At 63.9% G+C, this 55,788-nt stretch carries 54 protein-coding genes and 2 pseudogenes (1 of these 56 only partly in view); 31 read left to right on the forward strand and 25 right to left on the reverse strand.

Annotated elements, in window-relative coordinates:
- Positions 1–132: 132 nt before the first annotated feature.
- Entirely contained in the window at positions 133–447 is a 315-nt protein-coding gene (locus HDG33_RS32575; protein ID WP_260330659.1) for a glyoxalase/bleomycin resistance/extradiol dioxygenase family protein, read from the reverse strand.
- 298 nt (positions 448–745) lie between these two features.
- On the opposite strand from HDG33_RS32575, the gene HDG33_RS32580 reads away from it, so the two are divergent.
- From HDG33_RS32580 to HDG33_RS32590, 3 genes are all read left to right on the forward strand, one after another.
- Positions 746–1,537 carry a DUF899 domain-containing protein gene (locus HDG33_RS32580; protein ID WP_184039241.1) on the forward strand — a complete coding sequence of 264 codons (792 nt, stop codon included), beginning with the start codon at positions 746–748 and terminating at the stop codon, positions 1,535–1,537.
- 240 nt (positions 1,538–1,777) lie between these two features.
- Positions 1,778–2,203: a DUF1801 domain-containing protein gene (locus HDG33_RS32585; RefSeq protein ID WP_184039244.1), complete on the forward strand. Its 426-nt coding sequence runs from the start codon at positions 1,778–1,780 to the stop codon at positions 2,201–2,203.
- Positions 2,204–2,422: 219 nt separating this feature from the next.
- Positions 2,423–4,156: an IlvD/Edd family dehydratase gene (locus HDG33_RS32590; protein WP_184039247.1), complete on the forward strand. Its 1,734-nt coding sequence runs from the start codon at positions 2,423–2,425 to the stop codon at positions 4,154–4,156.
- A 130-nt stretch (positions 4,157–4,286) separates the two neighbouring features.
- Here HDG33_RS32590 and HDG33_RS32595 read toward each other — a convergent pair whose 3' ends face one another.
- The 6 genes from HDG33_RS32595 to HDG33_RS32620 form a co-directional block, all read right to left on the reverse strand.
- Positions 4,287–5,342: a serine hydrolase gene (locus HDG33_RS32595; RefSeq protein WP_184039250.1), complete on the reverse strand. Its 1,056-nt coding sequence runs from the start codon at positions 5,340–5,342 to the stop codon at positions 4,287–4,289.
- A gap of 43 nt (positions 5,343–5,385) precedes the next feature.
- Positions 5,386–6,678: an MFS transporter gene (locus HDG33_RS32600; RefSeq protein ID WP_184039254.1), complete on the reverse strand. Its 1,293-nt coding sequence runs from the start codon at positions 6,676–6,678 to the stop codon at positions 5,386–5,388.
- Positions 6,679–7,042: 364 nt separating this feature from the next.
- Complete coding sequence (locus HDG33_RS32605; RefSeq protein ID WP_184039257.1) at positions 7,043–8,221, reverse strand: porin; 1,179 nt, start codon at positions 8,219–8,221, stop codon at positions 7,043–7,045.
- A gap of 329 nt (positions 8,222–8,550) precedes the next feature.
- On the reverse strand, positions 8,551–9,666 hold the full coding sequence (locus tag HDG33_RS32610; protein ID WP_184039260.1) for a succinylglutamate desuccinylase/aspartoacylase family protein: 1,116 nt from the start codon (positions 9,664–9,666) through the stop codon (positions 8,551–8,553).
- 267 nt (positions 9,667–9,933) lie between these two features.
- The gene (locus HDG33_RS32615; RefSeq protein WP_184039263.1) at positions 9,934–10,716 is read right to left on the reverse strand and encodes an ABC transporter substrate-binding protein; all 783 of its coding nucleotides are present in this window, start codon (positions 10,714–10,716) and stop codon (positions 9,934–9,936) included.
- 587 nt (positions 10,717–11,303) lie between these two features.
- Entirely contained in the window at positions 11,304–11,549 is a 246-nt protein-coding gene (locus HDG33_RS32620) for a hypothetical protein (RefSeq protein WP_184039266.1), read from the reverse strand.
- A 49-nt stretch (positions 11,550–11,598) separates the two neighbouring features.
- Here HDG33_RS32620 and HDG33_RS32625 point away from each other — a divergent pair, with 49 nt between their 5' ends.
- Positions 11,599–12,609 (forward strand): extracellular solute-binding protein, encoded by a 1,011-nt coding sequence (locus tag HDG33_RS32625; protein WP_184039381.1) that lies wholly within the window; start codon positions 11,599–11,601, stop codon positions 12,607–12,609.
- Entirely contained in the window at positions 12,609–14,447 is a 1,839-nt protein-coding gene (locus HDG33_RS32630) for a diguanylate cyclase domain-containing protein (protein WP_184039276.1), read from the forward strand. The genes HDG33_RS32625 and HDG33_RS32630 overlap by 1 nt, the downstream gene beginning before the upstream one ends.
- Before the next feature lie 121 nt (positions 14,448–14,568).
- Here the strand turns inward: HDG33_RS32630 and HDG33_RS32635 are convergent, their stop codons facing one another.
- From HDG33_RS32635 to phnG, 7 genes are read right to left on the reverse strand one after another with little or no spacing between them, the layout of a single operon-like run.
- Positions 14,569–15,702 (reverse strand): alpha-D-ribose 1-methylphosphonate 5-triphosphate diphosphatase, encoded by a 1,134-nt coding sequence (locus tag HDG33_RS32635; protein WP_184039279.1) that lies wholly within the window; start codon positions 15,700–15,702, stop codon positions 14,569–14,571.
- Between the two features lie 36 nt (positions 15,703–15,738).
- Positions 15,739–16,527 carry a phosphonate C-P lyase system protein PhnL gene (gene phnL, locus HDG33_RS32640; protein WP_184039282.1) on the reverse strand — a complete coding sequence of 263 codons (789 nt, stop codon included), beginning with the start codon at positions 16,525–16,527 and terminating at the stop codon, positions 15,739–15,741.
- 8 nt (positions 16,528–16,535) lie between these two features.
- Complete coding sequence (phnK, locus tag HDG33_RS32645) at positions 16,536–17,306, reverse strand: phosphonate C-P lyase system protein PhnK (RefSeq protein ID WP_184039285.1); 771 nt, start codon at positions 17,304–17,306, stop codon at positions 16,536–16,538.
- Positions 17,303–18,253: an alpha-D-ribose 1-methylphosphonate 5-phosphate C-P-lyase PhnJ gene (locus HDG33_RS32650; protein WP_184039288.1), complete on the reverse strand. Its 951-nt coding sequence runs from the start codon at positions 18,251–18,253 to the stop codon at positions 17,303–17,305. Before HDG33_RS32650 ends, phnK begins: the two co-directional genes overlap by 4 nt.
- Positions 18,250–19,386: a carbon-phosphorus lyase complex subunit PhnI gene (locus HDG33_RS32655; RefSeq protein WP_184039291.1), complete on the reverse strand. Its 1,137-nt coding sequence runs from the start codon at positions 19,384–19,386 to the stop codon at positions 18,250–18,252. The genes HDG33_RS32650 and HDG33_RS32655 overlap by 4 nt, the downstream gene beginning before the upstream one ends.
- Positions 19,386–19,997, reverse strand: coding sequence for a phosphonate C-P lyase system protein PhnH (gene phnH / locus HDG33_RS32660; protein ID WP_184039294.1), 612 nt, complete (start codon positions 19,995–19,997; stop codon positions 19,386–19,388). Before phnH ends, HDG33_RS32655 begins: the two co-directional genes overlap by 1 nt.
- On the reverse strand, positions 19,997–20,512 hold the full coding sequence (gene phnG / locus HDG33_RS32665) for a phosphonate C-P lyase system protein PhnG (protein WP_184039297.1): 516 nt from the start codon (positions 20,510–20,512) through the stop codon (positions 19,997–19,999). The genes phnH and phnG overlap by 1 nt, the downstream gene beginning before the upstream one ends.
- A gap of 179 nt (positions 20,513–20,691) precedes the next feature.
- Here phnG and phnF point away from each other — a divergent pair, with 179 nt between their 5' ends.
- Genes phnF through phnN form a run of 3 tightly spaced genes read left to right on the forward strand, consistent with a single transcriptional unit; the run spans position 20,692 to position 22,759 of the window.
- The gene (gene phnF / locus HDG33_RS32670; protein WP_184039300.1) at positions 20,692–21,450 is read left to right on the forward strand and encodes a phosphonate metabolism transcriptional regulator PhnF; all 759 of its coding nucleotides are present in this window, start codon (positions 20,692–20,694) and stop codon (positions 21,448–21,450) included.
- On the forward strand, positions 21,447–22,211 hold the full coding sequence (locus HDG33_RS32675) for a DUF1045 domain-containing protein (protein ID WP_184039303.1): 765 nt from the start codon (positions 21,447–21,449) through the stop codon (positions 22,209–22,211). The genes phnF and HDG33_RS32675 overlap by 4 nt, the downstream gene beginning before the upstream one ends.
- Positions 22,208–22,759, forward strand: a complete 552-nt coding sequence (phnN, locus tag HDG33_RS32680) for a phosphonate metabolism protein/1,5-bisphosphokinase (PRPP-forming) PhnN (RefSeq protein WP_090809526.1) — start codon at positions 22,208–22,210, stop codon at positions 22,757–22,759. Before HDG33_RS32675 ends, phnN begins: the two co-directional genes overlap by 4 nt.
- 15 nt (positions 22,760–22,774) lie before the next feature.
- Here the strand turns inward: phnN and HDG33_RS32685 are convergent, their stop codons facing one another.
- The gene (locus tag HDG33_RS32685; protein ID WP_184039306.1) at positions 22,775–23,683 is read right to left on the reverse strand and encodes a LysR family transcriptional regulator; all 909 of its coding nucleotides are present in this window, start codon (positions 23,681–23,683) and stop codon (positions 22,775–22,777) included.
- 111 nt (positions 23,684–23,794) lie between these two features.
- Between HDG33_RS32685 and HDG33_RS32690 the strand changes: the two genes are divergently transcribed.
- A complete protein-coding gene (locus tag HDG33_RS32690) occupies positions 23,795–24,985 on the forward strand; it encodes a M20 aminoacylase family protein (RefSeq protein ID WP_184039308.1) in 1,191 nt (396 codons plus the stop codon).
- Positions 24,986–25,069: 84 nt separating this feature from the next.
- Here the strand turns inward: HDG33_RS32690 and HDG33_RS32695 are convergent, their stop codons facing one another.
- The gene (locus HDG33_RS32695; protein WP_018424811.1) at positions 25,070–25,894 is read right to left on the reverse strand and encodes an IclR family transcriptional regulator; all 825 of its coding nucleotides are present in this window, start codon (positions 25,892–25,894) and stop codon (positions 25,070–25,072) included.
- A 244-nt stretch (positions 25,895–26,138) separates the two neighbouring features.
- Between HDG33_RS32695 and HDG33_RS32700 the strand changes: the two genes are divergently transcribed.
- From HDG33_RS32700 to pcaF, 7 genes are all read left to right on the forward strand, one after another.
- On the forward strand, positions 26,139–26,843 hold the full coding sequence (locus HDG33_RS32700) for a FadR/GntR family transcriptional regulator (protein WP_184039311.1): 705 nt from the start codon (positions 26,139–26,141) through the stop codon (positions 26,841–26,843).
- A gap of 72 nt (positions 26,844–26,915) precedes the next feature.
- On the forward strand, positions 26,916–27,806 hold the full coding sequence (gene ltnD, locus HDG33_RS32705; protein ID WP_184039314.1) for an L-threonate dehydrogenase: 891 nt from the start codon (positions 26,916–26,918) through the stop codon (positions 27,804–27,806).
- 14 nt (positions 27,807–27,820) lie between these two features.
- Positions 27,821–29,134 (forward strand): 3-oxo-tetronate kinase, encoded by a 1,314-nt coding sequence (otnK, locus tag HDG33_RS32710; protein WP_184039317.1) that lies wholly within the window; start codon positions 27,821–27,823, stop codon positions 29,132–29,134.
- Complete coding sequence (locus HDG33_RS32715) at positions 29,131–29,793, forward strand: aldolase (protein WP_184039320.1); 663 nt, start codon at positions 29,131–29,133, stop codon at positions 29,791–29,793. Before otnK ends, HDG33_RS32715 begins: the two co-directional genes overlap by 4 nt.
- Positions 29,794–29,854: 61 nt before the next feature.
- Complete coding sequence (gene otnI / locus HDG33_RS32720) at positions 29,855–30,655, forward strand: 2-oxo-tetronate isomerase (protein ID WP_184039322.1); 801 nt, start codon at positions 29,855–29,857, stop codon at positions 30,653–30,655.
- Positions 30,656–30,688: 33 nt separating this feature from the next.
- Positions 30,689–31,669: a D-erythronate dehydrogenase gene (denD, locus tag HDG33_RS32725; RefSeq protein ID WP_184039325.1), complete on the forward strand. Its 981-nt coding sequence runs from the start codon at positions 30,689–30,691 to the stop codon at positions 31,667–31,669.
- 366 nt (positions 31,670–32,035) lie between these two features.
- Positions 32,036–33,238, forward strand: a complete 1,203-nt coding sequence (gene pcaF / locus HDG33_RS32730) for a 3-oxoadipyl-CoA thiolase (RefSeq protein ID WP_184039328.1) — start codon at positions 32,036–32,038, stop codon at positions 33,236–33,238.
- Between the two features lie 142 nt (positions 33,239–33,380).
- Here the strand turns inward: pcaF and dmeF are convergent, their stop codons facing one another.
- Complete coding sequence (gene dmeF, locus HDG33_RS32735) at positions 33,381–34,298, reverse strand: CDF family Co(II)/Ni(II) efflux transporter DmeF (RefSeq protein WP_184039338.1); 918 nt, start codon at positions 34,296–34,298, stop codon at positions 33,381–33,383.
- 6 nt (positions 34,299–34,304) lie between these two features.
- A complete protein-coding gene (locus HDG33_RS38155) occupies positions 34,305–34,580 on the reverse strand; it encodes a metal/formaldehyde-sensitive transcriptional repressor (protein WP_090809546.1) in 276 nt (91 codons plus the stop codon).
- A gap of 241 nt (positions 34,581–34,821) precedes the next feature.
- On the opposite strand from HDG33_RS38155, the gene HDG33_RS32745 reads away from it, so the two are divergent.
- The 3 genes from HDG33_RS32745 (at position 34,822) to HDG33_RS32755 (ending at position 37,065) form a co-directional block, all read left to right on the forward strand.
- Complete coding sequence (locus HDG33_RS32745; RefSeq protein WP_184039341.1) at positions 34,822–35,400, forward strand: hypothetical protein; 579 nt, start codon at positions 34,822–34,824, stop codon at positions 35,398–35,400.
- Between the two features lie 271 nt (positions 35,401–35,671).
- Positions 35,672–36,625 (forward strand): hypothetical protein, encoded by a 954-nt coding sequence (locus HDG33_RS32750; RefSeq protein WP_184039384.1) that lies wholly within the window; start codon positions 35,672–35,674, stop codon positions 36,623–36,625.
- A 188-nt stretch (positions 36,626–36,813) separates the two neighbouring features.
- Complete coding sequence (locus HDG33_RS32755; protein ID WP_260330661.1) at positions 36,814–37,065, forward strand: hypothetical protein; 252 nt, start codon at positions 36,814–36,816, stop codon at positions 37,063–37,065.
- A gap of 123 nt (positions 37,066–37,188) precedes the next feature.
- Here the strand turns inward: HDG33_RS32755 and HDG33_RS32765 are convergent.
- A pseudogene (locus tag HDG33_RS32765) lies at positions 37,189–37,752 on the reverse strand (transposase domain-containing protein); the annotation flags it as partial.
- Positions 37,753–38,027: 275 nt separating this feature from the next.
- Between HDG33_RS32765 and HDG33_RS32770 the strand changes: the two are divergent.
- The 3 genes from HDG33_RS32770 to HDG33_RS32780 are packed head-to-tail and all read left to right on the forward strand — an operon-like array spanning position 38,028 to position 39,470.
- The gene (locus HDG33_RS32770) at positions 38,028–38,471 is read left to right on the forward strand and encodes a hypothetical protein (RefSeq protein WP_184039387.1); all 444 of its coding nucleotides are present in this window, start codon (positions 38,028–38,030) and stop codon (positions 38,469–38,471) included.
- Positions 38,471–39,034, forward strand: a complete 564-nt coding sequence (locus HDG33_RS32775; protein ID WP_184039347.1) for a lysozyme — start codon at positions 38,471–38,473, stop codon at positions 39,032–39,034. The genes HDG33_RS32770 and HDG33_RS32775 overlap by 1 nt, the downstream gene beginning before the upstream one ends.
- Positions 39,018–39,470, forward strand: a complete 453-nt coding sequence (locus HDG33_RS32780) for a hypothetical protein (RefSeq protein WP_184039350.1) — start codon at positions 39,018–39,020, stop codon at positions 39,468–39,470. Before HDG33_RS32775 ends, HDG33_RS32780 begins: the two co-directional genes overlap by 17 nt.
- A 421-nt stretch (positions 39,471–39,891) precedes the next feature.
- On the opposite strand, the gene HDG33_RS38160 is transcribed toward HDG33_RS32780, so the two are convergent.
- Complete coding sequence (locus HDG33_RS38160) at positions 39,892–40,413, reverse strand: TetR/AcrR family transcriptional regulator (protein ID WP_311548405.1); 522 nt, start codon at positions 40,411–40,413, stop codon at positions 39,892–39,894.
- A 185-nt stretch (positions 40,414–40,598) separates the two neighbouring features.
- Positions 40,599–42,059, reverse strand: coding sequence for an efflux transporter outer membrane subunit (locus HDG33_RS32790; protein ID WP_184039353.1), 1,461 nt, complete (start codon positions 42,057–42,059; stop codon positions 40,599–40,601).
- Positions 42,060–42,135: 76 nt separating this feature from the next.
- Between HDG33_RS32790 and HDG33_RS32795 the strand changes: the two genes are divergently transcribed.
- From HDG33_RS32795 to HDG33_RS32810, 4 genes are all read left to right on the forward strand, one after another.
- Positions 42,136–42,753 carry a TetR/AcrR family transcriptional regulator gene (locus tag HDG33_RS32795; protein WP_184039356.1) on the forward strand — a complete coding sequence of 206 codons (618 nt, stop codon included), beginning with the start codon at positions 42,136–42,138 and terminating at the stop codon, positions 42,751–42,753.
- Positions 42,754–42,836: 83 nt separating this feature from the next.
- On the forward strand, positions 42,837–43,952 hold the full coding sequence (locus HDG33_RS32800; protein ID WP_184039359.1) for an efflux RND transporter periplasmic adaptor subunit: 1,116 nt from the start codon (positions 42,837–42,839) through the stop codon (positions 43,950–43,952).
- A complete protein-coding gene (locus HDG33_RS32805) occupies positions 43,949–47,089 on the forward strand; it encodes an efflux RND transporter permease subunit (protein WP_184039363.1) in 3,141 nt (1,046 codons plus the stop codon). The genes HDG33_RS32800 and HDG33_RS32805 overlap by 4 nt, the downstream gene beginning before the upstream one ends.
- A 35-nt stretch (positions 47,090–47,124) precedes the next feature.
- Positions 47,125–47,931 carry an oxidoreductase gene (locus HDG33_RS32810; protein WP_184039366.1) on the forward strand — a complete coding sequence of 269 codons (807 nt, stop codon included), beginning with the start codon at positions 47,125–47,127 and terminating at the stop codon, positions 47,929–47,931.
- A gap of 16 nt (positions 47,932–47,947) precedes the next feature.
- Here HDG33_RS32810 and HDG33_RS32815 read toward each other — a convergent pair whose 3' ends face one another.
- Positions 47,948–49,168 (reverse strand): sensor histidine kinase, encoded by a 1,221-nt coding sequence (locus HDG33_RS32815; RefSeq protein ID WP_184039369.1) that lies wholly within the window; start codon positions 49,166–49,168, stop codon positions 47,948–47,950.
- Positions 49,169–49,279: 111 nt separating this feature from the next.
- On the opposite strand from HDG33_RS32815, the gene HDG33_RS32820 reads away from it, so the two are divergent.
- Positions 49,280–49,744 (forward strand): PleD family two-component system response regulator, encoded by a 465-nt coding sequence (locus tag HDG33_RS32820; protein WP_260330662.1) that lies wholly within the window; start codon positions 49,280–49,282, stop codon positions 49,742–49,744.
- A gap of 37 nt (positions 49,745–49,781) precedes the next feature.
- Here the strand turns inward: HDG33_RS32820 and HDG33_RS32825 are convergent, their stop codons facing one another.
- On the reverse strand, positions 49,782–50,708 hold the full coding sequence (locus HDG33_RS32825) for a LysR family transcriptional regulator (protein WP_184039372.1): 927 nt from the start codon (positions 50,706–50,708) through the stop codon (positions 49,782–49,784).
- A 107-nt stretch (positions 50,709–50,815) separates the two neighbouring features.
- On the opposite strand from HDG33_RS32825, the gene HDG33_RS32830 reads away from it, so the two are divergent.
- Positions 50,816–51,691 (forward strand): aldo/keto reductase family oxidoreductase, encoded by an 876-nt coding sequence (locus tag HDG33_RS32830; RefSeq protein WP_184039375.1) that lies wholly within the window; start codon positions 50,816–50,818, stop codon positions 51,689–51,691.
- On the opposite strand, the pseudogene HDG33_RS32835 reads toward HDG33_RS32830, so the two are convergent.
- Positions 51,692–52,027, reverse strand: a pseudogene (locus HDG33_RS32835) (LysR substrate-binding domain-containing protein); the annotation flags it as partial.
- 95 nt (positions 52,028–52,122) lie between these two features.
- Between HDG33_RS32835 and HDG33_RS32840 the strand changes: the two are divergent.
- Both HDG33_RS32840 and HDG33_RS32845 read left to right on the forward strand, forming a co-directional pair.
- Complete coding sequence (locus HDG33_RS32840; RefSeq protein WP_184039378.1) at positions 52,123–52,320, forward strand: hypothetical protein; 198 nt, start codon at positions 52,123–52,125, stop codon at positions 52,318–52,320.
- A 173-nt stretch (positions 52,321–52,493) separates the two neighbouring features.
- A complete protein-coding gene (locus HDG33_RS32845) occupies positions 52,494–53,849 on the forward strand; it encodes an IS4 family transposase (RefSeq protein WP_184039393.1) in 1,356 nt (451 codons plus the stop codon).
- Between the two features lie 396 nt (positions 53,850–54,245).
- Here the strand turns inward: HDG33_RS32845 and HDG33_RS37800 are convergent, their stop codons facing one another.
- Complete coding sequence (locus tag HDG33_RS37800; protein WP_260330663.1) at positions 54,246–54,377, reverse strand: hypothetical protein; 132 nt, start codon at positions 54,375–54,377, stop codon at positions 54,246–54,248.
- 542 nt (positions 54,378–54,919) lie between these two features.
- On the opposite strand from HDG33_RS37800, the gene HDG33_RS32850 reads away from it, so the two are divergent.
- Positions 54,920–55,788: the 5' portion of a TolC family protein gene (locus HDG33_RS32850; protein ID WP_221311609.1), read on the forward strand. It continues 676 nt past the right edge of the window; 869 of the gene's 1,545 nt are visible here — the first part of the coding sequence; the start codon lies at positions 54,920–54,922; the stop codon falls past the right edge of the window.

The raw sequence follows: 55,788 nt of genomic DNA on the forward strand, positions 1-55,788 counted from the left end.
TCTGTAATGCGGTACCCAACCCGCGGATATCAGCATGATCCACCGTCGAGATGTACTGCTACGTCGCCCTCAGGAAATTCCAACAATATGAATTCAAGAAACTGAAAAACCGATCCCGATTGACACCGGGAGTCATATCAGCGGGCGGACCACGGTTGCGCCCGCTGCAACCGCTCGTGCGAACAGCTCGTCGACGTCGTCGCAGTGGATATGCAGCAGCACACTCGGCCGGCTGTCACCGGTCGGTCCGAGCATGTCGTGCTCGGGATATTCATCGGACAGCATCACGGTCGCGGGACCGATCTTCACTTCGGCATGACCGATGCGGCCGCCTGGCTCGGTCAGGCGAAACTGCTCGACGCCGCCGAATGCCTGCGCGTAGAACTCGATAGCCCGTGCGGCGTTGCGCACGCGCAGATAGGGGTAGAGCTCGTGGATCGCGTTCATCGTCACCTCCGGGTGGTGGGTGAATGAGGGTTGCCGGACATAATAGTCTGCCCCGATCCGCTAAGCGGTCGCTTGGCTACCCACGGGATTTCCATCGCCTTTTGACCAACGATGAATCGAGGTCGCTAGCGCTGCTCCTTCTGAATCGAGCCGCACCTGAATCGCGTCACATTTGTCACTCCCACCACTCGATGTCCGGCGGCCTAAACTACCCCATCATCAGCAGCGAGCGATGCCCGGTGAGCGAATCGCCTTCCGACCCGAACGCACAGGACATCGCTCTAACCCGGAGGTCACGATGACGACGATCAAGTCACCTGAGAAGCGCGGGAAAGATGGACAGCCTGCCATGAAGACACCACCGATTGTGTCGCGGCAAGAGTGGGAGGCCGCGCGCGAGCAGCTGCTCGTCAAGGAGAAAGCCTTGACACGTGCCCGCGACGCGCTGGCCGCTGAGCGACGGCGGATGCCATGGCTTGCCGTGGAAAAAACGTATGCGTTCGACGGGCCGGAAGGCAGAGTAAGCCTGCTCGACCTGTTCAGCGGCCGCCGCCAGCTGGTCGTCTATCGCGCCTTTTTCGAGCCCGGCGTGCACGGGTGGCCAGAGCATGCGTGCATTGGCTGTTCCCTGGGGGCCGATCAGGTCTCCCACCTTGCCCATCTGCACGCTCGCGACACTACGCTTGTGTACGCGTCCCGCGCGCCGCAAGCCGATATCGCGCGGCTGAAGATGCGGATGGGCTGGGAGATGATCCCCTGGTACACCATCACCGACAGTTTCGACGCCGACTTCGGCGTGGACGAATGGCACGGCCACAACGCGTTCATCCGGGACGGCGAGCGGGTGTTCCGAACGTACTTCATTAACGGGCGTGGGGACGAGGCGATGGGCACGATCTGGAGCTACCTTGACATGACGGCGCTCGGGCGGCAGGAAACGTGGGAGGATTCGCCGGAGGGCTACCCGCAGAGCCGACCGTACAAGTGGTGGAACTGGAACGACACTTACGTCCCCGGCGCTGCTCCCGATCCGAAGTGGGTCGAGGTGTCAGATGCCGGAGAGGCTGCGTTTCGGAAACGCGACGACTAGCGCCTGACGAATCATCGATCGCTGTCGTTTCTCCGAGTGACTCACTTCGAGCGTAGAGTTTCGAGGTGAAATCTGAGTCCAGGTCCCCGGATGCGAATGAGCAGTATCGCGGTACGTTCGATGTTTGAAATCGCGTCATCCGCCAGCCACGAATCCAGGCGGAGATTACGATGACTGGATCGCTACGGCATCCTATCGGTTCAACCGCTTCGTCTCCCCGCTTACGAGGGCCACACTCCAATGAACGCATCCGAACGTATCGACGAACTGATCGCAGGACTCACCGACTGGCGCGGCGCGACCTTCGCTCGCATCCGTCAATGCGTGCTTGCGGCGGACCCGGCGATCGTCGAGGAATTCAAGTGGATGGGTAGTCCGGTCTGGTCGCGCGACGGCATGATCGCGGTCGCCAACGCGCACAAGGGCAAGGTCAAGCTGACCTTCGCGCATGGGGCGGGCCTGGCCGACCCGGACGGCTTGTTCAACGCAGGCCTCGAAGGCAACGCGCGGCGCGCTATCGACTTCTTCGAGAGCGACGGGGTCGACGAGCGCGCACTGAAAGCGCTGGTGCGCGCCGCAATCGACTATAACCAGAATCATCTGAAGACGAACACGCGCGGCGCACTACCGAAAGCCCGCCGTAAGCAGGCGTCCGGCGACGCCTGAGGCCGGCACAGTCTGCTCGCCAGCCGCGCCGCCGCCCCGGTGGGTCGATACCAGAATTGATATCGATATCACCTAAAATATAATTGGAAAGATATCAACTCGCTCCGTACACTTCACCATCCCTGGACACTGAGCGGCAACCTTTCGCCGTAGCGCCGGGCGGGCCGCTTCAGTCAAATTGGCCGGTGAGGGTCCCGGCACATGCATCAAGGACCTAGTATGTCGGAAAAAAAGCGGAAATTGCGCTCGGCCGAGTGGTTCGGCACGGCTGACAAGAACGGCTTCATGTATCGAAGCTGGATGAAGAATCAGGGCATTCCCGATCATGAGTTCGACGGGCGTCCCGTGATCGGTATCTGCAACACGTGGTCCGAGCTGACGCCGTGCAACGCGCACTTTCGCAAGCTCGCCGAGCACGTGAAGCGCGGCGTCTATGAAGCGGGCGGCTTCCCGGTCGAGTTCCCCGTGTTTTCCAACGGCGAATCGAATCTGCGTCCGACCGCGATGCTCACGCGCAATCTCGCGGCGATGGATGTCGAGGAGGCGATCCGCGGCAATCCGATCGACGCGGTCGTGCTGCTGACCGGCTGCGACAAGACGACCCCCGCGCTGTTGATGGGCGCGGCGAGCTGCGACGTGCCGGCGATCGTCGTGACCGGCGGGCCGATGCTGAACGGCAAGCTCGACGGCAAGAACATCGGCTCTGGCACCGCGGTGTGGCAGCTGCACGAATCGCTGAAGGCCGGCGAGATCGATCTGCATCAGTTCCTGTCGGCCGAGGCGGGCATGTCGCGCTCGGCGGGCACCTGCAACACGATGGGCACCGCGTCGACGATGGCTTGCATGGCCGAGGCGCTCGGCACGTCGCTGCCGCACAACGCGGCGATTCCCGCGGTCGACTCGCGCCGCTACGTGCTTGCGCATATGTCGGGAATCCGGATCGTCGAAATGGCGCTCGAAGACCTGAAGCTGTCGAAGATCCTCACGCGGGAGGCGTTCGTCAACGCCATTCGCGTCAATGCGGCGATCGGCGGCTCGACCAACGCGGTGATTCATCTGAAGGCGATCGCGGGGCGCATCGGTATCGATCTCGAACTCGACGACTGGGTGCGCATCGGCCGCGACACGCCGACGATCGTCGACCTGATGCCGTCGGGCCGTTTCCTGATGGAAGAGTTTTATTACGCGGGCGGCCTGCCGGCCGTGCTGCGCCGGCTCGGCGAAGCGAACCTGCTGCCGCATCCGGACGCGTTGACGGTCAACGGCAAGTCGCTGTGGGACAACGTGAAGGATGCACCCAACACCAACGACGAAGTGATCCGTCCGCTCGACAAGCCGCTCGTCGCCGATGGCGGCATCCGCGTGCTGCGTGGCAATCTCGCGCCGCGCGGCGCGGTGCTGAAGCCGTCGGCGGCGACCCCCGAGTTGCTCAAGCATCGCGGACGCGCGGTCGTGTTCGAGAACCTGGAGCACTACAAGGCGCGCATCGTCGACGAGACGCTCGACGTCGACGCGAATTCGGTGCTGGTGATGAAGAACTGCGGGCCGAAGGGTTATCCGGGCATGGCCGAAGTCGGCAACATGGGCCTGCCGCCGAAGCTGCTGAGGCAGGGCGTGAAGGACATGGTGCGCATTTCCGATGCGCGCATGAGCGGCACCGCCTACGGCACCGTGGTGCTGCACGTGACGCCGGAAGCGGCGGCCGGCGGTCCGCTCGCCGCGGTGCAGGACGGCGACTGGATCGAGCTCGATTGCGACGCGGGCACGCTGCACCTCGATGTCAGCGACGCGGAACTCGAGCGCCGTCTCGCGCAGCATGTGCCGCCCCAGCCGCCGGAAGGTGGCGGCTACCGGCGCCTGTATATCGATCACGTGCTGCAGGCCGATGAGGGTTGCGACCTCGACTTCCTCGTGGGGTGTCGAGGTTCCGCGGTGCCGCGGCATTCGCACTGACGCGCCGTTGCAACGGCAACGGCTCGGCCCATGACCGTGCGGGCGATGCATTCGTGCATCGCCCGCATTTTTTTATGACCTGTCGTTGGGGTTCGCGGCGCAGTTGCCTTGGATGGTGCGCCGCTAACGGCTATTGGCCGAGGTTGTCGACCGCGTCGAGCACGAGCCCGAAGAACTCGTTCGCCGCGGCCGGATTCAGCCAGCGCACGACCACCGTCATGCGCCGCTCCGGTTCGACCCACGTGAACGAACTGCCTGCGCCGACACCGAAAAAGCTCGACTCCGGCACGTTCGGGAACACCTTGCGCCCGGTGTTGAGCCACACGAGGTAGCCATAGAACGGCGCGATCGCGCACGGCGTGCGCATGCGCGCGATCCATTCGGACGACAGCACGCGGTGGCCGTTCGCGACGCCGTCGTCGAGCAGCATCTGTGCGACCTTCAACTGATCGTTCGCGCTGACCGATATGCCGCCGCCCCAGTGCGTGCCGCCCGGCACCGACTGCATGCGTCGCCCGTCGATTTCGACCCACGCATTGTCGTAGCCGACCCATTGCCAGTTTTCGCTCGCGCCCGAAGGCCGCATGATCGCTTCGCGAAACACCTCGGGCAGCGGCTGACGGAACAGATGCAGCAGCGCGAGCGAGAACTGGTTGATGCGGACGTCGTTGTATTCCCAGTACGTGCCCGGCCGTTGCGGCGGACGCAGATCGCCTTTTTTGCCATCGGGCGGCGCGGCGAAATTGACCGCACGGTAGTGATCCGCCTGATCCGACAAACCGAAGTACGTGCCGCGCCATTCGCTCGTTTGCTGCAGTAGATGCGCCCAGCTGATCGGCGCGTTGTGTTCGTCGTCGAAGCCGATGTCGGGTACGCGCACGCGCACCGGTTCGTCGACGTCGGGCAACAGGCCGCGATCGTGCGCGACGCCGGCCAGCAGCGCGAGGTACATCTTCGCGACACTGAAGGTCAGGTCGGCGCGATCCGGTTCGCCCCAGCTCGTCAGCACGCGGCCGTCGACGGCGATCGCGCCCGACACCGGCCCGCGATCATGCACGGGACCGAGCAGCCTGTTCCACGGCGGCGGGTCGTTCACGTGCACACCCCATGCGCCACTCACATGGCGGTCCCAAAGCGATTCATGATCCACCGCGAACTGCACGGCTTGCTGCAAACGGTCTTGCATGGATAAGGTCCTGTCGGTTCAACGAAGTCCGCGAGGCAGAGACTCAGCGTGCGTGCAGTCGCACGCGTGCCCACATCACGGTGAAAAGGCTGAGCACGGCCGCGAGCATCAGATAGAGTCCGGGCGCGAGATTATTGCCGGTCGCCGCGATCAGCGCGGCAACGGCGAGCGGCGTGAAGCCCCCGAACACGGTGGTGCCGATGTTGTAGCCGAACGCCATGCCGGTCGTGCGCGTGCGGGTCGGGAACAACTCGGACATCAAGGCCGGAATCGGCGCGAAGTAGGTCGCCTTCAGCAACGCGACCCACGTGACCGCGGCAAGCAACGAGCCGAGCGACGGGCGCGCGTTCATCAGCACGAAGGCGGGATACACGGTCGCGAAGAACAGCACGCCGGCGCCGAGCATGATGCGCACGCGGCCTACCTTGTCGGACAGATGACCGACGACCGGCGTGAGCATCATCATGATCAGACCGGCCGCGAGCGTCGCGATGAAGCCCGACGACGGTGCGAGTCCGAGCTGCCGCGCCGCGTAGGTCGGCATGTAGAGCAGCATGTAGTTGGCCGTGGTGGTCAGCACGAGCACGCCGATCGACACGAGCACCCGTTCCTTTTGCGTCGCGAGCAGTTCTCGCACCGGCGCGGCGGATTTTTCCGCGCGCTCGAACTCCGGCGTTTCGTCGATGCGGCGGCGAATGTAGAGCCCGACCGGACCGATCAGCATGCCGAACAGGAACGGAATGCGCCAGCCCCAGCCTTCGAGTTGCGCGGTCGTCAGCGTGCTCGTCAACACCGCGCCGAACAGCGACGCCAGCACGGTGCTCGCGCCCTGGCTCGAGAACTGCCAGCTCGCCATGAAGCCTTTGCGCTCCGGCGCATGTTCGATCAGAAACGCGGTCGAACTGCCGAACTCGCCGCCCGCCGAGAATCCCTGCAACAGCCGCGACGCGAATACGCCGATCGGCGCGAGCACGCCGATCGCCGCATACGACGGCATCAACGCGATCATGCTGGTGCCGAGCGTCATCATCGCAATCGATAGCGTCAACGATGCCTTGCGGCCTTTGCGGTCGCTGAACGAGCCGAGCGCGAGCGCGCCGATCGGTCGCGCGAGATACGAGAGCGCGAAGGTGCCGAGCGTGAGCAGCAGCGATACGGTGCGGTCGTGCACCGGAAAAAACGTGCGCGACAGCACGGCCGCGAAGTAGCCGTACACGACCAGATCGTAGAACTCCAGTGCGTTGCCGATCGAGGTCGCGAGAACCAGCCGCGATACGCTCGAGCGCGAAGTGTGCCGCGCGAGCGCGTCGGCGGTGGTGACGGAGTCCATGCTCATGACGAAGTCCTCTGGCGGCATTGGGAGGCGCGCCGGCAGTGTCGCGTGAGCGGAGCGGGCGCGGGATCGAAGCGTGTGACCCGATGTTGGGGTGGACGATATTGATAGACAATTACAATATTTGGCAGATATCGTTGCCGAAACGGCAAAGCGGAATCGAGATGACCCAGCTATTCGATATCGCATGCCAGTCTCGAAGGCCTCGCGTTCGATCCGGCATTCGTCGAATTGCTGACGGGCGCGATCGAAAATCCGGCGTTGCTCGACCGATTTCGCGCCGCAAAAGAAAAAGCGCCCCGTAGGGCGCTTTCCATCGATTCAATCAGGCAGGGAACACAGATGTTCCCCACCGCGAACCGTCTGCTTAGAACTTGTGACGCAGACCGAGACGGAACGCCAGCTGATTGTCGGCGCCGACGCCCGACGTGCTGAAGTAGCTCGCGCTCGAACCGATCTGTGCCTGCAGATCCTGCGTGCCGTTGCGGCCCGACGCGATCTGATAGATGCCCAGCACGTACACGTCCGTGCGCTTCGACAGCGCGTAGTCGCCGCTCAGGTTCACCTGGTTCCAGTGACCGACGTTCGCGCCGCTCAGGTGCATGTACGTGTAGCCCGCGCCTGCCGTGATAGCCGGCGTGACCGCGTACTTCGCGCCTGCTTCGTAGGCGGCGAACGTGGTCGACCCACCCGAGATCGGTGCGAGGCGCGTGTTCGTGTACAGGGCCCACAGCGTCGCCGGGCCGAATGCGTAGCGGCCGCCAACGCCGAACGTGCGCAGATCCTGGATCTGGCCGTTGCCGATCGTCGGGAAGGTGACGTTTGCCAGCGAAGTCGAGAAGGCTGGCGATGCCTGGCCCGGATAACGGATGTCCGTGTACGCCGCGCCGATACCGAACGGGCCGTTCGCGTAGTTCGCGCCGAAGCTGTAAGCGCGCGACGAACCTGCCACCGGGGCAGCGGACGTGCCCGTACCCGGCGTGCCGGCAAAGCCACCTGCCGTGTTCGAGAAGCCGTACATCGCGCCGAAGGTCAGGCCGGAGAAGTTCGCGCTGCTGAACTTGACCGAGTTGTTGATACGGCTCGACGTGAGCTGGTCGACGTCGTTGATGTGGTAAGCGTAGTTGCCCGCGACGGTCTGGCCGCCGGTCGCGTAGTTGGAGCCGAGGTAGTCGGTCGAGAACGAGTACTGGCGACCGAACGTCAGCGAGCCGACGTTGTTCTGCGACACGCCGACGTACGCCTGGCGCCCGAACATCGCGCCGCCCTGGCCGGCGGTGCCGTTTCCGCTGTTGAAGCCGTTTTCCAACACGAACAGCGCCTTCAGGCCGTTACCGAGGTCTTCCGTGCCACGCAGGCCCCAGCGGCTGCCGTTCGCGACGCCGTCGTCGTACTTGGTCAGGCTGCTGTGGCCGGTGGCCGTTTTCGAGTTGTTCACGTAGCTGATACCGGCATCGATCAGGCCGTACAGCGTGACGCTGCTTTGTGCGTGAGCGGCGGAGGCGAAGACGGCAAACGTAGCGGCGGTCAGGATTTTCTTGTTCAAAATACTTCTCCGAGTTAGCAAATTTTGGCGATCGCGACGCGCTGCTCTGCGGCAACGTCGCGCGATGGCCGGCAATTTAAGGGAACGCTGAGTAAGGTATGTGACACTGAAAAATTCTTTTCACGGTGTCGTGTCGGCGCGACACTTTGCGTGCGCACTGGAGGCAGGTGTATCGGTGGCGGGGCGGGTCGGTCGACCCTGGAGCGAGGCTGGACGCGTGGCAGCGAATCGCCCGCCTGGCGGCGGGCGATCGGTTATTTCAGCTGGTGCGTGAAAATTCAGTTACATGGCCGGCCGCGACAGCAGCGACGGTCGCAGCGGCTCTGGCGTCAGTTGCTCAGCAACGAGCCGCTGCGGAACGGCGTCTGGCCGGCGATGCGCGCGAATTCGAGGCCGGCCGTCGCGAAACGCGCCAGATGCCGCGCGTACAGCACGCCGGCCACGGTGTTTTTGATCGTGATGACGCGGTCCGTCAACGGATCGACGATGTCCGCGATTTCCTGGCCCACGTCCACCCACGTGCCGACCGCGCAGCGGTAGACGAGCACGCCGCTGATCGGCGCGACGAGCGGCTCGGCGCCTGCGAGCGGCGTCGCCGCGAATTCGAGCGGCGGCATCGGCGCCGGCTCGCCGTCGACCACGCCGCGCGAGGTCAGATACTCGATGATCGCCTGCGCGTCGTTTTCCGCGAGTTCGTACGACACATCGCGCTGGCCGCGCAGCTCGATCGTGACCGAGATGCCGCCGTTCGGGATCGGGAAGCGCTCGCCGAAACGGCCGCGCAGATCCGACCAGCAGAAGCTGTGGATCTCGTCGAACGGATTGCCGACCGAATTCAGCGCGAGCAGCGACGCCTTCGCGTCCAGGTAGCGCGCGAGCGGCTCGACTTCGGGCCACAGGTCCGGATTGGTGTACAGGTGCATCGCGGCTTCCCAGTCGCAATGCAGATCGAGCACGACGTCGGCGTCGTACGAGAGCTTTTGCAGCGCGAGGCGTTGCGAGCCGAGTTCGGTGGTCGGCTGCTGCGCGTCGAGCGCTTCGCGCATCGCCGTGCGGATGGCGGTGCGGTTCGCGTCGATGTCGCTGGTCAGACGCGATTCGATGAACGGCTGCACGAGTTCCGCGAGGTCATAGAAGTTGCGGTTGAAGTTCTGCGCGCTGCCGGTTTCGAAGCGGCCGAGCATCTGGCCGAGCAGATGCTGATTAAGGCCGATCGGATTCGGCACCGGCACGACCGCGACTTCGCCGCGCAGCTTGCCCGCGGCTTCGAGCGCGGCCAGCTTGCGGCGCAGCGACCACGACACCAGCATCCCGGGCAGTTCGTCCGCATGCAGCGACGATTGGATATAGATTTTCTGGCCGCCGCCGGGACCGTAGTGGAAACTCGTGAGTTCACGGGCGGTGCCAAGCGACGGGGCAATCAGCGGATGGGTCAGGGTTTGCATGGTTTTGGCTTAGCGGCCCGGTCGGAGCAGCCGCGCTAGGTGGTTGATTGCAAGGGGAAAGATGCGCGCCGGCAGCGCGCGTGGTCCGCATGCGCGGACTGCGGCAACCTGTCTCAGGGGAGTCGCGTCTCGCACGATCTTAGCCGATATGCCACACGATATGGCTTGATGTGGCTAGATGTGGAGCCGCAAAAACAAAACGGGCTCCGCGTCGCGGAGCCCGTTTCGGACAAGCTGCCGGCGCGCCGTACGGCGCGCGTGGGCGATTTAGCTGCCGTACACGTCGAAGTCGAAGTACTTCTTCTCGATCTTCTTGTAGGTGCCGTCCTTGATCATGTCGGCGATCGCCTTGTCGACCTTCACCTTCAGATCGGTGTCTTCCTTGCGCATGCCGATGCCGGCGCCATTGCCGAGGATCTTCGGATCGTCGAGGTCCTTGCCGACGAACGCGAAGCCCTTGCCGCGCGGCGTCTTCAGGAAGCCCTGGTCAGCCTGCACCGCATCTTGCAGCGCTGCGTCCAGACGGCCCGAGATCAGGTCGGCGTAGACCTGGTCCTGGTTCTGATACGCCACGACTTTCGCGCCCGCCGGTTCCCAGTAGGTCTTCGCGTAGGTTTCCTGGATGGTGCCCTGTTCTACGCCCACCGTCTTGCCCTTCAGCGATTCAGCGGTCGGCAGGATGCCCGAGCCCTGCTTCGCGACGAGGCGCGTCGGCGTGTTGAACAGCTTCGACGAGAAAGCGATCTGTTCGGCGCGTTGCGGCGTCATCGACATCGACGACAGCACGCCGTCGAACTTCTTCGCCTTCAGTGCCGGGATCATGCCGTCGAAGTCGTTTTCCACCCACACGCACTTCGCACCGACGCGCTTGCAGATTTCGTTGCCGAGGTCGATATCGAAGCCAACGAGCTTGCCGTCCGCGCCTTTCGACTCGAACGGGGGATAGCTGGCATCAACGCCAAAACGGATCGTCGACCAATCTTTAGCGTGTGCGCCAATCGAGACGGTGGCAAGCAGAGCAACCGTCAAAGCCGCTAGCAGTTTTTTCACTGTTTATACTCCTCGGTGTAGTTCAATTACGCCCTCGGCGGTTGGGCCGCCTCGGGACGCCCGGCGCGACTCGCAAACGGGCTTCTGGTCAGGATGCAAGCCGGGGTGGCCTGCAACGCGCGCCAAGCTTATCAGTTCAAAAATATTGGGAAGCTAGTAAAACACCGGATGGCGCGGGAGGAGGCCCTCTAGAGCAACGCTTGCGCCCCAGCCGGTGTTGCCGGATCGTACACCGTTGGTAGGGTTTGCGTAACGCGGCTGCAATGCACGAGCGGTAATACGAAGGGCCGGCGAGCGTAATCGACTGGGATTTACGCCGGTTTTCTCGCGAGTTCACCGAAAACCGGTTTGAAACGCGAGTTTGAAACGTGGACGGATCGTTAAAGCTCGCGGCTGAATTTGCCGTTAATTAAGAACAGCCTCGAGGCTAATGCCTTGCGCGTTATTACCAGCACCGATATTTTTGCCCCGCCGTTTCGAACCGGTGCAAAAACAAAGGCTTTGGCGCTATCATCGATGCTCCCTGCGTTGGACGCCGGCCGCCCGCGCAGGCGGGGATCGCTCTGGCGCAGGTCGTCGGAGGGCCGTCAAGATTCAAATTCCGCGCGTTTGCGCTCGCTCACATGGCCTTTCTGCTCAACGGTGTTATGCATGTACACGATGTTGTTCACGGCGGATCGAACAGGCTGTCGTAAACAGACTTTTAAGCGACGAATCGCGAGCGCCGGCGTGCGGGCTCGCGCGGCATTATTGCAACGCCGTTTTTTTGACAGTTTTTTGTCGAGCGTTACATCGGGATTTTCATCGATTGGCGCATCCGGATTTTCGTGCAACGTTTTTTCCGGGGTTTTACCCCGCGTGTCGCGCGTTCTGATAGGCGCATTGCTGTGCGCGGGTTTCGGCGCGGCGACGCCCGCAGCGGCCGCCGAGAAAGTGCTGCACGTTCTCGCATGGCCCGGCTATGCGGACCCGGACGTCGTGAAGGCGTTCGAAGCGCGCTACGGCGCGAAGGTCGAGGTCACGCTCGTCGATTCCGATGAGGCGCTGTGGGCGCAAATGCACAGCAAGGGCGCGCCGCCGTTCGACGTACTCGCCGCCAACACCGCCGAAATCCGCCGCTATACGCAGGCGAATCTGCTCGCGCCGCTCGATCTCGCGAGTCTGCCGAATACGAAGAAGCAGTTGCCGCGTTTCCAGGCGCTCGGCTCGATCGACGGCCTGACCTCGGCGGGCAAGGTATACGCGATTCCGTTCACGTATTCGTCGATGGGACTCATCTACGATCGCAAGCAGATTCCGGTTGCGCCGCATTCGATGCTCGAACTGTGGAACCCGCGCTATCGTGGCAAGGTGCTCGACTTCAATAGCGCGCAGCACAACTTCTCGTTCACCGCGCTTGCGCTCGGCTATCCGCATCCGTTTCAACTCGACCCCGCGCAGATGCGCACGATCGCGCACAAGCTCGTCGATCTGCGCCGCAACCTGCTGACCTACTACACGCTGCCCGAAGAGGCGACCGCGTTCTTCATCCAGCACAAGGTCGCGTTGATGTTCGGCAACTACGGCACGCAGCAGGTGCAGTTGCTGCGGCGCGCGGGCGCCGACGTCGGCTACGTGATTCCGGACGAAGGCGCGCTCGCGTGGCTCGATTGCTGGTCGATGACGCGCGCGGCGAGCGACCAGCCGCTCGCGCTCGCATGGATCAACTACATGCTCGAGCCGAGCGTGAGCGCGTTGCTGACACAGCGCCAGGGGCTCGCGAACACGCTGACCGAGCCGGCCGAAGGCAGCGCCAACGCGCACATCGTCTGGATCAGTCCGGTGGAAGATATCGAGCGCCGCGAGCGACTGTGGACGCGCATCGTGTCGGGCGACCGTTCGGAGCGCTTCTGATGCTGCATCGCGGCCTGACCTTCAAGCTATCCGTGCTGCTCGCGTGCATCGGCGTGCTGGCGTCGGGCGCGACCGGCTATTACGCGTATCGCGCGAATCGCACGATGCTGGTCAACGAAGCGGAGCACAGCCTGCAGACGTCGACGGAGCTGCTCGGCCAGCGCATCGCGGTATCGATCGACGACGTCGCGGCGGACGCGCTCGTGCTCGCGACGATGCCGTCGTCGGTGAGCGTCGCGCAGACCGACGACGGTATCGGCCCGAACCTCGGCCGCGAGCGGCTCGCGCAGGTGTGTTCGAGCTTCATGCTGCACCACCCGGAGTATCTGCAGGTGCGGCTGATCACGCGGCAGCATCACGGTCTCGAACTGATCCGTTTCGATCGCGACAGCGACGGCCTCGTGCGCGTAGAGGGTGGCGATTTGCAGGAAAAAGCTCAGTTTCCCTACGTATTCGAAACGCTCGCGTTTTCGCCGGGCCGCATCTACACGTCGCCGATTTCGGTCAATCACGAATCCGGCACCCATGCGGCGCAAGGCAAGCCGACGCTGCGTCTCGGCACGCCGATCGCGGATGCGCGCGGCACGGTGGTCGGCGTCATCGTAATCGATGTCGATCTGGCCGGCATGCTGCGGCGTTTGCAGAGCGATCTGCCGAGCGACTATCAGGTCTATCTGGCGAACGAGTGGGGCGACTTCCTGATCCATCCCGACGCGTCGAAAACCTTCGGCTTCGACCGCGGCCGGCGCGTGCTGATGCAGGACAGCTTCCCGGCCACGAAGCGGCTGTTCGAGCAACGCCAAAGCGAGGTGCTCATCAACGGTCTCGCGAGACCCGGCGAGGCGGCCGGCCGTGTGCTCGCGTTCGTGCGGCGGCCGTTCGGCGGTTCCGAGGGCAACCGCTTCATCGTGCTCGGTCTCGCGAAGCCGCTCGAGGACGTGCTGACCGGCGCCAATCAGCTCGGCACGCGGATCATTCGCATGGTGCTGGTGTTCAGCGCATTGTCGGTTCTGCTGGCGATCCTGTTCGCGCGAGCGCTGACCAAGCCGCTGCATCTGCTAGCGTATGCGGCGACGCACCTGTTCGCCGACCACGCGATGCACACCTTGCCGCTCAAACGCACCGACGAAATCGGCGTGCTCGCGCGCTGCTTCGAGCGTTTGCGTTGCGAAATCCGCGCGCAGATGGATACGCTGCACAGCAAGCAGAGCGAGCTCGTGCATCTGGCCTCGCACGACGTGCTGACCGGCTTGCCGAACCGCATGCTGTTCATGCAGAAGCTCGAGAACGCGATCGAGGAGGCAAGCTTCCGCCGCGAAGGCCTCGCCGTGCTGTTCGTCGACCTCGACCGCTTCAAGCAGATCAACGATCAGTTCGGTCACTCGGTCGGCGACAAGGTGCTGGTCGCGGTCGCACGCCGTCTGAAGGACGTGCTGTATGCCGGGGACGTGGTCGCGCGGCTCGGCGGCGACGAATTCATCGTGCTGATCGAAGGGCAGCGCGCGGCCGAGGTCACGCCAGAAATCGCCGAGCGCATCATGGACGCGCTGAACGAAACGCTGACCGTCGACGGCAATAGCATGACGGTCGGCGCGAGCATCGGCATCGGCGAGTTCCCGCACGACAGCGGCAATGCCGAGGAACTGCTGCTGAACGCCGATGCCGCGATGTATGCGGCGAAATCGGGTGGCCGTTGCGCGTATCTGCGCTATCAGGATCTGCTCGCCATGCGGCTCGACGAACAGGCTGAGCAGGCGAGGGTTACCCAGGCCCAGCTCGCCCACGCGCACGCCGCGCGCGATGCGACCGAGGGGCGCGAGGCGGAGCCCACCGCGTGACGCGGTTTTACCCGCGCCGCTGAGGGTTTTCTATTGCCACGCCGCGATCGCGCCGCGAGCGCCTTCTTGCTGCAACAGTAGCAACGCGTGATCGAGCGTCAGGCGCGCTCAACCAGCCCACTCAAACGATCCGCACCCCTGCGCGATAAGTCGCGCGCGGCACCGGGAGCTTGTCGAGCATCGTCACGCGCACGAGATCCGCGCGCAGGCCGGGCTCGATCGCGCCGCGGTCCGTGAGACCGGCGGTGCGCGCCGGCTCGGCCGAGACCGTTGCCATCGCGCGCGGCAGCGACCAGCCCGCTTTTTCGACGAGATCGAACACCGCGGTGAGCAAGCTCGACGGCACGTAATCCGACGACAGAATGTCGAGCAGGTCCGCGCGCGCGAGTTCCAGCGCCGACACGTTGCCCGAATGCGAGCCACCGCGCACGATGTTCGGCGCGCCCATGATCGTCGCGATGCCATGCTCGCGCGCGGCTTGCGCGGCGATGCGCGTGGTCGGGAATTCGGCGAGCACGATGCCCTCGGCCTTCGCCTGTTCGACGTGCTCGATCAGCGTGTCGTCGTGGCTCGCGACCGGAATGCCGAGCCGCCGGCAACGCGCGACGATCTCGCGGCGGTGCTCATCCGCGTAACGCTCCTGTTCGACCGCGAGTTCGGCGAGCGTGCTCGCGACACGCTCGTCGCTCATTTTGCCGTTGCGCTCCTGGAAGCGGCGCCATTGCTCGGGGTCGTGCCATTGGCGCTGGCCCGGCGTATGGTCCATCACCGACGCGAGCCGCAGCAGCGGATGCGCGCACAGCGAATCGAATACCTCGAGCACGTCGGCGGTCGCGATCTCGCAGCGCAGATGCAGAAAGTGCTCGGCGCGCAGTAGTCGACGCGTGGACAGCCGCAGCAGCGAATCGGCGCATTGCGTTTGCACATCGCGGTTACGCAGCCCAACGCTCGAGCGCGAGCCGATGGCGAGCGCGTCGAACACCGTCGTGATGCCGGCTGCGGCGACCTGCGCGTCGTGAATCACGAAGGCCGCGTCGGTATTCCATTCGACGCCGGGACGCGGCACGAGGTGCTTCTCGAGGTTGTCCGTATGCAGTTCGATCAGACCGGGGAGCAGATAATCGCCGTCCCAGTCTTCGGCGTCGCGCGCTGAACCCGTGCCGCGTTCGACGTCGCGAATCACGCCGTCTTCCACGCGCACGGTGCCAATGAATTCTTCGTCTCGCGTCACGATGCGAGCGTTGCTGATCAACATCGACTTGCTCCGTAGTCAGTCGGGACTGGTGTCAATTTAGTGCCGCAGCGGCGGCCGCAGTTCCAGGCGGCGCGTCGCGACCTTGTTGCGGGTCTCTTCGTCGTGAAAGATACCAACGATCGCCGCGCCGCGCTCGCGCGCCTCGACGATCAGATCGGCCACAACGTCGCGGTTTTCCGCATCGAGCGAAGCGGTCGGTTCGTCGAGCAGCAGCAGCGGATGTTCGGCGATCAAACCTCGCGCGATGTTCACGCGTTGCTGCTCGCCGCCCGAAAAGGTCGCGGGCGCGAGCGACCACAGACGTTCCGGCACGTTCAGCCGCGCGAGCAATTCAGCGGCGCGCGCGCTTGCTTCAGGTTCGGCGACGCCGTGCAAGACCAGCGGCTCGGCGACGAGCGCAAGCGTCGGCACGCGCGGGATCACGCGCAAAAACTGGCTCACATAGCCGACCACGCGACGGCGCAGCCGCAGCACGTCACGCGCTTCGGCACCGGTGATTGCAATGGGCCGGCCTTGATCGCTTGTGTCGCGAATCGCAATCGAGCCGCTGCTCGCCAGATAGTTGCCGTACAGACAGCGCAGCAGCGTGCTCTTGCCCGCACCCGACGGCCCGACCAGCACCACGCATTCACCGCGCTCGACCTCGAGCGACACGTTCGCGAGCGCGTCGATCCGCACACCGCCCTGGCCGTGCAGCGTGAAAGTCTTGCCGATGCCGATGGCGCGCAGCATCAGCGCCGCGTTGTCGGCGAAAGCGCGCTCGCCGTGGCGTGCATCGCTGCCTGCTTCATTGACTACCTCAGTGACTACCTCAGTGGATTGCATCGTGAGCCTCAAACCGGCAGAACCGAGGAAACCAGCGTTTGCGTATACGGGTGCTGCGGATCGTCGAGCACCTGATCGGTCAGACCCGCCTCGACGACTTCGCCCCCCTGCATCACCATCAGCCGATGCGCGAGCAGACGCGCGACGCCGATATCGTGCGTGACGATCAGCACCGACAGATGCAGCGTCGAGCTCAGCGTGCGCAGCAAATCGAGCAGACGCGCCTGCACGGACACGTCGAGACCGGCGGTCGGTTCGTCCATGAACACCAGACGCGGACCGGTGACGAGATTGCGCGCGATCTGCAGACGTTGCTGCATACCGCCCGAAAACGCGGCGGGGAATTCGTCGATGCGAGTGGGGTCGAGTTCGACGCGCTCCATCCATTGCGTGGCTGTGCGGCGAATTTCGCCGTAGTGGCGCGCGCCGACCGCCATCAACGGCTCGCCGATGTTGGCGCCGGCCGATACGCCGCTGCGCAGGCCATCGCGCGGATTCTGCTGCACGAAGCCCCACTCGGTGCGCGTCAGCAGACGGCGGCGCGGCTCGGACAGCGCGCGCAGATCGAGCGAGTCGCCATGCGACGCGGTGTAGTGCAGCGAGCCGCTATCGGCCTCGGTCTTCAGCGCCAGCGTGTTGAGCAGCGTGGTCTTGCCCGAACCCGATTCACCGACGATGCACAGCACTTCGCCCGGATACAGATCGAAACTCACGTTGCGGCAACCGTTGCGGCCGCCATATTGTTTGGTGAGCGCGCGTGCGCTCAGAAGCGGCGTCATGCGGATTCTCCTTCGCGCGTGGCGTGGGGCAGCGGCGCTTGCGCTTCGATAGCGCCGTCGCCGTCGCTATCGCCATCGCCGCGCCGCCCGTGACAGTAGTCGCTGTCCGAGCACACGAACATGCGCGTGCCCGCATCGTCGACGATCATCTCGTCGAGAAAGCTCTCCTTCGATCCGCACAGCGCACACGCGTGCTGCCACTTCTGCACTTCGAACGGGTGATCGTCGAAGTCGAGGCTGCGCACCGGCGTATAAGGCGGAATCGCGTGAATGCGGCGCTCGCGGCCCGCGCCGAACAGTTGCAGCGCGGCGTTCATATGCATCTTCGGATTGTCGAACTTCGGGATCGGCGACGGCGAGCTCAAATAGCGATGATTGACGATCACCGGGTAGTCGTACGTGGTCGCGATGCTGCCGTGATGCACGATGTCCTCGTACAGTTTCACGCTGATCAGCCCGTAATCGGCGAGTGCATGCAGTTTCTTGCATTCGGCGACGCGCGGTTCGAGCCGGTACAGCGGCTCGGGCATTGGCACCTGATAGACGAGGATCTGCTGCTCGGTCAGCGGCGTTTCGGGAATCCGGTGCCGCGTCTGGATGATCGTCGCTTCGCTCGTGTGCCGCGTGGTCGCCACACCCGTGGTGCGCGCGAAGAAGCGGCGGATGTTGACGGCGTTGGTGGTTTCGTCGGAGCCCTGATCGATGACCTTCAGCGTGTCCGTCCTGCCGATGATCGCGGCCGTCACCTGGATGCCGCCGGTGCCCCAGCCATACGGCAGCGGCATTTCGCGCGACGCGAACGGCACCTGGTAGCCCGGCACGGCGACTGCCTTCAGCAGCGCGCGGCGCAGCATGCGCTTGGTCTGCTCGTCGAGATACGCGAAGTTGTAGCCGTGCACGGCGGTGTCGTATGAGGTGTTGGCAACAGCGGTGTCGGGCGCGTTCATGCTGCCTGCTCCTTGTCGGTGGCGCGGCTTGTTTCATCGTTGCTGCGATGCTGCGCGCGCAAACGCCGCACCAGTTCCAGCTCCGCCTGGAAGTCGACGTAATGCGGCAGCTTCAGGTGCTGCACGAAGCCCGACGCCTCGACGTTGTCGCTATGCGACAGCATGAACTCGATGTCCTGCGTCGGTGACGCGAGCGTCTCGCCGAGTTCTTCGGCACGCAACGCGCGATCGACGAGCGCCATCGCCATCGCCTTGCGCTCCGAGTGGCCGAACGCGAGGCCGTAGCCCTGCGTGAAGGTGGGCGGCACCGTGCCGCTGCCCGCGAACTGGTTGATCATCTGGCATTCGGTGATGTCGATATCGCCGATGTCGACCGCTTCGCCGAGTTCGTCGAGGTCCATCTCGACCGCGATCGTGCCGAAGCGGATCTCGCCCGCGAACGGATGCGAGTGCGCGTAGCCGCGTTGCGTCGCATAGCCCATCGCGAGCAGAAAGCCTTCGTCGCCACGCGCGAGATTTTGCAGACGCGTCGCGCGGCTCGCCGGAAAGGCGAGCGGTTCACGCGACAGGTCGCCGGGTTCCGCGCCGTCGGGAGTCGGGCGCTCCTGTTCGATCAGGCCTTCCTTGTCGAGCAGCGACACGACTCGCGGCATCGATTCTGGCGCTGGCGGTTCTTGCGGAACGGGCGCGTTGTCGCGCGTCACGTCCTGCCGGGCGTCATCACCATCGGCGAGCAACGCGAAATCGAGCAGACGCTGCGTGTAGTCATAGGTCGCGCCGAGCAGCTGGCCGCCGGGCAGGTCCTTGAAGGTCGCCGAGATGCGCCGCTCGACCTGCATCGTTTCGGTATCGATGGCGCGCGTATAGCCGAAGCGCGGCAACGTGGTGCGATACGCGCGCAGCAGGAAAATCGCCTCGACCAGATCGCCGGCCGCCTGCTTGATTGCGAGCGCCGCTAGCTCCTCGTCGTAGACCGAGCCTTCGGTCATCACGCGTGCGACCGCGAGCCGCAACTGCTCGCGAATCTGCGCGACGCTCAGTTCGGCGATTCGCGTATCGCCGCGGCGCGCTTTGTCGAGCAGGCGCCACGACGCTTCGATCGCGCGTTCTCCACCTTTGACGGCAACGTACATCAGTTCACCTTCGCTTCGGTTGTGCGCGGCAGGCCGATCACGCGCGGGCCGCAAACCAGATAACAGTCGATGCCGCACGGAAACAGCGGCGCGAGCATTGCGCGTTCTTGCCAGAACCGCGCGGGAAGACCGACCGGCGAAATCGTTTCGGCATCCAGAATGCCGGGGCCGCTCAGCGTGACCGCTGCGCCGCCCGTCAGCGCGTCGACGCGGATCAGCAACGTGGCAGATTGTTCCGGTGACTCGGCGCTGCCGGGCGCGAAGCTTTCGAGCGATGGCAACGCGTCGGCATCGTGCACATACACGAACGCGGCGTTGCCGGGCGCATCGACGAGCGGCGCGCCGGTATGGAAACGCAACGCCGACGCGAGCGCAGGATCAGGCTGCGCGAGCCACACCGGCGTCGCGTAGTCGCAGAGCGTCAGCAGTGCGGCAAACGCGGCGGGTTCGACCGGCGTGTTGCGCAACTCGGGCAGCACGTCGCGGATCACGCCGATCGTGCCGGGCCGCGACAACGCGTCGAGCAGCGTGCGAAACACGGCCTGGGTAGCGTGGACCGGGTCCGCGAAACCCGGCGTCAGCGTGGACAACGCAATCGGTGAACGTTCCATTAGTCGCCTCGCACCATCGTGAAGAATTCGACGCGCGTCGCCGCGACGTCCTGTTGCTGTTGCGCGCCCCGGGCCTGCTGTTGCGCGGCGAATGGCTCGATCAATTGACGATGCAGGCTGTCGTGATGCTCGGGCATCTGCAGCAAGGCATCGGCGAGCGCGGCAAGTTCGGCGCGACGGCGGTCGCGTCCCAGATGGCAGGCGACGCCGACGGTGGCTTCGGCGTCGCCGCTGGCATGCAGACGCAGCGTGGCGCGCGTGACCGTGGCTTCGCCGAGATTGAACGGATCGCCGCTGCCGCCAATGCGCCCGCGCACCATCGCGAGGCCGATTTCAGGGGGGCGCAGCCAGTCGTAGGCGGGGGTGGGGCGGCCTTGCAGCACGCGCTGCAGCGCGCCTTCGAGGTCGGCGCGCGGCGTGCGCGCCAGCACGGCCATCCAGGCGCGCCGCGCCGCCGAAGACACGGCCGGCAACGGCGAAGACGGTGGATGGGGTGGAACGGAACTCGGGCTCATCGGATTTCCTGTCGATCCAGCGAGTGGGCATTGAAGCATCTATTCATCTAAACGTCTAGACGTTTATAAGCATAGTTGTCTGGACTGTTGTGCGCGGCGGACGTTCATATTTTCATCACGGCTCGCGCACTACAATGCACGTCATGGCGATCATTTGAACCGAAGGGAATGACAGCACCATGACATCGAACGACAGCGCGGCGCCGGCCACGACGCTCGAACGCGGCGCGGGCGTGGCCGTCTGGAGACAGATCGAACAGATTCTCGCCGCAGAGATCACGGCAAGCGGGTTCGGCGAAGAAGGGCGGCTGCCGAGCGAGGGTGAGCTGGCGAAGCGCTTCGACGTCAACCGTCACACGGTGCGCCGCGCGATGCTCGGCCTCGCCGCGCTCGGCCTCGTCAGCGTCGAGCAGGGGCGTGGCACGTTCGTGCAGCCCGGCGCGATCGACTATTCGATCGGCCGCCGTACGCGTTTCACCGAGAACCTGCGTCAACAACATCACTCGCCCGCGGGCACGATGCTGTCGGCCGCGCGCGTGAAGGCCGAGCCCAGTGTCGCGAAGGCGTTGGGTCTGCGCGCGGGCGCGGCGGTCTATCGCATCGAATCGCTGAACGCGTCGGACGGCGTGCCGCTCACGTACGCGCGCAGTTGGTATCCGGCCGCGCGTTTTCCGGATTTGCCGGAGGTCGTGCAACGCCTCGGCGGCACGACGAAAGCGCTGGCCGAATTCGGCGTGGACGATTATCTGCGCAAGTGGAGCCGCATCGGCAGCGTGCTGCCCGAGCCGGAAGTCGCGCGGCGGCTCAACATCAACCGTCAGCAGCCGGTGCTGTGGGTCGAGAACGTCGACGTCGATCTGCAGGGCACGCCGGTCAAATACGGCTTCACGCATTTCGCGGCCGATCGCGTGCAACTGCTCGTGGAGCATGACCTGTGAGCGGCCCCGTATGGAGTGCCGAAGCGCGCTTTGCGCTGTACTACGCGCCGTCGGTTGAATCGGCGTGGTGGCAGGCCGGCTCGACATGGCTCGGCCGCGATGCGCACAGCGGCGAGCGTCGCGCGCAGCCGCAGGCGCCAGGCCTGACGCGCCCGCTCGCCGCGTTGACCGACGCGCCGCGCCGCTATGGCTGGCATGGCACGCTGGTCGCTCCGTTCCGGCTCGGCGCCGGCGTCACGCAGCCCGACCTGCTCGCGGCCGCGCGAGCCTGGGCGCTCGCGCAGCGGCCGTTCACGTTGCCGGTAGAAGCGGCCACGCTGGGCGACTTCGTCGCGTTGCGACCGGCCGATGCAGATGGCGAGACGCGCATTCGCGAGCTCGCGTCGAACGCGCTGCAGTCGCTCGACAGGCTGTGCGCGCGGCCGTCGGCGGCCGATCTCGAGCGACGGCTCGCCGCGCCGCTCAGCGAACGCCAACGTGCGTTGCTGTTGCAATGGGGCTATCCGTACGTGTTCGACGAGTTCCGTTTTCATATGACGTTGTCCAGTTCGCTCGCTGATGCCGACGAGCGCGCGACGCTGATCGCATGGTGGCGGGAGCGCACGCCCGCGCTCGGGCCGCTCGCTGTCGATCAGGCCGCGCTGTTCGTCGAGCCGGCGCCGGGTGAGCCGTTCGTGCTATGGCAGCCGCTGCCGTTCAGCCACGGCGCGCAACCTGGCGATCGCACGAACAAGCAGCAAGACGAGGTGAGCAGCCAATGACTGGGCGTTTGATCTATGTGATGGGGCCGTCGGGCGCGGGCAAGGATTCGCTGCTGCAGTTCGCGCGGATGCGGCTCGCCGGCGAGCCGCTCGTATTCGCGCATCGTTACATCACGCGGCCGAGCGGCAATGGCGAGGTGCATGTTGCACTAAGCGTCGAGGAGTTCGCCGCGCGCTCGGTGCTTGGCCTGTTCGCGCTCGAATGGTCGAGCCATTCGCTGCGCTATGGCATCGGCATCGAACTCGATGCGTGGCTCGCGCGCGGCTGCACGGTGGTCGTCAATGGCTCGCGGCAGTACCTGCAGCATGCGCTCGCGCGCTATCCACGCGCGGAAGTGGTGCACGTGAGCGCCGCGCCGCATATTCTCGAAGCGCGGCTCGGCGCGCGGGCGCGCGAATCGTCGGAGCAGGTCGCGGCGCGGCTCGCGCGGCGCGCGCCGTTTGCGTTGCCGGCCGGCGTGCGCTGTACGACGATCGACAACTCCGGCGCGCTCGAAGAAGCGGGGCACGCATTGATCACGGTGCTCAAGGAGCAGGTGAGCGCGTAGCGCAAGCACGCGGCCTTACTGCACGGCTCCCATCCGCTCCCGCGTCACCTGCCGCAAACATGCGACGAACTGCTGCACGGCCGGCGTCGGCAGCAGATCGCGTCGCGAGATGATGCTCAGATCGTAGTTCGGCAGCGCGTCTTCGATCTGTGCGACGCGAATGCCTAGCGGCGCGACCCTTTGCGCAAGCGGCCGCGTGAAGCAACTGATCACGTCGGTCTGCGACACGAGCCCGAGCGTGACTGCAAACGACGACGGCGCGCGCAGCAAGCGCTTCGGTACCGGCAAGCCGTGCGCGCTGAACATCGCCATCATCACGCTGTGCGGGAAGTGGTCGGCGCCCACCGTGACGATCCACTCGGCGTCGAGCAGCTCGGACAGACGCGTGACGTTCGCGAGCGGATGGCCAGCGCGCATCGTGACGACGAACTGCGTCGAGTACAGCGGCACCTGCACCAGATCGTTATCCAATGCCAGAACGTGATGGATCGCCGCGAGATCGAGCGCGCCGTTGCGCAGACGCGCGAGCGCGTCGGGCACCGTCACTTCCTCCAGATGCAGACTCACGAGCGGCATCCGCTCGCGAAAGCTCGACACCGCATGCGGCAGTACCGTCAGCGCCAGCGAAGGCATCGTGCCGACGCTGACCTTGCCGGCCAGTTCGCCCTTCACCTGCTCGACGGCCTCGACCGTGCGGCGCATGTCGCCGAGCAACTGCTCGGCGCGCGGCAACAGCGCGAGCCCGCACGCGGTCAGCTCGATGCCGCGCACGCTGCGCACCATCAGCTCGGCGTTGAGCGCGCTTTCCAGCTCGCGAATCGTATGCGTGACGGCCGGCTGCGTGACGCCAAGCTCACGCGCCGCGGCGCGCAGACTGCGGTGATGCGCGGCGGCGACGAAGGCCTGCAACTGCTGCAGCTTCATAAGGGTAACCCCGTATATAAGACCTGTTAATCAGGGTGAAAAAAATAGCATCTTATTCGAACAAAACGGCGTGGCTATAGTGCGAGGCTACTCACTGGAGCCATACAAACTATGAACGAGACCCCGCGTTTGACCGAAGTGTCCGATCTGGAACCCGCCGCCGCGAGCCTGCGCGAGATTCGCCATCAGATTCACCACCATCCGGAACTCGCGTACGAGGAAGTGCAGACCGCGGCGCTCGTCGCCGAAAAACTCGAACAGTGGGGCTGGCAGGTCACGCGTGGGGTCGGCAAGACCGGCGTGGTCGGCACGCTGAAAGAGGGTGACGGCAAGCGCAGCATCGGCATTCGCGCAGACATGGACGCGTTGCCGATCATCGAACAGACCGGCCTGCCGTACGCGAGCGGCACCCACGGCAAGATGCACGCGTGCGGCCACGACGGTCACACCACGATCCTGCTCGGCGCCGCGCAACGTCTCGCGGCGACGCGCAATTTCTCGGGCACCGTGCATTTGTATTTCCAGCCGGCCGAGGAAAGCGGCATCGACAGCGGTGCGCTGAAGATGATCGACGACGGCCTGTTCGAGCGCTTCCCGTGCGACGCCGTGTTCGGCCTGCACAACCATCCGGGAGCCGAGCCGGGCGTGTTGCTGTTCCGCAAGGGACCGTTCATGTCGGCGGGCGACAAGGCGATCATCACGATCGAAGGCGTCGGCGGCCATGCGGCGCGTCCGCATCTGACCGTCGATCCGGTCGTGGTCGCCGCGAGCATCGTGATGGCGCTACAAACGATCGTCGCGCGCAACGTCGATCCGTCGCAGCCCGCCGTGGTGACGGTCGGCTCGATGCACGCGGGCACCGCGAACAACGTGATTTCCAGCAGCGCGCGGCTCGAACTCAGCGTGCGCTCGTTCAGCCCCGAGGTACGTGCGTTGCTGAAGAAGCGCATCACTGAGTTGGCCGAGTCGCAGGCCACGAGCTATGGCGGCAAAGCGCACGTCGAGTACATCGAAGGCTATCCGGTCGTCATCAATACGGATGCCGAAACGGATTTCGCGGTGCAGGTCGCGCGCGAACTGGTGGGCGACGACAAGGTGGTCGAGCAGACCGACATCCTGATGGGCAGCGAGGACTTCGCATTCATGCTGCAGAAGCGGCCGGGCACGTTCCTGCGCATCGGCAATGGCGTCGGCGAGGACGGTTGCATGGTGCACAACCCGCACTACGACTTCAACGACCGCAGTCTGCCGATCGGCGCGGCGTTCTGGGCACGGTTGGTGGAGCGCTATCTCGCGCAGTGAGCGCTTGATGCACACGCCGCGGCGCGCACGAGGCTTGAGCGCCCGGCCGCTCATCACCGCGCGGCCGGAGCCACGAAGCGTTCATTAGCCGCGCCGCGCGACCATCTCCGAGACTGTCTGCGCGGCTCGCTGCAGCGGTTCCAGAAACGCCTTCACCATCTGTTTGGCCGAATTGCGCTGTGCGTTGCCGCTGATGTTCATCGCGGCGATCACGCGGCCCTGGCGATTGCGAATCGGCGCGGACAGCGAAATCAGGCCGCCTTCGAGCTCCTGATCGACGATCGCCCACCCCTGGCGACGCACCTGCTCGATCAGCTTCTTCAACTCTTGCTTGTCGGTGACGGTGCGCGGCGTGTGCGCGTAGAGCGGCGTCGAGTTCAGCGTCGCGTCGAGCGTCTCGTCGTCGAGCGAGGCAAGCAGCACGCGGCCCATCGACGTGCAGTACGCGGGCAGGCGGCTGCCGATCGAGAGGTTGATCGTCATGATCTTGTGAGTCGGCACGCGCAGCACGTAGACGATCTCGGTGCGATCGAGCACGGCCGCGGAGCAGCTTTCGTGCACCTGCGCCGACAGGCTTTCCATCACCGGTTCGGCGAGATTCCAGAACGGCATCGAGGTCAGATACGCGAAGCCGAGGTCGAGAATCTTCGGCGTCAGACGAAACAGGCGTCCCTCGGCTTCCACATAGCCGAGTGTTTGCAGCGTCAGCAGGATCCGGCGCGCACCGGCGCGCGTGAGGCCAGTCGCCGCGGCGACGTCGGTGAGCGTCTGTTCAGGCCGCGTCGCGTCGAACGCGCGGATGACCGCGAGGCCGCGCGCGAACGACTGCACGTACGAGTCGCCCGGTTTCTCCGGGGCCGGTTCGGCGTTGGCGGGCGCGACGGAAGACGGCGGCAGGGCTTTGCTCATGGACCTTGATCGTGGGTTCGGAAGAGTGCGCGCGAAGGACGCGCGACGCGCGTTCGTTTCGATGCGGCGCCGCGTTTTGCGTTGCGGCGCAAAGGCGAGACGATAGCTTAAGCCTTCTATTTCGCCAAATAACGCCGATTTGTGCAAAAACTCCAGGGTTTGCGTGGATGCGATTCCCACTCCAAATTTGTATGATGACCCGATAACCTGACTAGTTCACGACACCCTGTCCAACCGATCCGCCATGTTCGACAAGATTCCCGCGCGCGCTTTGAGCGACACAGTCGCGCAGCAACTGCTGAAGCAGATCGACAAGGGCACCTTCGCGCGCGGCGCCAGGCTGCCGACCGAAGCCGTGCTTGCACAACAGTTCGGCGTAAGCCGCACGGTGATTCGCGAGGCGCTGTCGCGACTGAAGAACGAGGGGGTGGTCGAGCCGCGCCAGGGCAGTGGCGTGTTTGTCGCCGGGCACGGCGCGATCCGCCCGCTGCGAATCGACTACGCGGAAGCCGTGGAGCCGGGCTCGGTCGTGCAGATCCTCGCGCTGCGTCGCGCGATCGAGGCGGAGGTCGCGTCGGAAGCCGCGATGCGCCGCAGCGATGCCGACATGGCCGCGATCGACGCCGCGCTCGCGCGCATCGAGCGCGCGGTCGGCAACGGCGAAGACGGCGTCGCCGAAGACGTCGCGTTTCATCGCGCGATCGCGGCGGCTACGGGCAATCCGTATTTCCTGAAGACGCTGACGTTCCTCAATCAGTACCTCGAAGCGGGCACGGTCGTCACGCGCCGCAACGAGGCGCTGCGCGAGGACTTCTCGCGGCAGGTGCGCGAGGAGCACGCGGCGATCGCCGCGGCGATTCGCGCCGGCGATCCGACGGCGGCGCGCAATGCCGCGCAGACGCATCTGTACAACGCGGCGCGGCGGCTTGCCGAGGCGGGCATCGTCTGACGCGCTGAAGCCGCGCGGTGATTCCGACGCGCGCGAACTCACGAATGCGGCACCCATCCATAGAGGTCATGCATGTCGAGAAATGTCGGTGTCATTGGTTTGGGGGCCATGGGGCTCGGCGTCGCGCGCTCGCTGTTGCGCGCGGGCTTCAGGGTCCACGCGTGCGACTTGCGGCGCGACGCGCTGCAGGCGTTCGTCGATGAAGGGGGCATCGGCTGTGCGACGCCCGCGGAGCTCGGCGCGCAGTGCGAGGTCGTGATCACGCTGGTCGTGAATGCGGCGCAAACCGAGGCCGTGCTGTTCGGTGAGCACGGCGCGCTCGCGGCCATGAAGCCGGGCGGCGTCGTGATCGCGAGTGCCACGGTCGCGCCGGAGTTCGCGAGCGATCTCGGCAGGCGCGTCGAGGCGGCCGGCCTGCAGATGCTCGATGCGCCGGTCTCGGGCGGCGCGGCGCGCGCGGCGTCGGGCGAGATGACGATGATGACGTCCGGTCCCGCGGCCGCTTATGCCGCGTGCGAAGACGTGCTCGCCGCGATCGCCGGCAACGTGTATCGGCTTGGCGCCACGCATGGCGCAGGCTCGAAGGTGAAGATCATCAACCAGCTGCTGGCCGGCGTGCATATCGCGGTGGCCGCCGAGGCAATGGCGCTCGGCCTGCGCGAAGGTGTCGACCCGGACGCGCTGTACGACGTGATCACGCATAGCGCGGGCAATTCGTGGATGTTCGAGAACCGCGTGCCGCATATTCTCGCGGGCGACTACACGCCGCTGTCGGCGGTCGATATTTTCGTCAAGGACCTCGGCCTCGTGCTCGATACCGCGCGTCGCACGAAGTTTCCGCTGCCGCTGTCGGCGGCAGCGCATCAGATGTTCATGATGGCGTCGACGGCGGGCCACGGTGGCGACGACGACTCGGCGGTCGTGAAGATTTTCCCAGGCATCGAATTGCCGACGAAGCAATAGGCGAGGGAGAGGTCATGACGGCTCAAACGAATCCCGCGCTGCTCGGCTGCATCGCCGACGACTTCACCGGCGCCACCGATCTCGCCAACATGCTCGTGCGCGGTGGCATGCGCACGGTGCAGACGATCGGCGTGCCCACCTCCAACGCAGCGCTTGGCGCCGACGCGCTCGTCGTCGCGCTGAAGTCGCGCACGATCCCGGCCGCCGACGCGGTCGCGCAATCGCTGGCCGCGCTCGCCTGGCTGCGCGCGCAAGGGTGCCGGCAATTCTTCTTCAAGTACTGCTCGACCTTCGATTCGACCGATGCGGGCAACCTCGGCCCGGTGACCGATGCGTTGCTGAATGCGCTGTCCACCGAGTTCGCTGGGCGCGCGTCGTTCACGATCGCGTGTCCCGCGTTTCCCGAGAACGGCCGCACGATTTTTCGCGGTCATCTGTTCGTCGGCGATGCGCTGCTGAACGAGTCGGGCATGGAAAACCATCCGCTGACGCCGATGCGCGACGCGAACCTCGTGCGCGTGCTGCGGCGGCAAACGCAATCGAAGGTCGGGCTCGTGCGTTACGACCAGCTCGCGCAAGGCGATGCGGCCGTGCGTGCCGCATTCGCCGCGTTGCGCGCCGACGGCGTGCGCATCGCGATTGCCGATTCGGTGTCCGACGCCGATCTGCACACGCTCGGCGCGGCCTGCGCGGATCTCGCGCTGATCACCGGCGGCTCCGGCGTCGCGCTTGGTTTGCCGGCCAACTTCCGGCGCGCGGGTCTGCTCGGCGAGCAAACCCATGCCGCGCAATTGCCGCGTATAGAAGGTTTGTCGGCGGTGCTCGCGGGCAGTGCGTCGACGGCGACCAACGCGCAGGTCGCCGCCTGGTGCGCGACACGGCCCGCGTTCCGCATCGATCCGCTCGCGGCGGCGCGCGGCGAGGACGTCGTCGGCGAGGCGCTCGCGTTCGCACAACAGCGCTTCGTGCACGCGGAACCGGTGCTGGTCTATGCGACCGCATCGCCCGACGAAGTGCAGGCCGTGCAGCGCGAACTCGGCGTCAACGAGGCCGGGCATCTGGTCGAGAAGACGTTGGCGGCGATTGCGCGCGGTCTGCGCGAACGGGGTGTGCGCAAGTTCGTCGTCGCGGGCGGCGAGACTTCGGGCGCCGTCGTGCAGGCGCTCGACGTGCGCATGCTGCGCATCGGCGCGCAGATCGATCCGGGCGTGCCGGCCACGGCGACGACCGAAGCGGAACCGCTCGCACTCGCGCTGAAATCCGGCAATTTCGGCACCACGGACTTCTTCGACAAGGCCCTGCGCCATCTCGACGGAGCCGCGCAATGAGCGACGCACCGGCACTTCACACCTGCGCCGAAGCGCGCGTGCGCGAGGAAATCTGCGCGGTCGGCGCGAGCCTGTATCAGCGCGGCTATACGGTCGGCAGCGCCGGCAACATCAGCGCGCGGCTCGACGACGGCTGGCTGATCACCCCGACCGACGCGTGCCTCGGCCGCCTCGATCCCGCCGACATCGCGAAGGTCGATGCAAACGGCCACGCGGTGTCGGGCGGCAAACCGTCGAAAACGCTGGCGCTGCATCGCGGTATCTATGCGCGCAACGTCGAGGCGCGCGGCATCGTCCATACCCATTCGACGCATCTGGTCGCGTTGACGCTCGCGGGCGTGTGGAGCGAAGCGGACGTGCTGCCGCCGATCACACCGTACTACGTGATGAAAGTGGGCCATGTACCGCTGATTCGCTACGAACGCCCGGGCGATCCCCGAGTGGCCGCCCAGATCGCCGCGCTGGCCGATCGGGTGCGCGCGGTGTTGCTCGAACGTCTGGGGCCGGTAGTGTGGGAGCGCTCGGTCGCGCACGCGTCGTATGCGCTCGAAGAACTCGAGGAGACCGCGCGCCTGTGGCTGATGACGAATCCGCGGCCCGCGCCGCTCGACGCCGCCGCGATCGAAGAACTCCGTGCCGCGTTCGGCGCGCGCTGGTAGCAGCGCGCATTGCCGATGAACGCCGCACACCGTATCGCACTGTCTTGAAGGAGTTGCCGCCATGCCTCGCTTCGCCGCCAATCTGTCGATGATGTACAACGAGCACGCGTTTCTCGATCGCTTCGCCGCCGCCGCGCGCGACGGCTTCAACGCGGTCGAATTCCTGTTTCCCTACGAGTTCCGCCCGGGCGAGCTGAAGGCGCGGCTCGACGCGCATGGCCTCACGCAGGCGCTGTTCAATGCGCCACCCGGCGACTGGAGCGGCGGCGAGCGCGGCCTTGCGTCGTTGCCGGGCCGTGAGGACGAGTGCCGCCGCGGCATCGACACGGCACTCGAGTACGCGCGCGTGCTCGGCAATCGCAAGCTGCATGTGATGGCGGGGTTGATCGCCGGCGATCAAGCGGGCGAAACCCAGCGCAAAATACAACGCGACGTGTACCTGAACAACCTCGCCTATGCCGCGCGGGCCGCGCAAGCCGAACAGATCACGGTCGTCATCGAGCCGATCAATACGCGCGACATGCCCGGCTATTTCCTCAATCGACAGGACGACGCGCAAGCGATCTGCGCCGAAGTCGGCGCGCCGAACCTGAAGGTGCAGTTCGATTGCTATCACTGCCAGATCGTCGAGGGCGATCTCGCGACGAAGCTCAAACGCGATATGGCCGGCATCGGTCACATCCAGGTTGCGGGTGTGCCCGAGCGGCACGAGCCCGACATCGGCGAGCTGAACTACCCGTACCTGTTCGATCTGATCGATGCGCTCGGCTACGACGGCTACATCGGCTGCGAATACCGGCCGCGCGCGGGGACCTCGGCGGGGCTTGGCTGGCTGAAGCCTTATCTCGATGCGGGGCGTTGACTCTTTCCGACAACCACTGACGCACACGTAACCATGAAAGTACTGATCACCGGCGGTGCCGGTTTTCTCGGCCAGCGTCTCGCGCGCGAGCTGCTCGCGCGCGGCGCACTGAAAGATGCGCACGGCGCATCGCAAGCGATTGCCGGGCTCGTGTTGCTCGACGTCGTGCGCGCACACGATTACGGCGATGCGCGCGTGCGCACCGAAGTCGGCGATATCGCGGAGCGCAGTGTGCTCGAACGCGCGATCGACGATCAAACCTCGGTGATCTTTCATCTCGCTGCGATCGTCAGCGGCCAGGCCGAGGCGGACTTCGATCTCGGCATGCGTATCAATCTCGATGCGTCGCGGCTGCTGCTCGAAATCTGCCGGCAGCGCGGGCACCAACCGCGCGTCGTGTTCACCAGTTCGGTCGCGGTCTACGGTGGCGATCTGCCTGCAGTCGTGCAGGACGACACCGCGCTCAATCCGCAGTCGTCGTACGGCGCGCAGAAGGCGATCGCGGAGCTGCTGCTCAACGATTATTCGCGGCGCGGCTTCGTCGACGGCCGCGTGCTGCGGCTGCCGACCATCAGCGTGCGGCCGGGGCGGCCGAATGCGGCGGCGTCGTCGTTCGCGAGCGGCATCGTCCGCGAGCCGCTCAATGGCGAGGAGGCCGTGTGTCCAGTCGCCGGTTCGACGCGGCTGTGGTTGCTGTCGCCGCGCAAGGCGATCGAGAGTCTTATCGCCGGCCTCGAACTCGATGGCGCCGCGCTTGGCAAGCAACGCGTGCTGAACCTGCCGGGCTTGTCGGTCAGCGTCGACGAGATGATCGCGGCACTGCGCGAGGTCGCGGGCGAGGCGGTCGCGAACCGCATTGTGCGGCAGCCCGACGAGCGCATCGAGAAGATCGTCGGCAGTTGGCCCGGCGCGTGGGATACGTCGCGCGCCGAACGGCTCGGGCTCGCGGCCGAGCGCAGTTTCGCGGACGTGATTCGCGGCTACATCGCCGATGAAGGAATCGAAGTTCGCTGAAGATCACCCCCTCCGCGTATTCCCTGGTGTCGCTTGGCACGGCTGCGGCCGTGCTTGACATGCTTTCGCGCCCCCGCCTATTATCGAGGCTGTTTTGTTCGATATATGACCTTGTGTTCGTATATAGAACATGAGGCGGGGCGAAGAAGGGGCGGCAGCCGTATCGGTCGTCAATCCCAAGCCCATCGTTCACGATCCTGCGCTAAGCTGGTCCGACGTGACGGCGCGCCGCGCCGCCGCCGTTTTGCAGCCTCCCGCCCGCGGCCGTTGGCCCTCGGGCCGATGCCTCGGCGCATCGAACCGGGCGTCATCGGTGCAAGGCCGGCCGAGGCGCAGCGCACGCAGCATCTCAACTGGAGACATCCCATGACCGAAGCATTCCTGTGCGACGCGATTCGCACCCCCATTGGCCGCTATGCGGGTTCGCTGTCGTCGGTGCGCGCCGACGACCTGGGCGCGGTGCCCCTCAAGGCGCTGATGGAGCGCAACAAGAACGTCGACTGGACCGCGATCGACGACCTCATCTACGGCTGCGCCAACCAGGCCGGTGACGACAACCGCAACGTCGCGCGCATGTCGCTGCTGCTCGCGGGTCTGCCGAAGGACGTGCCGGGCTCGACGGTCAACCGTCTGTGCGGCTCGGGCATGGATGCGGTCGGCATCGCCGCGCGCGCGATCAAGTCGGGCGAGGCCGCGCTGATGATTGCCGGTGGCGTCGAAAGCATGAGCCGCGCGCCGTTCGTGATGCCCAAGGCGACCAGCGCGTTCTCGCGTCAGAACGAGGTCTACGACACGACGATCGGCTGGCGTTTCGTGAATCCGCTGATGAAGAAGCTGTATGGCGTCGACTCGATGCCGGAAACCGGTGAAAACGTCGCGACCGACTACAACATCAGCCGCGCCGACCAGGACGCATTCGCGCTGCGCAGCCAGCAGAAGGCGGCGCGCGCGCAACGCGACGGCACGCTCGCGCAGGAGATCGTCGGCGTGACGATCGCGCAGAAGAAGGGCGATCCGATCACGGTCATGCAGGACGAGCATCCGCGCGAAACGAGCCTCGAAACGCTCGCGAAGCTGAAGGGCGTCGTGCGTCCGGACGGCACGGTTACGGCCGGTAACGCATCGGGCGTGAACGACGGCGCGGCGGCGTTGCTGCTTGCCAATGAAGAGACCGCGAAGCGCTTCGGCCTCACGCCGCGCGCCCGCGTGCTCGGCGTGGCCACCGCCGGCGTCGAGCCGCGCGTGATGGGCATCGGCCCGGCACCCGCCACGCAGAAGCTGCTCGCGCGTCTGGGCATGACGATCGACCAGTTCGACGTGATCGAACTGAACGAAGCGTTCGCCTCGCAAGGTATCGCGGTGCTGCGCGCCCTCGGCGTCGCCGACGACGATCCCCGCGTGAACCCGAACGGCGGCGCGATTGCGCTCGGCCACCCGCTCGGCATGAGCGGCGCGCGTCTGGTGACGACCGCGACGTATCAGCTGCAACGCACCCAGGGCCGCTTCGCGCTGTGCACGATGTGTATCGGCGTCGGCCAAGGCATCGCGATCGCGATCGAGCGCGTGTGATGCGTGAGCTGGTTTAGCGCCAGCTTCGGTCCCCGCGCTAGGCGGGTCTCCGCGCAAGCTGAATAGTAAAAAGCGGGAGGGCCGGCGTCGAGACACGCTGGCCCTTTGTTTTTATCGCGCCTTGTTGCGCCGGGCGCAGGCGTTATGACGCCGCTTCGACGGTCAGATGCATGACCTCATGCACCGGCGCGAGCCGCGCGCGGATCGTCTCGGCCGTAACGCCGCCATGCGTGCGTACGCTGACGATCGCCGCTCGCGCCTCCGGGCCGATCTGCCAGACGTGCAGGTCGGCGATCTCTGCATCGCCGTGCGAATCCAGGATTTCGCGGATTTCGCCAGCCACGTGCTCGTCGGTTTTGTCGAGCAGCACGCCGGCCGTGTCGCGCATCAGCGTCCATGCCCAGCGCGCGATGACGATCGATCCGACGATGCCCATCAGCGGGTCCATCCAGACCCACCCGAGATAGCGGCCGGCCAGCATGGCCACGATCGCCAGCACCGAAGTCAGCGCATCGGCGAGCACGTGCACATAGGCCGAGCGCAGGTTGTTGTCGGACCCATGCGCATGGTCGTGATGATGGTCGTGATCGTGATGCCCATGGTGCGCATGGCCGCCCGACAACAGCAGCGCGCTGACGATGTTCACGACCAGCCCGATCGCCGCAATCACCGCGGCCTGCCCGAACGCGACACCGGTGGGATGAACGAGCCGGATCGCCGATTCGATGCCGATGCCAAGCGACACCAGCGCGAGAATCAGCGCCGAAGCGAAGCCGGCAAGCTCGCCCACTTTTCCCGTTCCGAAACTGAACGCGCGGTTTGCCGAGTTGCGTCTCGCGAACGCATACGCGAGCGCGGCAATCCCGAGCGCGCCGGCATGCGTCGCCATGTGGAAGCCGTCGGCGAGCAGCGCCATCGAGCCGGTCACGTAACCGGCCGCGATTTCGCCGATCATCATGACAACGGTGAGCGCGACGACGAAGCGGGTGCGGCGCGCGTTGTCGTCGTGCGAGCTGCCGAGAAACGAGTGCTCGTGTTTGCGGATCAGATGGTCAGTCATACAAACTTACTTCGAATAGCGGCGGATTGCGCCGATCAATGCATCAACTCCCTTCTTGCGCTGGCTGGCTGTCAGGTCCGGATGCGCGACATGTTCGCGCGCGTGCGCCTCGACGATCTCGTCGAGCAGGCCGTTCATTGCGCCGCGGGTCGCGGCCACCAGGTGCAGGACTTTTTCGCAATCGGCGTCCGACTCCAGTGAACGCTCGATAGCCTGAACCTGGCCCGCGATGCGACGAACGCGTTTCAATAAGCCGTCTTTGTGTATGCTCAGATGTGCCATACATATACCCCCTATGGGTATATAGGATAGCACGGTACCGAGATGGCGTTTCTGATGGCTGTCGGCGGCCATGCCGATGCATACGTCGGCAAATCGTTCGCGCATACTGTTGGCCGTGGTTGTCCTGTAGGCGCGGGGTTCATGACGCCGGGCACGAATGCTGCGTAGCACGAAGCGATTGCGCTCGACGCGCATGACCGACCGTCAAGCTGTATTGATACCTCGCACGAGGAGAAAGCGGATGAAAACAGCGACGATAGCTGCAGCATTGGTCATCGCGGTGGTGGCCGCGGCCCCGCCGGCGCGAGCGCAGGACGACATGGCGAGCACCGCGCAAGCGATGCTCAGCGCGGCGCAGCCGGTGCATATGACGGCGGAGATCGTCGCCATCGATGCGGGCAACCGCTCGCTGACATTGAAGGGCCCGCATGGCGACGTCGCGATCGTGCTCGTCAGCCAGCAGGTTGCCGGTTTCGATCAGATGAAGATCGGCGATCGCGTCGACGTGCTGTACAAGAATGCGTTGCTTACCAAGGTCGACAAGGCAAGCAGCGCGGGCAAGGGGATTCGCGAGCGGGTCGACCGGCGGAGCTATGCGCCGGCGTCGGGCGGGTACGAGTCGGCGCGGCAGACCGAGGTGCTCGCGACCGTGCTGAAGATCGATCGCAAGCAGCGCCTCGTGACGCTGCGCGGCGCGTATCAGACCCAGACCTTCGAAGCCGCGCCCGACGTCGATTTGAGCGACGTGAAGGTCGGCGAGACCGTGCATGCGGCGTTCGTGTCCGCCGCCGCCGTGCAGGTGACGCCGGTCGGGCAGTGAGCGGCGGGGCCGCAGTCGATTCCGGCGGCCGCATCTGTTTCGCAAACTATGTCGAAATATGTCGCGGCTCCCGCCGAATGCCCGCAAAACCTTGCCTGGCCGGCCCGCGTCGCGGTGAAACAGCGCGACATATGTTCTGTGATGATTTCCGCGGAGTGTCCTTCTATAGTCCGTTCGTCGCCACGCGGCAGTGACGCAAGTGGCCCGAATCCAGCAAGGACATACCGTGAAAAATCGTTCATTCGCAGGTTCCGACAGGGTCTGCGCCAGCATGGCGCGAGGCGCGCTGCGCAAGGTGGTGCTCGGCGCGGCCGCCGCCGTGCTCGCGCTCGGCAGCGCATCGGCGTTCGCGTGGTCGGGTCACGGCACCGCGTACACGTCGCGCGGCGTCTATAACGGTTCGCACTACGGCTCGTGCGGTGGCGGTAGCTGCTCGCATGCGGGCAGCGTGGCCGGCCCCTATGGCGGCTTCGCAAGCAACACTGGCACAGTCACGCGCACGTCGCCCGGCCAGTTCTCGAACTCGGGTACCGCGACGGGCCGCTACGGCAACTCGGTGCAGCACTCGGGCGACACCAGCTGCGCGGGCGGCTCCTGCTCGCATAGCGGCACGCTGACCGGTCCCGACGGCAAAACGGCGACGACGTCCGGCGACGTGACGCGCACCGCGCCGGGCCAGTATTCGTCGTCGGGCTCGATCACCGGGTCGAACGGCAATACGGCCAATCATTCTGCGTCGACGAATTGCGCGGGTTCGACCTGCGCGCGCTCGGGCACGGTGACGGGTCCGGACAACAACAACGTCTATCACTCAGGCACCGCGACGCGGGTCGCGCCCGGCGTCGTGACGACTTCGACGAGCGTGACCGGCACGCAAGGCCACACGGTGACCTCGAGCGGTACGGTGGTAACAGGCGGGGTGGTGGTCGCGGGCGGGACCACGACGGCGACCGGTGCGACCGTGGTCGTTGCGCCGAAGCCGGTGGTGGTCGTGGCGCCGCCCCCGCCGGTCGTCGTGCCTCCGCCGGTCGTGTACGTGCCGCCGAAGCCCGTCGTGGTGACGCCTCCGCCGGCCTATGTTCCGCCGCCGGTGGTGGTCGTGGCGCCGCCCCCGCCGCCGGCCGTCTACGTCGCGGCGCGTCCCGTGTATGTCGCGCCGCGGGCTGCGGTCTGGGTGCCGGGCCATTGGGTCGGGCGCGTGTGGGTGCCGGCGCATTGGGCGTGACGATGAGCGCGGCGATGAGAATCAGAACCTGCGTAGAATCGTGGCGCTCACGTCGCGCCGCGCGGTGCGACGCGAGGTGCGAAATGGCGGGCTCGTGTCCACCATCTGCTGAGGCGGAGCGTCACTCGCGAGCGCAAAGGGCTGCGCGGGGCGCGCTCCGCAAAACGGTCGCGCGCGCGACGATCGTCGTGGCGACGTTGCTGGCGATCAACGCAGTCATCGACGCCAACGACGCCAACGACGACCTTCGCGCGAACCCCGACGCCGGCGCGGCGAGCGACTGTTCCGCGCGCTACGCCGCGTTGCTCGATCTGGCCGAACTCGCGCGGCGTGACGGCAAATCGTCCGAGGTGGTCGTGCGTGGCTTGAGCCAGCAGAACGGGGCAATGAGCGAGTGCATACCTGCAGGCCGCGTCAGGCCTGCACCGCCATTACATTGAACGCGGCCGCGTCGGATCGCCTTCCAGAAAAATCGCGGCGGGGATCGGATTGAACACGTAGGCGTCGATGGGCTCGAATCCCAGCGATGCGTAGAGGCCGAGCGCCGCTTGCATCGTCGGCAGCGTGTCGAGACGCAGGCGGCGATAGCCCGGCACCAGATGCGTGGCAAGCGCGGTGAGCGTAACCGCGCGCAGTTGAGGGTAGCTACCACTGCGGCCATGAGCAGCGGCAGAGGCGCCGAAATGTCTGCGGTTGGCGGCACTGTCGGCGGGGCGCAGCGTGGTGCCATCCATCGTGAACAGCGAGAATCCCTTGAAGAGGTATCCGTGCTGATCCTGCGCGACCCAGTTTCTGGCTGATTCGTGAAACAGCCGCGCCAGTGGCGCCTCGCCGACGCGCTACCGCGCCTGGGTGATGGCACTCCTGCTGACAAACGACGCATCGGCCACAGGTAACGCAAGGTCCAGTTCATCGACGACCTCGCTGATTGACTGGTGTCGGTACAGCGCGAGCGCGATCACCAGCCATCTGACCTGTTGCGCGGGAAGTCGACGCCGACGCACGCTGGCACTGCTACTGGCCTGCACTGCAGACTCGATCCATTCGTACGGCAGATGCTGGCCCAGCCGTCCCCATTCGAAGGGCGGCTGTGATTTGACAAGAAGGCGCAGATCCTCAACCAGCATGGCGATGCAAGTTAACATCGCCACGCCCCGTTTACAACTACTTTGCGCAGGAAACAAAAATGCCGTTCAGTCGCTTAACTGAACGGCATTAGGGCACAATGCCGCCATTTTTGTTGGGCCGTAATATAGGAAAAATGCACTGAATGAGATGCCCGGAATCATCATAATCGAAAATATTTGTCAAAATGGTTTTATCTCAAATTAAAGTTGTTGACCGTGTCGTGTGTTAGATGGTTAATTCTCTGCGTGTGTTCTGGAAAATCAGCAAAGGTCAAATGGGACAGCAGAAACAGGATGAAACCGGCGGCAAGGAAGAGTGCCAGCTTTGCCGTATCACCTATTCAATCTACTCAAACTTCCCGCCAATGCCGTCCGCCATGGCGCTGAACGCCGAAACCGGCGAATGGTTTCCGTTCGATAGGCTGAAATCGTATTCAAACGGTTACGACATGGCCGAAGCCCTGGGTTACGCATGGGCGTGCGACTGTCGCGGGCGGAAGGCAGCGCCAGCGCTAACGTCGAAGGATCGCACTCACGACGAACAATACACACTCAAAGATGGTGACGGCCGCGTTATGCCCGACACGTATTACACGGTTCGTCTGCCGTCCGGTTCGCTCGTCCACGGCGTAACGGATAGTCTGGGGCGCACTAAACGCTACAAAACAAACGGCGCTCAATCCATACATATTTATCTTGGTCACAGAGAGGAGGCGTAATGCCTGACGCACTTGGAACAGCGGTAACGAATACAAATCCGAATTCGAATCTGGTGGTCCAATCCAGACGACTAGGCAAACCCTGGAAGATATCGCAACAAGGGATAACTTTCATTGCGGGCTGGGAAGCTTTCATGCCGCATATATATGACAATGACGGGGCTGGTAAAGGAGGTAATGCAACTGTTGGATATGGGCATCTGGTTCATATGGGGCCAATATCCGGTGCGGCGTCTGAAGCGCCGTTTCGTAATGGCATAACAATTGCCCAGGCGCGAGAATTATTGCTGCTTGATCTTGAATATCCGGAGCGCATTGTAAATAAAAAAATTCACGTGCCAGTATATCAGTTCGAGTACGACGCACTCGTTTGCTTTGTATATAATCTTCCAAGTGGTAATGCTGGCTTGCTGAATCTTGTTAACTCGGGTCATTATGACCGCGTGCCGGCTAAATTTTTAGAGTACACGATGGCCGGTGGTGTGCGTCCGCGTGGACTGATCAAGCGACGTCGCTCAGAAGGTAGTCTTTTTAAAGACGGAAATTATGACCACAGCCATTAAAGCCATCGTGGCCGTATTAATTGTATCGGCATCTATTTCCGTGTTTGCGGATACGTCATGTGAAGAAAAGGCACAAACGCGAAACGATTTTCTTGCCTGCACTAACGCCGACACAGAAAAAATTCTCGCTGACGCAGAGAAGCTGTATCAAGGCATCAGGAAGATCACGACGGGAGATAAACAAATTGCTTTAGATAAGAATTTTGAAGTATGGAGTGAAAAAATATCATCGGACTGTATTTTAATTGCTTATTCGTTTAACGAATGGAGTGATCGCTATGCTCCTGATACTGGTTTTCAGGTTGCGGAATGCCGGTTGAAGATCGCGTCGCAGGAAATGGAATTCTATAAGTGGCTGGCTTGTCCTGGAGATATGGAAACATCAAAAATTCCAAAATGTGTTGCGATCAATAGATTACTTCGAAGAAGTCAGTAGAAAGGATTGCGAGGAGTGACGCAATGAATTTGTGTCGACCTCTATCCAATAAAAACGGGTTGAACGACCCGTTTCGACGCGGCCATTTAAAGGCAGGTCATGCAGGCAAGCGGCACCACCACGACTGGGCATAGGCGACGTCGCCGATGAACTCGATGCCGGTGAGCACGAAGCCGTTAGGCCCCATCCAGCTAATTTCAACATCGTGCAGCGGCGGCAGTGTCGACCAGTCCCCTCTCCGGTCATTTGACGCTTCCGCAGGTCAACGGCCGGTAAGAAATCCGAACGGACACTCTATCAGCCATTCTCCGTTGACTCTCTGGCCGCCTCCGCGCGCGCGACAACCAGGAGACTTGGCTGATACCGACTAATGGATTGAATCGCTTGACCGGGTATTTGGTGGAGGAGGCGCAAGATCAAACTATGTTTCAGTCAGGACTGGTGCATTGCAGAACATCTTTGTCAAAACGTTGCTCAAAATCGCTTCGGCCGAAGCGTTCGACAGATCATTGGGCATCATCATGTTGAAGGAGAGGATGCCGTCGATCAATGCGATAAGGGCGAGCGCGTGGTCGGCGAAAGGGCCCGGCAACTGTATGTTGAGGCGCTTGCATAAGTGCTCAATGAAGTACGCGATCATGTCGCGCTTTTTCAGGCATAAGGCATTCACATGTTGTCGGAATTTCGCGTCACGCATGGCATGCAAACGTGCCTCAGCCCAGATGATGTAGTTGTTGTCGTCGCGATAGCACTGCGCGTACAACAAGGTGAGCTGCACTTGCAGGTTTTCGCTGGACGGTGCGGCGTCTCGCAGCTTCTGCAAGTTTTCTTGCATGTTCTGGTGATCGAGACGGAGCAGTTCGACGAATAGATCGCTCTTGCTGCTGAAGTTCGAGTAAAACGCGCCGCGGGTATAGCCGGCCTGGGCTGCGATATCCTCCACGCTAGTCGCAGCAAACCCTCTTTCGGCGCTTGCTCGACGCTGCTGCGTCGAGCAAGCGCCGCCGGGTTCGCTCGCGACTTTCTGCTCGCGTCATTCGTTTGTGTGGCATGCGGCAAAGCGCTCATATGGCAAAGAACGATGGCCAAAATCCACGCTCCTGGCAAATCGTTGGGTGCGTAGGGTTGCTATTTGATGGCGACCGCTTCGGATTCGCGAGGTTGCCATCCGCCACCGAGCGCCTTGAAGGCAGCAACGGCTGCGCGTGCGGATTCCGTTTGCGCCTGCACCCGCTCATCGGAGGCGCGTAGCAGGTTGTCGTCGGCCTGCAAGACTTCGATCAGGCTGACGACACCTTTTTGATAGGCCGCAAACGAGGCGGCTCGCGCACGGCCAAGGGAATCCACTCCCTGGGTGAGCACCGCGGCCTGTTCCTCGCGCTTGACGAGTGCAGAGAACGAGTTCTCGACATCTTCGGTCGCGTGCAACGCGGCAAGCCGATACGCTGCCAACATCTCGGCCTCCTGACCCTTAGCCTGCCCGATCTGCGCATTGATGCGGCCGAAATCAAACAGACGCCAGCGCAGCCCCAGCACGCCAGCGGCCTGATTGGCGCCGCTACTGAACAGGTTGCCGCTGGCCACCGAGGTGGCGCTGCCGAGCAGTCCACTGAGCGACACCTTGGGGTAATACTCGGCGATGGCCACGCCGATGCGGGCGTTCGATGCGGCGAGGCGACGCTCGGCCACGATCAGGTCGGGCCTGCGCCTGAGCAACTCTCCCGGCGATCCTGTGTCCGCGATCCGCGGGGCGACCGGGATGTCACCAGCTTCGACCAGTTCGGCTCGATGCGTGCCGGGCTGTGAACCCAGCATTACATCCAGCGCGTTCATCGCTGCATCCAGGCCCGCCTCGAGGACCGGGACGGATGCCTGAACCTGGGACAGCGCACCTTCGGCCTGGCTCACCTGAAGGTCGGCCGCCAATCCTTTGCTATACAGGAGGTTGATGGTCGAAAGCAGATCCTGCTGCGTCTGCACCTGCCGCCGGGCAACCTTCAGACGGGCCTGCAATCCACGAATCGTGATGTAAATATCGCCAGTCTGCGCCGCCACTGCCAGGCGCGTGGCCACCGCACCGGCTTCCGAAGCCTGGTATTCGGCAAGTGCGGCTTCCCGCCCGCGACGCAGGCCACCAAACACATCCAGTTCCCAGCTCGCGTTGAAATTAGCCTCGTAATCATTGCCGTAGCGATCGAAACCGGGCGTCGAATTCAGAACTCGCCCCAAGGGGGTTTCGACCGACTGGTAGACTCGCGCCGCCTGGCCGCTGACAGTGCCGGACGGCAGCAGCGCGGCATTCGCCGCGCCAAGTCCCGCGCGCGCCTGCGAGACGCGAGCGGCGGCCTGCGCGAGGTCCAGGTTCTGATCCAGTGCGAGCGTGACGAATCGTGTCAGTTGCGGATCATCGAAACCCGTCCACCACGTGACAAGGTCGGCACTGGCCGCCGCGTGCCGGTGATCCACCGCGGCCTGGCCCTGGAACTGCTCGGGCATGGCTACATCGGGCCGGACATAATCGGGGCCTACAGCGCAGCCAGCCGAGAGACTGGCGGCAATAACCGCGGCAAGGATGGGTTTGGGTAGCATGAGCGTCTTCGCAAGATTCCGGTGGTGACTATAATACCAAATAGTCACTGGTTGTCCATTCCTGTATGCTATACCCATGAAAAAAGCCACCAGTTCCCCCATCCCGGCGCGCGGCCCCGCTGACCACGAGGTACGGGATCAGATCGTTGTCGCCGCCACCGAGCACTTCAGCCGGTATGGCTACGAGAAAACGACGGTCTCAGACCTCGCCAAGGCGATCGGGTTTTCCAAGGCCTACATCTACAAGTTCTTCGAGTCCAAGCAGGCCATTGGGGAGATGATTTGCGCGAACTGCCTGCACGAGATCGAAACCGAGGTCAGGTCGGCCGTCGCACAGACCGATCTGCCACCGGAGAAGCTGCGGCGGATGTTCAACGTCTTCACGGAAGCGAGCCTCCGTCTGTTTTTCCAGGACCGCAAGCTCTACGAGATTGCCGCATCGGCGGCCACGGAGAACTGGCAGGCGGTGCTTGCGTATGAAGAGCGCGTCCAGAAGCTGCTTCGGGACGTCCTCCAGGAGGGTCGGCAAAGCGGGGACTTCGAGCGCAAAACCCCCCTCGATGAGACTGCGATGGCGATTTATCTGGTGTTGCGCCCCTACCTCAACCCAATGCTCCTGCAGTACAGCTTCGATTACACCAAGGTCGCGCCTGCCCAACTGTCCGGTCTCGTGCTCCGCAGTCTGTCGCCTTGATGGAAATCTCGGTTGTGACCATTGACTAAGTTGGTCACTAGAACCATAATGAAAGCCCCGATCACTCCGTCAATGGGTCTTTCATGCTCCGGCGTCGCCTTGCTACCTCTACAGTCGTCTGTGCACTGGCACTTGCGCTAGCCGCCTGCGGCGCAAAAGCACCGTCCGATCCGCGCACCGAAGCGCCCCTGGTGCGCACCGCCATCGCTCGGGCGGCGATCCCCGCCTCCCGTTCGTTTACCGGAACCGTTGCCGCGCGTGTGCAGAGCGACCTGGGATTTCGCGTCTCCGGCAAGGTGCTCGAGCGGCTGGTGGATGCCGGGCAAACCGTCAAACGCGGCCAGCTGCTGATGCGCCTCGACCCCATCGATCTGAGGCTTGCCGCGCAGGCCCGGCAGGACGCGGTCACCGCCGCGCGAGCACGGGCGCAGCAGACCGCGCAGGACGAAGAGCGCTACCGCGACCTGCGCGGCACCGGCGCGATATCGGCATCGGCCTACGACCAGATCAAGGCGGCGGCCGACGCCGCCAAAGCGCAGCTCAGTGCGGCCGAGGCTGACGCCGACGTTGCGCGCAACGCGATGGGTTATGCCGAACTGTTGGCGGACGGCGATGGCGTCGTGATGGAAACGCTGGCCGAACCGGGCCAGGTCGTCAGCGCCGGGCAGCCCGTGGTGCGCTTGGCGCACGCCGGGCGCCGCGAGGCTGTCATCCAGCTACCCGAAACCCTACGCCCCGCAATCGGCTCGGTCGCCCAGGCCACGCTGTTCGGCAACGGCGGTGTTAGCGTGCCGGCGACGCTGCGCCAGCTTTCGGATACGGCGGATCCTCGTACCCGGACCTTTGAAGCGCGGTATGTGCTGCAGGGAGAGCTGGCCGACGCCCCACTGGGCGCCACCGTCACGGTCCAGATTCCGGACGCGCGTTCCGCGGTGCAAGGCGGTTTGCAGGTGCCGATCGGCGCGCTGTTCGACGCGGGCAAGGGACCGGGGGTGTGGGTCATCAACGGCGAGCCGGCAAAGGTTGCCTGGCGGCCGGTTACTGTCGAACATCTGGACGACGATAGTGCTCGCGTCGCCGGTGAGATCAAGCAAGGCGACCGGATCGTCGCGCTCGGCGCGCAGCTGCTGCGCGAAGGCGAGCAGGTCCGGGTGACAAGTCAAGCCGTCGCCATGACGGCCGAGGGAGCCCGTCCGTGAGCGAAGGCCGTTTCAACCTGTCGGCGCTCGCCGTGCGCGAGCGCTCCATCACCCTGTTCCTGATCTGCCTGATTTCACTGGCCGGGCTCGTTTCGTTCTTCAAGCTGGGCCGGGCGGAAGACCCCGCGTTCACGGTCAAGGTGATGACCATCATCACCGCCTGGCCGGGAGCCACGGCGCAGGAAATGCACGATCAGGTCGCCGAGAAGATCGAAAAGCGCATGCAGGAGCTGCGCTGGTACGACCGGACCGAGACCTACACACGGCCTGGGCTGGCATTCACGACCTTGACCTTGCTCGACAGCACGCCGCCGTCGGAAGTGCAGGAGCAGTTCTACCAGGCCCGGAAAAAAATCAGCGACGAGGCAAATAACCTTCCGGCTGGCGTGATCGGGCCGATGGTCAACGACGAATACGCGGATGTTACCTTCGCGCTGTTTGCGTTGAAGGCGAAGGGTGAACCGCAGCGCCTGCTCGTTCGCGATGCCGAGACGCTGCGCCAACGGCTGCTGCACGTGCCGGGCGTGAAGAAGGTCAACATCATCGGTGAGCAGGCAGAGCGGATCTATGTCGAGCTCTCACATGACCGGCTGGCAACGCTGGGCGTGAGCCCCCAGGACGTGTTCGCCGCGCTCAACGGTCAGAACGCACTGACGCCGGCCGGCTCCGTGGAGACCAAAGGTCCGGAGGTGTTCATTCGCCTGGACGGTGCCTTTGACAACCTGCAGAAGATCCGCGACACGCCGGTCGTAGCGCAGGGCCGCACGCTGAAGCTGTCGGACATTGCCACCGTTACGCGTGGTTATGAAGATCCGGCGACGTTCATGATCCGCAACAACGGCGAACCCGCACTGCTGCTGGGCATCGTCATGCGCGACGGCTGGAACGGGCTCGATCTCGGCAAGGCGCTGGACAGCGAGGTCGGCGCAATCAACGCCGGGCTGCCGCTAGGCATGAGCCTCACCAAAGTCACCGATCAGGCCGTCAACATTCATTCGGCGGTCGACGAGTTCATGCTCAAGTTTTTCGTCGCGCTGCTGGTGGTCATGCTGGTGAGTTTCGTCAGCATGGGCTGGCGGGTGGGCCTCGTCGTTGCCGCGGCCGTACCGCTGACACTCGCGGTGGTGTTCGTCGTGATGGCCGCGACCGGCAAGAACTTCGATCGCATCACGCTCGGATCGCTGATCCTCGCGCTCGGCCTGCTCGTGGACGACGCGATCATCGCGATCGAAATGATGGTGGTAAAGATGGAGGAAGGCTACAGCCGCATCGCCGCCTCCGCCTATGCGTGGAGTCATACGGCCGCGCCGATGCTGGCGGGCACGCTGGTGACCGCCGTCGGCTTCATGCCCAATGGTTTCGCGCGCTCCACGGCCGGCGAATACACCAGCAACATGTTCTGGATCGTCGGCATCGCACTGATCGCATCGTGGGTCGTCGCCGTGGTCTTCACGCCCTACCTGGGTGTGAAGATGCTGCCCGACTTCAAAAAGGTCGAAGGCGGTCACGACGCGATCTACGACACGCCGCGCTACAACCGCTTCCGTCAGCTGCTCACGCGTGTCATCGCGCGCAAATGGCTGGTCGCCGGTTCGGTCGTGGGCCTCTTCGTGCTGGCCATCCTCGGCATGGGCGTGGTCAAAAAACAGTTTTTCCCGATCTCCGACCGTCCCGAAGTGCTGGTCGAGGTGCAGATGCCCTATGGCACGTCGATCTCGCAAACCAGCGCCGCGACGACGAAGGTCGAAGCGTGGCTCGCGAAGCAGAAGGAAGCCAGGATCGTCACCGCATACATCGGGCAAGGCGCGCCACGCTTTTACCTGGCGATGGGGCCGGAACTGCCCGATCCGTCGTTTGCCAAGATCGTGGTGCGCACGGACAGCCAGGATGAGCGCGACGCATTGAAGCAGCGACTGCGTCAGGCAGTCGCCAACGGTCTCGCCTCCGAGGCGCGCGTGCGGGTCACGCAACTCGTGTTCGGTCCGTATTCGCCGTTCCCGGTCGCCTACCGTATCTCTGGCCCGGACCCGGACAAGCTGCGCGGTATTGCGGGAGAAGTTGAGCAGGTGATGGACGCCAGTCCGATGATGCGCACGGTCAACGCTGACTGGGGTACGCGCTCGCCCACGCTGCACTTCACGTTGCAGCAGGACCGTCTGCAGGCGGTGGGGCTGACATCCAGCGCCGTGGCGCAACAACTGCAATTCCTGCTAACCGGCGTGCCCGTCACCGCCGTGCGTGAGGATATTCGAACCGTGCAGGTCATCGCGCGTTCGGCCGGCGATGTTCGTCTCGACCCGGCGCGGCTCGGCGACTTCACGCTGGCTGGCGCGAACGGGCAACGCATTCCGCTGTCGCAGGTGGGCAAGGTCGACGTGCGCATGGAGGAACCAATCATGCGCTGGCGGGACCGGGTGCCGACGATCACGGTACGGGGCGACATCGCCGACAACCTTCAGCCGCCGGACGTATCGACGGCGATCACCAGGCAGCTCCAACCCATCATCGCCAGGCTTCCGACCGGCTACCGTATCGAAGAGGCGGGCTCCATCGAGGAATCGGCTAAAGCGACGAAAGCCATGTTGCCGCTCTTCCCGATCATGCTGGCGGTTACGCTCATCATCATCATCTTCCAGGTGCGTTCGATCTCCGCAATGGTGATGGTGTTCCTGACCAGCCCGCTGGGCCTGATCGGGGTGGTGCCGACGTTGATCCTGTTCAGGCAGCCGTTCGGCATCAATGCGCTGGTCGGTCTCATCGCGCTATCGGGCATCCTGATGCGCAACACGCTGATCCTGATCGGACAGATCCACCAGAACGACCAGGCGGGACTGGATTCGTTCCATGCGGTCGTCGAGGCCACCGTGCAGCGTGCCAGACCGGTGATCCTGACGGCCATGGCGGCGATCCTCGCTTTCATCCCGCTGACCCATTCGGTGTTCTGGGGAACCCTCGCGTACACGCTGATCGGCGGTACGTTCGCCGGGACGATTCTGACCCTGGTCTTCCTGCCGGCGATGTATTCGATCTGGTTCAAGATTCGACCCGAGCGTATCGCCGGCTTGCGCAAAGATCGGCATGAGCAGGTGCAGCCTTCCGAGCAAACGCTGCAGGACGCGCTCGACGCGGACAGTTAAAAAAACACCATCAATTCATCTGAAGGGAGCTGTTCATGTCGAATTCCACTGTTGTCGTTGTTACCGGCGTCTCATCGGGTATCGGACGCGCCGCCGCCGAGAAGTTTGCCCGGCGGGGGTGCCGCGTATTTGGCACCGTGCGCAGCATCGCAAAAGCGACGCCTATCTCGGGAGTCGAGCTTGTCGAGATGGATGTTCGCAACGATGCTTCGGTCCAGGCTGGAATCCAGTCCGTCATCGATCGCGCGAGGCGAATCGACGTGCTCGTCAACAATGCAGGCACGAGCATGATTGGCGCGGTCGAGGAAACGTCGACTGCCGAGGCCTCGTCTCTGTTCGATACCAATATATTCAGCATTCTGCGCGCGACACAGGCTGTACTCCCCCACATGCGGGCACAACGCGGTGGAAGGATCGTCAATGTCAGTTCGGTGCTCGGGTTTCTCCCGGCGCCCTACATGGGACTCTATTCGGCGTCCAAGCACGCTGTGGAAGGGCTGACCGAAACCCTGGATCATGAGGTGCGCCAGTTCGGCATACGCGCAACGCTGGTCGAACCGACTTTTACCAGGACCAATCTCGACATCAATGCGCCTCAGGCGGGTTCGAAAATCGCCGACTATGACCGCGAGCGTGCCCTTGCAACGAGCGCAGTCGTGAACAGTGTCAAAGGTGCCCCCGAGCCCGAGGGCGTGGCGAACACTATTGTCGAAGCGGCGCTTGGCGCCTGGCGGATGCGTCGCACGCCTGCCGGACAGGCGTCGTTGCTGAGCAAGTTACGCCGCTTTATGCCCGCTGGTCCCGTCGATTCAAGCTTGAGGAATACATTCGGACTTGGTTGAAGCGCTCGTCCACGCATCACATTGCGGCCAAGGTTCGGCGCAGCGGAAACCGGATCTCGAACGTGGTCCCCACGCCCTCGCGCGACGCAAACTCGATCTGCCCATCGAGCACGCGGCATAGCTCCCTGACGATCGCGAGCCCGAGCCCCGAGCCCGGAATCTCGTCGCAGGCCGCGCGCTCGAACTCATCGAATACGCGCTCCGCGTCGGCGGGCGCAATGCCGACGCCGGTGTCGGAGACGCGAATCGCCCAGTGTTCGGCGCCATGCATCGCGAACCGGATTTCGACTTGCCCCGACTTCGTGTACTTGATCGCGTTGGTCAACAGATTGACCGCGATCTGCTTGAGCTTCAGCCGATTCGACGTGACGAGCGGCAGCGCCGCGTCGAACGCGCTGCGCAACGCAAGCCCTTTCGCCTCGATCGACGGTCGCGTCGACGCGACGAGTTCGTCGAAGAGTTCGCGCAAATCGACGTCTTCGAGCACGAGCGGCGCGGAGTCTCCGAGCACGACCGAGTACTCGACCATCTGGTCGACCAGTTGCTTCATGTCGGCAGCCTGACGGTTCGCGAGCGTCAATGCGGTATCGGCTTTCGACGGCGCTCGCTCGATCAGTTGCAGCGCGACCGAAAACGCGTTGAGGAAATTGCGCAGATCGTGCACGACGCTGCGCGTGATCTGCATCCGCGATGCATATAGATCGCCGACCAGCCGTTGTTCGAGCGTCAATTCGTGATTCGCGCGTTCGAGCCGTCCCGTGTATTCGTCGATCTTGCGATCGCGTTCGGCGACCACTTCCTTGATCGACTCATACCTGACCACGCTGAATGCTTCGGCGATCAGGCGGCGCGCGCGGCTCTCGTGACGGCGCGTGCACGTCCGGTCGCGTTCGACGAACTCTTCGAGCGCTTCGAAGAGCACCTGCTGAAAGAGGTCCAGTTCGCGCACCAGCTGTTCGATCCGGTAGCCCTGCTGCAAACGGACCTTGCCGTGCTTCTTCGCGTCGCGTTCGATCGACGTTTCGACGCGCTCGAGATCTTCTGCATCGAGCGCCCGGCACAGCTCGTCGAGAATATCCGGCAGATGGTCGGCCAGTTGCCGATAAGTGAGCTTGTCCGCTTCGACGAGATCGGCGTCGGCGGAGACGGCATGCATCCATTGCCGCGTCAGGCCACCCCGTTCCGCGCGGATGAAGTTGGCGAAGTTGCGCAGCGGGCTCACGCGTCTGTCGGTCATGATGGATACCGGAATGGAGTTTCTACAACATACAACGCGCGAACGGTTCGAACGCCTCGATTTGCGCGGGCACCGCAAACCTGTTTCGCTGCCGATCGGCCAGGCGACCCGATGCGCGCCGGCAACCCGCGTCATTATCCGCGCAATTGCCGTTCGTGGAACATCTCTTGCGAGACTCTGATCAGACAAGAAAGCAAATTTCGTCCGCAAAACATGATGTATTCGATATTGCTCGTCGACGACGAACCGGAAATTCTAGCCGCATGGCGGTTGATTCTGGAGAGCGAAGGGTATGAGGTGAGTTGCGCGAGCAACGGCGCCGAAGCACTCGCTTGTGTCGTCGCTCACGTTCCCGACCTGATTGTTACGGACTGGATGATGCCGGTCATGGACGGCGCGGAGTTATGCCGCCGTTTGAAATCGATGCCGTTATCCGTCAACGTACCGATTCTGGTCCATACCGCGGTGCCGCCTTCGGACAGCGATGCGCATTACTGCAGCGCATGTCTGCTGAAGCCGATCGGCGCGGATCTCTTTCTGACCACGATCGCGCAGCTCTGCGCGCAACGGTCCTGATATGGCACGCGTCGCCGCGATCACCGTCGTGATGACGTCAACGCCGTGCCACGTCATCGTCCGGGGCGCCTGCTGAGTCGGCCTTCAGGAAATCGACGAACGCGCGCAGCGGCGCGGGCACATGACGATGGCCCGGATAGTAAAGAAAAGGCCCTGAAAAGCGCTGCCACCACGGTTCGAGAATCGCTTCGAGCGCACCGCTGTCCAGATGCGGGCGCAGCATGTCTTCGAACAGGTGAATGATGCCGAGGCCCGCGACCGCGCCGCTGACCGCGAGGTCGATCGCGGCGCCGGGCCGCACCAGCAGCGGTCCTGTCGGATTCAATTGCAGCAGTTCGCCGTCGCGCTCGAAGTACCAGATCGGCATCGCTCCGCTGGCGAATTGCCCGCGCAGGCAGGCATGCGCGAGCAATTCGCCGGGATGTTGCGGACGGCCGTGCGCGTCGAGGTACGCGGGGGACGCGGCGGTCGCGAAGCGCTGCACGCGCGCGCCGATCGGCACCGCGATCATGTCCTGCTCGAGGCGTTCATCGTAGCGAATGCCCGCATCGCAACCGATCGATAGCACGTCGACGAAACCATCCTCGACCACCACTTCGACGCGAATATCCGGGTACTGCTTCAGAAAGCGCGCAAGCACGTCGGGCAGCACGATGCGCGCGACGCTCGACGGCACGTTGAGCTTCAATGTGCCGGTCGGCTTGTCGCGAAAGCCGTTCAGCACGTCGAGCGCCGCTTCCATTTCGCCGAACAGCGGCGTCAGCTTCTCGATCAGACGCAGCCCGGCTTCGGTCGGCGCGACGCTGCGCGTGGTGCGGTTCAGGAGCCGCAGCCCGAGTTTCGTTTCGAGGCGCCGCACCGCGACGCTCAGACTCGACGCCGACACGCCGCTCACGCGCGCCGCGTCGCGAAAGCCGCCGGCGCGGGCGACGGAAACGAAGGCGGCCAGATCATTCAGTTCCATGACGATTGATTGTGCAGAATTTTGAACAACCCGTACACGTTAGACCGCTTTATTCAACAACGCAATTCCGGCGATACTGCCGCTCATCACTTCACAAGGAGATCGTCATGCCGAACTTCAGCTCCATCGACACTTTCGCACTAGCCGGCCGTCCGGTGCGGCGCATGGGCTATGGCGCGATGCAGCTGGCCGGCCCCGGCGTGTTCGGGCCGCCGAAAGACCGCGACGCGGCGCTCGCGGTGCTGCGTGAGGCGGTCGCGTCGGGCGTCGACCACATCGATACCAGCGATTTTTACGGGCCGCACGTGACCAATCAGTTGATCCGCGAGGCGCTCCACCCGTATCCACGCGATCTGACGATCGTGACGAAGGTGGGCGCGGTGCGCGACGGCGCCGGCGCCTGGCTGCCGGCGCAGGAGCCCGCCGACCTCGAGCGCGCGGTGCATGACAATCTGCGCAACCTCGGGCTCGACGCGCTCGACGTGGTCAACATGCGCTTGATGGGCAACGTGCACGAGCCGAGCGAGGGCTCGATCGAAAAGCAGGTCACGGCGCTTGCCGAGATGCAGCAGCGCGGGCTCGTGCGTCATGTCGGCCTGAGCAACGTGACGGCCGCGCAGATTGCCGAGGCGCAGCGCATCACGAAGGTCGTGTGCGTGCAGAACCACTACAACCTCGTGCATCGCGACGACGATGCGTTGATCGATACGCTCGCGGAGCAGGGCATCGCCTACGTGCCGTTTTTCCCGCTGGGTGGCTTCACGCCGATTCAATCGTCCGAGCTGTCGGAGCTTGCGCGCAAGCTCGAGGCGACGCCGATGCAGGTCGCTCTTGCCTGGCTATTGCATCGGGCACCTAACATTCTGCTGATTCCGGGCACGTCTTCGGTGACTCATCTGCGTGAAAACCTGCAGTCGGCGCAGTTGAAGCTCAGCGACGAGGTGCTCGATCAACTGGATGCGATCGGCGCTGAAAAGGGCTGATTACACCGATGCCGCGATGAACTCCCGCAACCATTGATGCGCGGGATCGCGATGCACCCGCTCGTGCCATAGCATCGCCATCTCGTAGCCCGGCACCTCGACGGGCGGCTCGACCATCCGCAGCGCCTCCGTGCCGCACACGAGACGCGCGGGCAGCATCCCCACGAGATCCGTGCTCGCGAGCACCGACTGCATGAACAGAAAGTGCGGCACCGACAGCACGACCTTGCGCGCGACACCCACCTTCGCGAGCGTCTCGTCGGTGACGCCGAAAAAGCCGCCGCCATCGGGCGACACTATCACGTGTTCGAGCTTGCAGAACTGCGCGAGGGTGGGCCAGTGGTCACAGGTCTGCACATTGGTGGTCGGCCATGTGTAGCGAGCTATGAGCGTAGTCCGCTTTCGGCCGCCGCCTCCGCCCGAAGGACAACATGAACATGATTATGGCAAGAGCCGATGCGGCAATGAGTGTTATCGCCGCGACACCTTTAGACCCTCGCGGATTGCGCGATCGCACTGGCGGCAGCATGCGCATCGATCCTGATCGCGCTGTCTTCGCACACCGTCATCTATGTCAGGTGATGGTTAGCACAAGCAGCGCGCCGACGACGAATTTACAGATCGTATGACCCCGCGAAGTCCGCGCGATAGAAATGCCGGCTAAAGGCATCGTCTTATACACAAGCCTGCCCTCCGCAACCGTAGGCCGGAACAAACCGTCGTCGAGCAATGAGATCAACCGGGGCTTGTAAACTTTCGGCGCGTCGCGTTTACTCTTGCTTTTTGCGTGAACGCCTTGGCCCTGGAAGCACCGTGCTGGACGGAAACCGAATTTGCTGACCTCGACCTTGGCGACGCGCGCTTGAACAAGCGAGCAAGGACATTGATGGAACGATTGGCGGCCAAGCCGACGGCCGGCGTGCCGCAGGCGTGTCGGGGCTGGGGCGAGACGATGGCGGCGTACCGCTTCTTCGACAACCGCGAGGTCCAGTGGAGTGCGATTCTGGAGTCGCACTGGCGGCAGACCGAGCAACGAATGGCCGCCCAGTCGGTCGTGTTGTGCCTGCAGGACACCACGGAACTGGATTTCAACGGCCGGCAGGCCGCGGGCCTTGGGCCACTGTCTTACGAGATGCAGCGCGGAATGTATTTGCATCCGACCTATGCGGTGACGCCTGAGCGGGTGCCGCTGGGTGTACTCGACGCGTGGATGTGGGCGCGTGAGCCCAAGGACGCGCAGGGCAAGCGCGGCGGGCTCAAGGAAAGCCTGCGCTGGATCGAGGGTTACGAGCGGGTAGCGGAAACGGCATCGAGCCTTCCGCACACGCGACTGGTGTACGTCGCCGATCGCGAGGCAGACATGCTCGCGCTGATGGTGCGGGCGCAGGAGTTGGGCACGCCGGCGGATTGGCTGATTCGCTCGACCCACGACCGCGCGCTGCCCGAGGGAGCCAAGCTTTGGACGGCGACGACAGAAGGCGCACCGCTCGGCGAGATTGCCTTCACGATGGGCTCGCGTCACGGCGTGAAGGCGCGCCAGGTGCGCCAGCACGTATGGTTGCGGCACATCGAACTGCCGGCAGGTGTTGGTCAAGGCGTAGCGGCCACGTGTCTGGTGGCGCGTGAGTTTGATGCACCAGACGGCGTCAAGCCGATCGAATGGCGCTTGCTGACCAACCGCGAAGCCACGACGCTGCAGGAAGCGATTGAACTGATCGACTGGTATCGGGCGCGCTGGGAAATCGAGATCTTGTTCAACGTGCTGAAGAACGGTTGCCGAGTCGAGGCGCTGCAACTGGGCGCGATCGAACGGCTCGAACGCGCGCTGGCGCTGTTTCTGGTCGTGGCCTGGCGAATCGTCCATCTGATGCACATGGGCCGCAGTTGCCCCGATCTGGATGCCGAACTGTTCTTCGATGTCGATGAAATTCGTGGCGCGTATTTGCTGACCGACGTCAAGCAGCCGGCCAAGCCCAAGCCCAAGCCCAAGCTCAACGAGGTGCTGCGCTTGATCGCGCGCCTGGGCGGATTCCTCGGCCGCAAGGGCGATGGCGAACCCGGCGCGAAAGCTATCTGGCTGGGACTCAAAGAGGTTCATATCGCTGCCAAGACATTGCAGAAGTTACGTGTCGGCGGTCACGCTGGAAATTGTGTATAAGCCGATGGGCTAAAGGCGGCCACGTAATCCGCCACTTTCAGTAGAGAATCGTCCGGTCATTGATCCCGTCATCGGCGCGCAGAGATTCATATGCATAGCTGCGCATCGACAAAGTGACGAGATTCGGGCAGATAGTTGCCGGCGTTCTCGCCTAACACGCGTACAAGGAGTGTGGTGGGTTCTGTCAAAATCACAATCACAAGCAGATCGAAACCAAAGATCGATTTGCGGTGGTGAAGATATTCCGTAGCGAGACTACGTGCCCTCAGGCCCTGCAGGTGACAGACAAAGTGGCTAATGAAGCAGCAGTCGGCACTTGGGCATTACCCTTCTCCTTCACAGTTTCTCGCCCCGACAGGCGGAAATGCGTGAACCGGGAAGATATGTTGCACATCTTCAGCGACGCGCACCAAACATATTTCGCAGCACCGACAGCATGCCCACGGGAACGAGACGGAAGTGGGCATGGTTCGCGATGCTTGCATGGCTGTGCGAGTTCGAAAATTCAATCGGAGAGAAAGGCTTCATGGCTATCTCCGTGCAAATCTCAAGAACATAAATGAGATAGTACGGGAATAACATTTTGCATTGTATCGAACCAGTCAGAAATGATGCTGCTACCAGGAATTTCGACTGCGGCAGGAAATCGTGTGACAACTTCACTGTTCGGCGCAGCCATGAACGTGCCCTATCCGCACCTCGCCGCACGCCTGTTCAACACGCCGCTCTCGCGCCAACGGTTCGATGAAAATAGGCGAGCAACGGGTTGGCCACTGTCGATACGGACGGCCCTATGTGGTCAGACAATCGCGCGCGGAAATCAGTGCTTGTGAAAGACTGCGAACGAAAAATTCGTACCAGTCTCACTATGTTGTCGCGGCTGTCTGATTTCGCGGGGTCACCGATATCCGGACAATTGGAGCCAGTACGAAATCTCGTGTTTCGTTCACCAAGGTCACCCGAATTAGCTGAATCTATCCTTTAAACGACGAGCATTGCTTCATTGTTTTCTGAGTCTGGATTGCGGTTCGGGTGTCGCACCACATACTTCGATCTAACCGGTTACGATCATGACTCGAAACGATTTTCCTGACGTACGGGCTGCCGCGCCCCTCACCAACGGGGACGGCCTCTCCGGTTTGCGGCTCCGCCCCCTGTCATGGCTGGTTTCGTCGCTGCTGGTCGTGCTCGCCTTGCCGGCGAGTGCCATTGCGGGTGCTCAAACGAAGTCTGATCTGGCGCTGGCGAGCGATGCAGCAACTGCAAGCAGATCGACTCCGGTCGAGATTAAACAGCCGTCGACCCCGGAAAGCCATGCTCCTCCGGTGACGTTCTCACAGTGGCTCGAAACGCAACCGTCCAGTAGCGAGGGAGGACCTCCGGTGGCTTCCGCCACGCTGCGCCGTATCTTCCTGAGCGCCGTCGAGGAAGCGGAGAAGCGCAGTCCCGAAGTCGGGCAGGCGTATGCCGCCTACGAAGCCGCGAAATCAGACGTCGACGAAGCGAAAGGCTTGCGGTGGCCGCAAGTCGACATCGGTTCGCAGACACAGGGTGTGCAATTTGGTCCCGGTAATCGAAATGGCTCCAACAACGGGAACGTAGTGACGGCGAACGTCACGACAACGGTGTACGACTGGGGGCGCACAAAGAACACAATCGGAAGTCGTGAACAACTCTCGGATGCCGCGTTCAGTAGTTATGTAGCGGCCCGCAATCAGAATGCGTTCGAGGTGACGAGCACGCTCGTTGAACTGGGCAAGCAGCGCACGATCGTTGACGTGAGCCAGCAATTTGTTGAGCGTATGGCCACGCTCGTGAAGATGCTCAGCGAAATTGTGGCTGTCGACGGTGGTCGCGGCAGCGAACTCACGCAGGCCAAGGCGCGTCTGCTGCAGGCTGAAGCTGCGCGCGATTCAGCGCAAGCGAAGGCACGTGATGC

Source organism: Paraburkholderia sp. Cpub6, assembly GCF_014201065.1.
Taxonomy (GTDB): domain Bacteria; phylum Pseudomonadota; class Gammaproteobacteria; order Burkholderiales; family Burkholderiaceae; genus Paraburkholderia; species Paraburkholderia tuberum.

What these genes read in the sequence shown, in the direction of transcription:
- phnL (WP_184039282.1), bottom strand. Translation starts at nt 16,527, where the DNA reads ATGCAATCCACTGAGGTAGTCACTGAGGTAGTCAATGAAGCAGGCAGC.
- HDG33_RS32655 (WP_184039291.1), bottom strand. Translation starts at nt 19,386, where the DNA reads ATGTACGTTGCCGTCAAAGGTGGAGAACGCGCGATCGAAGCGTCGTGG.
- pcaF (WP_184039328.1), top strand. Translation starts at nt 32,036, where the DNA reads ATGACCGAAGCATTCCTGTGCGACGCGATTCGCACCCCCATTGGCCGC.
- HDG33_RS32630 (WP_184039276.1), top strand. Translation starts at nt 12,609, where the DNA reads ATGCTGCATCGCGGCCTGACCTTCAAGCTATCCGTGCTGCTCGCGTGC.
- HDG33_RS32780 (WP_184039350.1), top strand. Translation starts at nt 39,018, where the DNA reads ATGACCACAGCCATTAAAGCCATCGTGGCCGTATTAATTGTATCGGCA.
- dmeF (WP_184039338.1), bottom strand. Translation starts at nt 34,298, where the DNA reads ATGACTGACCATCTGATCCGCAAACACGAGCACTCGTTTCTCGGCAGC.
- HDG33_RS32750 (WP_184039384.1), top strand. Translation starts at nt 35,672, where the DNA reads ATGGCGCGAGGCGCGCTGCGCAAGGTGGTGCTCGGCGCGGCCGCCGCC.
- HDG33_RS32595 (WP_184039250.1), bottom strand. Translation starts at nt 5,342, where the DNA reads ATGCAAGACCGTTTGCAGCAAGCCGTGCAGTTCGCGGTGGATCATGAA.
- HDG33_RS32610 (WP_184039260.1), bottom strand. Translation starts at nt 9,666, where the DNA reads ATGCAAACCCTGACCCATCCGCTGATTGCCCCGTCGCTTGGCACCGCC.
- HDG33_RS32770 (WP_184039387.1), top strand. Translation starts at nt 38,028, where the DNA reads ATGGGACAGCAGAAACAGGATGAAACCGGCGGCAAGGAAGAGTGCCAG.
- HDG33_RS32745 (WP_184039341.1), top strand. Translation starts at nt 34,822, where the DNA reads ATGAAAACAGCGACGATAGCTGCAGCATTGGTCATCGCGGTGGTGGCC.
- otnI (WP_184039322.1), top strand. Translation starts at nt 29,855, where the DNA reads ATGCCTCGCTTCGCCGCCAATCTGTCGATGATGTACAACGAGCACGCG.
- HDG33_RS32830 (WP_184039375.1), top strand. Translation starts at nt 50,816, where the DNA reads ATGCCGAACTTCAGCTCCATCGACACTTTCGCACTAGCCGGCCGTCCG.
- HDG33_RS32700 (WP_184039311.1), top strand. Translation starts at nt 26,139, where the DNA reads ATGTTCGACAAGATTCCCGCGCGCGCTTTGAGCGACACAGTCGCGCAG.
- HDG33_RS32575 (WP_260330659.1), bottom strand. Translation starts at nt 447, where the DNA reads ATGAACGCGATCCACGAGCTCTACCCCTATCTGCGCGTGCGCAACGCC.
- phnF (WP_184039300.1), top strand. Translation starts at nt 20,692, where the DNA reads ATGACATCGAACGACAGCGCGGCGCCGGCCACGACGCTCGAACGCGGC.
- HDG33_RS32815 (WP_184039369.1), bottom strand. Translation starts at nt 49,168, where the DNA reads ATGACCGACAGACGCGTGAGCCCGCTGCGCAACTTCGCCAACTTCATC.
- HDG33_RS32790 (WP_184039353.1), bottom strand. Translation starts at nt 42,059, where the DNA reads ATGCTACCCAAACCCATCCTTGCCGCGGTTATTGCCGCCAGTCTCTCG.
- phnN (WP_090809526.1), top strand. Translation starts at nt 22,208, where the DNA reads ATGACTGGGCGTTTGATCTATGTGATGGGGCCGTCGGGCGCGGGCAAG.
- denD (WP_184039325.1), top strand. Translation starts at nt 30,689, where the DNA reads ATGAAAGTACTGATCACCGGCGGTGCCGGTTTTCTCGGCCAGCGTCTC.
- phnG (WP_184039297.1), bottom strand. Translation starts at nt 20,512, where the DNA reads ATGAGCCCGAGTTCCGTTCCACCCCATCCACCGTCTTCGCCGTTGCCG.
- HDG33_RS32635 (WP_184039279.1), bottom strand. Translation starts at nt 15,702, where the DNA reads ATGTTGATCAGCAACGCTCGCATCGTGACGCGAGACGAAGAATTCATT.
- HDG33_RS32810 (WP_184039366.1), top strand. Translation starts at nt 47,125, where the DNA reads ATGTCGAATTCCACTGTTGTCGTTGTTACCGGCGTCTCATCGGGTATC.
- HDG33_RS32650 (WP_184039288.1), bottom strand. Translation starts at nt 18,253, where the DNA reads ATGAACGCGCCCGACACCGCTGTTGCCAACACCTCATACGACACCGCC.
- HDG33_RS32820 (WP_260330662.1), top strand. Translation starts at nt 49,280, where the DNA reads ATGCGCGCCGGCAACCCGCGTCATTATCCGCGCAATTGCCGTTCGTGG.
- HDG33_RS32690 (WP_184039308.1), top strand. Translation starts at nt 23,795, where the DNA reads ATGAACGAGACCCCGCGTTTGACCGAAGTGTCCGATCTGGAACCCGCC.
- HDG33_RS32800 (WP_184039359.1), top strand. Translation starts at nt 42,837, where the DNA reads ATGCTCCGGCGTCGCCTTGCTACCTCTACAGTCGTCTGTGCACTGGCA.
- HDG33_RS37800 (WP_260330663.1), bottom strand. Translation starts at nt 54,377, where the DNA reads ATGAAGCCTTTCTCTCCGATTGAATTTTCGAACTCGCACAGCCATGCA.
- HDG33_RS38155 (WP_090809546.1), bottom strand. Translation starts at nt 34,580, where the DNA reads ATGGCACATCTGAGCATACACAAAGACGGCTTATTGAAACGCGTTCGT.
- HDG33_RS32795 (WP_184039356.1), top strand. Translation starts at nt 42,136, where the DNA reads ATGAAAAAAGCCACCAGTTCCCCCATCCCGGCGCGCGGCCCCGCTGAC.
- otnK (WP_184039317.1), top strand. Translation starts at nt 27,821, where the DNA reads ATGACGGCTCAAACGAATCCCGCGCTGCTCGGCTGCATCGCCGACGAC.
- HDG33_RS32600 (WP_184039254.1), bottom strand. Translation starts at nt 6,678, where the DNA reads ATGAGCATGGACTCCGTCACCACCGCCGACGCGCTCGCGCGGCACACT.
- HDG33_RS32695 (WP_018424811.1), bottom strand. Translation starts at nt 25,894, where the DNA reads ATGAGCAAAGCCCTGCCGCCGTCTTCCGTCGCGCCCGCCAACGCCGAA.
- HDG33_RS32775 (WP_184039347.1), top strand. Translation starts at nt 38,471, where the DNA reads ATGCCTGACGCACTTGGAACAGCGGTAACGAATACAAATCCGAATTCG.
- HDG33_RS32715 (WP_184039320.1), top strand. Translation starts at nt 29,131, where the DNA reads ATGAGCGACGCACCGGCACTTCACACCTGCGCCGAAGCGCGCGTGCGC.
- HDG33_RS32840 (WP_184039378.1), top strand. Translation starts at nt 52,123, where the DNA reads ATGAACATGATTATGGCAAGAGCCGATGCGGCAATGAGTGTTATCGCC.
- HDG33_RS32825 (WP_184039372.1), bottom strand. Translation starts at nt 50,708, where the DNA reads ATGGAACTGAATGATCTGGCCGCCTTCGTTTCCGTCGCCCGCGCCGGC.
- phnK (WP_184039285.1), bottom strand. Translation starts at nt 17,306, where the DNA reads ATGACGCCGCTTCTGAGCGCACGCGCGCTCACCAAACAATATGGCGGC.
- HDG33_RS32685 (WP_184039306.1), bottom strand. Translation starts at nt 23,683, where the DNA reads ATGAAGCTGCAGCAGTTGCAGGCCTTCGTCGCCGCCGCGCATCACCGC.
- HDG33_RS32580 (WP_184039241.1), top strand. Translation starts at nt 746, where the DNA reads ATGACGACGATCAAGTCACCTGAGAAGCGCGGGAAAGATGGACAGCCT.
- phnH (WP_184039294.1), bottom strand. Translation starts at nt 19,997, where the DNA reads ATGGAACGTTCACCGATTGCGTTGTCCACGCTGACGCCGGGTTTCGCG.
- HDG33_RS32590 (WP_184039247.1), top strand. Translation starts at nt 2,423, where the DNA reads ATGTCGGAAAAAAAGCGGAAATTGCGCTCGGCCGAGTGGTTCGGCACG.
- HDG33_RS32585 (WP_184039244.1), top strand. Translation starts at nt 1,778, where the DNA reads ATGAACGCATCCGAACGTATCGACGAACTGATCGCAGGACTCACCGAC.
- ltnD (WP_184039314.1), top strand. Translation starts at nt 26,916, where the DNA reads ATGTCGAGAAATGTCGGTGTCATTGGTTTGGGGGCCATGGGGCTCGGC.